Here is a 47,689-nt window from a genome sequence, read left to right as displayed (position 1 = left end):
GCCCGCCAGGAACATGTCATGCGCGTCAGCCCGCTTCACCGGCCGCAACCGGACCCGGCTGCCCTTGCCGATCGCGACCCCGGCCACGGTCACGGTGTCGGTCTCCGGTGACATCGACGCGTCCGCTTCCGGATCCCACCATGGCGGCTCCGTCACTACGGAAACGTCGACCGGCTCCTCACCGGTGATCGTGCGCAGGTACCGGATGGTGCCGTGCAACCGATCCAGCAACTCCGGCGGCATCCCGTCGACCCTGTCGATGATCTCGGCGGCACGAGCATCCGTCGCGCGCGCCTGACGTTTCTCCTCATCGGTCAACGTCATGGTGCGCAGGGTCAGGATCTCGTCGATCTCCAACCCGTCGTAGAGCGGACCCTGGCTCTGCTCGGCGATTTCCGGATGGTCGGAGAGGATGATCGGCGAACACAAAACGGTGTCGCGCCCGACGAGCACCGGCCACAGACGCTCGTTGACACACTCCTTCGTCACCAGCGAAGCCCACTCAGGCGGATCGGTCAGGGAAAGGAAGGCCCCGTCCGGTATCGAGAGCAGCACATGGGCGGCGATCATCGCATGGGCCAGCGCCTCGTTCCGTCCGGCGCCCCCGACGTCCCAGTGAGACCTGTTGTGGACACGCACTCGCAGTTTCACGCCGCCGAACGGCCCTGGTAACGCGTGGCCTTGGATTCGTAGCTCTCCTCGCAGACCGGCACGACGACGCACCAGCCGTGCGTCGTCACGGCCTACGATCGGCTCGACGTCTTCGCCACCGTCCACTTGGAACGGAACAGCCGTTCCCCGGAGCAGGACGCTGAAGGGGAGCACGGTCTCGAACTCGCGCTCGACGGCTTCGTCCCACGTGGTGTATTCGACGTCGTCGACGGTCAGCGAAGGCACCGGCTCATCGCTCGTCTCGACGACCCGTTTCTGCAGTTGCAGGAACCGCAACCGGAGGTGGAGTACGCCCTGCGCGGGCGGTTCCGCGATCAGTTCGGCCTGGGCACAAGCATGTTCGCCGATTTCGTCGCCCGCGTAGGACTCGGGCATCAGCACACCCCATTGCCAGCGAACCTGGTTCTTCGCGGCCGACGCGCGGTACGGATACAGGAGGTAGCCCTCGTACAGAACGGCGTCGGCCACCGCCCTGGCCCGGTTCAGGGAGCTCGTCACGGTTTCGTCCGCTCCCTGAGGTAGGTGACGGTCAGCTCCCACAACGCGTGGTACAGCGTGGTCTGCGCTTCTTGGACGCGATGTACCGACGGTGACGGCACCACGAACAGATGGTCGACGCTGTCCAGCTCGGCCATCTTGCCGCCGTCGTAGCCCGCGATGCCGATCGTGAGCAGGTCTTGCTTCTTCGCCTCGTCGAACGCCCGGAGCAGATTGGGGGAATTGCCGCTGGTGGACAGGCCGACCACCACATCGCGAGGTCTCGCGAAGGCCGCGATCTGCCGGGCGAACACCACGTCGAAGCCGACGTCGTTGCTCAGTGCGGTGATCACCGCGACGTCGTTGGTCAGCGCGAAGGCCGGCAGCGGGGGAAAGGCGCCGCCGGGCCCAGGCGCCGGACTGAGGAAGAGCGAGGCCAGATCTTGCGCGTCGGTGGAGCTTCCACCGTTGCCGAAGGCGAGGAGACGTCCGCCGTCGGCGAATCGCCGGGCCATCGCCGCGGTGCATTCCAGCAGACGCCCGCCGTCACGGTCGAAGACCGACTTTCGCAGCTCGACGATCTCCCGTGCTTTGTCTCTTGTGGACTTGCGGACCTGCTCGAATACCGCGTCGATGTCGGACGAATCCGAGTACAGGAATGGGTAGAGTGACTGGATGTCCGGTGTGGGCGCTGGGGATTCGTCACTCCGCTTCATCGGCCATCAGTCCTCACGAGTGCGATCGCCTCGCCGGCGTGCACCAGGATGGTGTCGCCCACCTGTGCGGTGACCAGTGCGATGCTCACTTGCTCTTCGCCGCCGTCGACCCCGCTCACGACGGCGAGTTCCTCTTCGAGCAGGCGGAGGATGGTAACGGGGCTCGCGGAGTCGGAGCAGGTCAGGCAGACGTCGTCACGGCATTCCGGGATGTTCAAGCGGTCGCGTCCTTTTCGAGCACACCGGGCCGTTCGACAAGGACGTGGACGAACTCCCAGAGAAGGTGGTACATCGTCACGTGTACCTCTTTGACCACTCTGGGGTCGGTGGAGGAGGCGATCAGCACGTGGTCGGCGGCGTGGTAATCGGCGATGACGCCACCGTCGCCGCCGGTCAGCGCGACGGTCAGCATCCCGAGCTCGCGGGCCTGCCCGAGGCCACGCAAGACGTTGACGCAGTTTCCCTGGGTGGACAGCGCGAGTGCGATGTCCTGTGGGTCCGCGAGGAAGCGGATCTGGTGCGCGAAGACTTCGGCCAGGCCTTCACGGTTGGCGATCCCGGTGAGCGTGGCGACGTCGGAAGTCAGGGAAAGGGCAGGTAAGGCCCGTTTGCCCACGATTACGGGATGCACGAACTCGACGGCGACGTGTTGGGCGTCGGTACTCGGGCCGCCGTTGCCGAATATCAGCAGTTTCCCGCCGCGGTGGAATCTGGCGGCCATACCGTGGCAGGCGTGCGCGATGTCCGCGGCGTGCTCGGCGAGATCATTCAAGGGTCGGATACGACGATCGACGAATGCTTCGAGAACATTGACGCCGCCGGAGCGCGACGGTTCTGTCAAGACCGGATTCCTTAATTGGTTTAGGACGGGCAGGCGGTTCCGTTCGGTGTGAAATTCACCGATGATCAAGATCTACTTCGAGCCTCAGGGAAATTCGTGGGCGTTGGTCGCCACCTCTGCTGAATGAGGCACTAGTGTTCGCCGCCGTCACCGATCCGTCAATCGGGCATCTCGGTGACGCGAGACAACCGATCGGCGATATCACAGCGGTGGCTGACCGAAGCGTTCTTGCAGTCGGCGCAGGTCCCGCATCCGCGGCTCGGTCTCGCCTCCCAGCCAGCGTCCCACCGTCTTCACCGAGACTCCGAGCTGCCGGGCGGCAGCCTCCTGTGTGAGCCCCTCTCGGCTCAGGGCGCCGGCCATCCACTCGGAGAAGCTCGCCGGCTGCCCGGGATGCGTTGCCTGCGCGGGAGGCGGCGGCATGGTGGCTTCCAGCTCGCTGACCTGCTCAAGAGTGGGCTCGCCGGGTTGTCCGGTGTGTGAATGGAGAACGTCGACCTCGACATGCTCCGGGAAGATCCGGAACGAGATCTGGATCGAGCCGGTCGGTCCGGCGGCGTCGAGTAGCGCGCGGAACACCGTCTGGCTCACCTCACGGTTGGCCTGGTCGGTGAGTGGCGAGTCCGAGAGGGAATGCCGGACGAATTCGCGGATGTCCGGGATCGACGAAGGTCGAGCCGGAAAGATCTTGGAAAGAACGACCACCGGAAGAAGCTCAATGGGTGTCCTTTGGTCTGGAAATTCCGGAACTTCCACGTGAACCCGCCCGTCTGCCAGGTCGGGACAGCGTACAGGGGAAACCGTGGGCTCCCCAGAGGCGGACCGGGTTACCGGAAAGGACAGTTGTGTCCGGTGCTCGGACCGTAGTGTCCTTGTGCTGCATACGCGCGGGGTCTACGGTGTCTCCGGTCGGAACCGTGAATGCCGATCTTCCCAGTGATTAATTCTCTCTGATCCAGCGGCCGTCTTGTCGGTCTTTCACCATTCTCATTGCTCGTCAGCCCGTCTTGAGGCGGCCAAGCCGCCTGCTAGGAGGTAATCATCGATGACCACGGCCGACAGGGCAGTGGGAGCTTCGAAGGCAGGGGAACCCGACGAACCTGTCGTGCATATCCTGTGGATGAACGGTGGTCTCGGTTGTGACGGTGATTCGGTCGCCTTGACGGCGGCGACCCAGCCGAGCATCGAGGACATCATGCTGGGGGCGTTGCCGGGTCTCCCGAAGGTGGCGCTGCACTGGCCGTTGCTCGATTTCGAGTGCGGGCCGGAGACCGGTGCCGACACGTTCATCGAGTGGTGGCACAAGGCCGACCGTGGTGAGCTCGACCCCTTCGTGCTGGTCGTGGAGGGTTCGGTTCCCAACGAGAAGATCAAGTCCGAGGGCTATTGGTGCGGGTTCGGCAACAACCCCGCGACGGGGCAGCCGATGACGACCAGTGAGTGGCTGGACCGGTTGGCGCCGAAGGCTTTGGTGGTGCTGGCGGTGGGCACGTGCGCGACGTATGGCGGTATCCACGCGATGGCGGGGAATCCGACGGGTGCGATGGGTGTGCCGGACTATCTCGGCTGGGATTGGCGTTCGAAGGCGGGCATCCCGATCGTCTGTGTCCCCGGCTGCCCGACCCACCCGGACAACCTGTCCGAGACGATCCTCTACCTGCTGTTCCAGGCCGCGGGGCAGGCGCCGATGATCCCTCTCGACGAGGCGCTGCGCCCGCAGTGGCTGTTCGGCGCGACCGTTCATGAGGGCTGTGACAGAGCGGGTTCCTATGAGCAGGGCGAGTTCGCGGTCGACTACGGCTCGTCGAAGTGTCTGGTGAAGCTGGGTTGCTGGGGTCCGGTGGTGAAGTGCAACGTCCCGAAGCGTGGCTGGATCAACGGTGTCGGCGGTTGCCCGAACGTCGGCGGGATCTGCATCGCGTGCACGATGCCGGGCTTCCCGGACAAGTTCATGCCGTTCATGGACGAGCCGCCGGGGTCGAAGCCGGCGGCCGCGGCGAGTACGGCTTACGGGACGGTGATCCGCGCGCTGCGCGGCTTCACGAAGAAGACCGCCGATGAGGAACCGAAGTGGCGGCACAAGGGAGATTCCCTGACTAGCGGCTATAAATCGAACTGGTGAACGGAGCGAGATTCATCGATGGTTGACAAACGGACCTCAGGCCTGGTGGAGATGGCGTGGGATCCGATCACCAGGATCGTGGGCAGTCTCGGTATCTACACGAAGATCGATTTCGCGAAGAAGGAGGTCGTGGAGTGTCATAGCACGTCGTCGATCTTCCGTGGTTACAGCATTTTCATGAAGGGTAAGGATCCTCGGGACGCGCATTTCATCACGAGTCGTATCTGTGGGATCTGCGGGGACAATCACGCGACGTGTTCGGTGTACACCCAGAACATGGCTTACGGGGTGCGGCCGCCGCATCTGGGTGAGTGGATCATCAATCTCGGTGAGGCCGCGGAGTACATGTTCGATCACAACATCTTCCAGGAGAACCTGGTCGGGGTGGATTATTGCGAGCGGATGGTGGCTGAGACCAATCCGGGGGTGCTGGAGCTGGCGAACCGGACCGAGTCTCCGCATGCTGCTGAGCATGGGATGCGGACGATCGGTGACATCATGCGGTCGCTGAATCCGCTGGAGGGCGAGTTCTACCGTGAGGCGTTGCACGTCTCCCGCTATACCCGGGAGATGTTCTGCTTGATGGAGGGCAGGCATGTGCATCCGTCGACGTTGTATCCGGGTGGGGTGGGGACGGTGGCGACGGTGCAGTTGTTCACCGATTATCTGACCCGGTTGATGCGGTACGTCGAGTTCATGAAGAAGGTCGTTCCGATGCACGACGACCTGTTCGACTTCTTCTACGAGGCCCTGCCCGGGTATGAGAAGGTCGGGCAGCGGCGGATCCTGCTCGGTTGCTGGGGCAGCCTCAACGACCCCGATCACTGCGACTTCAGCTACGAGAACATGGAGAGCTGGGGTCGGAAGATGTTCGTGACCCCGGGGGTGGTGGTGGACGGGAAGCTTGTCACGACGAGCCTGGTGGACATCAACTTGGGGATCCGGATTCTGCTCGGTCACTCGTTCTACGAGGACTGGGAGGATCAGGAGATGTTCGTGAAGCGGGATCCGCTGGGCAATCCGGTGGATCGGCGGCATCCGTGGAACCAGCACACCATTCCGCGGCCGGCGAAACGCGACTTCGACGACAAGTACTCGTGGACGATGTCGCCGCGCTGGTTCGACGGCAAGGACCACCTCGCCCTCGACACCGGCGGCGGCCCACTGGCCCGCCTGTGGGTGACGGCGTTGGCGGGACTGGTCGATACGGATTATGTGAAGTCGACCGGGCACAGTGTAGAGATCAACCTGCCCAGAACGGCTTTGAAACCCGCGGTGAGCTTCGAGTGGAAGATTCCACAATGGAGCAACGCGTTGGAACGAAACCGTGCGAGAAGCTATTTCCAGGCTTATGCCGCCGGGATGGCCCTGCACTTCGCGGAGAAGGCCTTGGCCGAGATCCGTGGTGGGAACACGAAGACGTGGGAGAAGTTCGTCGTCCCGGAGGAGGCCGCCAGTGTCGGGTTCACCGAGGCCGTCCGCGGTGCGCTGTCGCATCACATGGTGATCAAGGGCGGGAAGATCGCGAACTATCACCCGTACCCACCGACGCCGTGGAACGGCAGTGTCCGTGACACCTACGGCACGCCGGGCCCGTATGAGGACGCCGTGCAGAACACGCCGATCTTCGAGGAGAACCCGCCGGAGAACTTCAAGGGCATCGACATCATGCGCGCGGTGCGAAGTTTCGATCCCTGCCTGCCGTGCGGCGTGCACATGTCGGTCGGGGCGGGCAAGGAGATCACGAAGTACCACACGCCCCATGCCTTCAACGCCGAATACCAGGAGTGATGACCGGATGTCGACAACGGCCGACATCGGGGACAGGATCGAAACACTGCTTCGCGAGATCCCGGATGTCCGTGGCAAGGAGATCGCGGAGGAGCTGATCCGGCTGCTGGTCGGGATGTACGGCGAAGGCCTGGAACGGGTCGCCGCGCTCGTGGACAGGGGAACCTTGTTCCGCCTTACCGATGACGACCTCGTCGGCAGTCTGTTCCTGCTGCACGACCTGCACCCGGTCGACGTCGACACCCGGATCCAGCGGGCGCTCGACGAGGTCCGGCCCTATCTCGGCTCGCACGCCGGCGGGGTCGAGTACCTCGGCGTCGACGAGGACGGGATGGCCAAGCTGCGGCTGGAAGGCAACTGCCAGGGCTGCCCGTCCTCGACGCTGACCGTGAAAACGGCGATCGAGGGCGCCATCGCCCAGGCGGCGCCCGAGATCGCCGGTGTCGTGGTCGACGGCGTCAGCGTCCCGGAACCGGTCACAGTGCTCCAGATCGGCATGGGGCCGCCTCCGGGATGGAACGCCCCCGAGCCTGCCCGAGCGGAGTGGAGCCCGGCGCCGAAGGCGGTGCCGTGATGATCCGGAAAGCCGGCCTGCGGCGCTTCGTCGGTGCCGCCGAGCCCGCTCCGGTGTCTCCTCGGTCGTCGCACCCGCAAGAGGACGGCTGCGAACTGTGCGCCCAGCCGACCGGAGAGTGGCACGGTCACGTGGTCGATACCGGGCACCGTTCCCTTCAGTGCGTCTGCCGTGCCTGTTTCCTGCTGTTCACCGTTCCGGAGGCGGGCGGTGGCAGGTACCGGGCAGTGCCGGACCGCTATCTGCGCGACGACGAACGCACGGTGACGAGGGCCGACTGGGAAGGCCTCGGCATCCCGGTGGGCGTGGCCTTCCTGGTGCGCGGAGCCGAGGGCACCGAAGCGTTCTATCCCAGCCCGGCGGGTGCGACCGAGTGCCTGCTGAACCTGGACGCCTGGGCCGGTCTGACGGCGGCACATCCCTTGCTGGCGGCGGCGGAGTCCGAGGTCGAGGCGATCCTGATCCACCGCACCGACGACCGGATCGAGACCTACCTCGTTCCGATAGACGTCTGCTATCGGCTGGTCGGCACGGTGCGGAGGTACTGGAAGGGCTTCGACGGAGGCCAGGAGGCGCACGAGCACATCGACGCGTTCTTCGGCGACATCCGGGCTGCGTCCCGGCAGTTCTTGGCGGGGGAGTGAAGCGTGGCCGAGCTGGCCTTCGACTGTGTCGGTGCCGAGCCCGAACGCTACGGCGTCGTACCGAGCCTCACCCTCCGGCTGCGGATCACCGAGACCGGCGGTGAACGGGTGGAGGCGATCGCGCTGCGCTGCCAGATCCGGATCGAACCGCATCGGCGGCGCTACTCGGCGGAAGAGGCCGAGCAGTTGCACGATCTGTTCGGAGACACCGGCCGGTGGGCCGAGACCGTGAAGCCGCTGCAGTTCCTCACGGTGTCCGCCATGGTGCCGGGATTCACCGGGAGCACCACACTCGAACTGCCGGTGCCGGTCACCTACGACCTCGAGATCGCCTCGGCCAAGTACTTCAACTCCGTCACCGACGGTGTCATCCCGCTGCTGTTGCTGTTCAGCGGCACTGTCTTCGGCAAGCGTGACGGACGGTTGTCAGCAGAGCAGGTGCCGTGGAGCAAGGAGACGTCCTTCGGTCTCCCGGTGAACGTGTGGCGGGAGACCGTCGATCTCCATTTCCCCGGCAGCGCTTGGTTGCGACTCGACCGGGAGACGTTGGCCGCGTTGCAGCGCTACAAGTCACGTCACGCGTTGCCCACCTGGAACGACACCGTCGCGGCCCTGGTGAACGGCGCGGACGCCGGAGACCAGACGCCGCCCGGGAAACCGTGAGACGGTCGGGTACGCCCGGACGGCTCGGCCAGGGCCAGGACAGGCCGAGCCGCCCATCGGACAGAACTGTCCGCGGGCAGGTCAAGGGCGGGAAAGCCGCTGCCCCGCCATGGCCAGTTCGATGGTGCAGCCCGAGGGGCCCGAGCTGATCTCGAGCCATTCGCAAAGCCGGTCGGTCATCCGCAGACTGTCGTCCAGCCGCGCCGGATTCGGCGACCGCGGATCCGGATACGGCCGGATGTCCAGTGGCTGGTCACAGTGCAGCGTGCACAGGACGCGGCCGGCCACCGGTCGTACCCAGACGGCCACCCGGTCGACGCCGCGATTGAGCAGGTTGTCGAGTACCGCGCCGACGGCGATGTCGAACATCGCCACGGTGGTCTCGGCGACCAAGATCGGTGCGGCGCGATTCAGCACGTACCGGCGTACGGCGACCAGGTCTCCTTCGAAGCGGAACAGGTCGGTGACGCTGTCGAGGGTCTGCATCGCCGTATGGGATCCGGCGAACTCCTCCGGCACGATGAATCGCGCGGAAGGTTCGGCTCTTCGCCCCACCGCGCACTGGGGGTGAGTGCGGTGAGCGCCTTCGACGATGCCGCTGTCGACGACTCTTGTGTCGTAGGGGCAGACCAGCCAGATCCCGGTGCCGGCCAGTGACACGTCAAGGCCTGCCTCCATCCGGTGCCAGGCCGCGATCTCTCGCCTTGACCGCCCCTCCCAGCAGGGCTCGGCGATGACGCGGACGGCGCCCGTCGAGCCGCCGGGTCGGCCGTTCATCCAATGCCCACGGAGCGCGTCGGCCCACTGCGACGGCCGTCGGCCGAAACTCGCCGACTCGGCATACTCGATCCTGTCGGCGTCGGAGCCCAGCGCGTCGCGAAGCAGTTCCATGTTGCGCGCCGTCGTGGCGACCAGCACCGGGTCCTCCTGACGGAGACCCTCCACCGCGAACGGCAGGGCCATGGCGAGGAATTCCGCATCGGTGCTGTAGATGCAGCCTTGATGACGCAAACCCGGTGACGGCTGTCCCTTCAGCGGGAGAGATGCCGGTGCGCGGAGCGTTGACGGAGGTCTCGGTCTGCTCTTGGCCGTTGCTCGCATGGTCTCGTGGTCCTCATCGGTTCATGGGCGAATGGCGGCAACCCGGATTATTCGCCGTTCTGGGAGGGGGTGTTTCGCCTACGTGATCGACGTCAACGTTATTCGTTCGGAACACACTGGTCGATCCCCATTTATGTCTGCCACGACGTCCGGTTGTGCGTTTTTCCTTCTGCTGCTGGTCAGGCGTGTCAGGGCTGCCCTGACTTTCAGGTGGTGGCACCTGAAACCCGAGGTGAGAGTGGCGGTTTCGAGGTCGTCGAGCAGTCGGTGCCGATGCGCAGAGTCAGTAATGTCCAGGGTTTCCGTCGACGGACACTTGTGTCCCTGGCGAATTGATGCGGCGGTGAAGGCCATTTCGCCGGCGTCACTTGATTTGTCCCATTGTCGGCTTTTCGCGAATTCATCCACGACACCGGCGGTCAGGCCGGGTCAGTGCCTGAGTTCGCGGCTGGCGAGCCGGTGTTCAGAAGGTGGGGCGCACCGGGTGGCGGACTACGATCGGTCGGCGTGATGACGCTCGTCGTAGCCCTGCTGGCACTTCTGGATTTCGTCCGCGTGGGCGGTCGTCCAGTCGTACAGGTGGCCGAAGGGTTCGCGCAGGGATTCGCCGAGCGGGGTAAGGGAGTACTCGACTCCGACCGGTGAGGTCGGCAGCACGCGCCGTTCGATCATCCCGTTGCGCTCCAGGCGGCGCAGGGTCTGGGTCAGGACCCGCTGGGTCACGCCTTCGAGGCGGCGCTTGATGGCGTTGAACCGGTGGGGCCTGTCGAGGACGGTCATCACCATCATCGACCACTTGTCGGCGATCTGGTCGAGGATCGGGCGGCTGGGGCAGTCGGCCCGGTAGACGACGTCCGTGTCGGTGCCGGGAGTGGTCATGTCGGTATCCTCCACGATCCTTGCGATGCCGAAAGTGCGTTATTGACGCCGGTCTGCCGCCGCTTCAGCCTAGGTATACATCAGGAACTTAGCTGCCTGACAGGTACTGATCGGAGATTCTTCGTGCACCACGACGCCTACGCGACCCTTCGAGTGAGCCACGACGCCGGTGTCGCCCGTGTCACCCTCGACAACCCGCCGGTGAACGTCCTGGACGTCGCCCTCATGGCTGACCTGCGGCGGTTGTTGACCGGGCTGCGGGACGACGACTCGGTCCGGGTGATCGTGTTCGACAGCGCCGATCCGGACTTCTTCATCGCCCACGTCGACATGGCGCTCGTCGACGCGCCGGACGCCTTCGACGAGCTCGCGGTCGACACACCCGACGGTCTCAACGTCTTCCAGGCCCTCGGGGAGATGCTCCGGCACCAGCCCCAGGTGACGATCGTCAAGCTCGCCGGTCTGGCACGCGGCGGCGGGGCGGAGTTCGTCACGGCGGCGGACATGGCATTCGCGGCGATCGGTCGCGCCGGGATCGGCCAGGTCGAGGCCCTGATGGGCATCGTCCCCGGGGGCGGCGGCACCCAGTACCTCGCCGGCCGGATCGGCCGCAACCGCGCTCTGGAGGTGGTGCTCGGTGCCGAACTGCACGACGCGCAGACCGCCGAACGCTACGGCTGGGTCAACCGGGCCGTCCCCGCCGATGAGCTCGACGACGTCGTCGACCGCCTGGCCCGCAACATCGCCGCACTGCCCGAGGGTGTGGTCGCCGCGGCCAAACGCGCCCTCGTCCCCGCTGACCTGGCCGAGGGTTTCCTGCGTGAACACGACGCTTGGGCGGGTCAGATCGCCGCGCCCGCGGCCGAACGGTTGATCCGAGGCGGACTGGCCCACGGTGCCCAGACCCGCGACGGCGAACGCGATCTGGAGGGCTTGCTCCGCGGGCTGGCCGGGTAGCTCCCGCGTAGTCGTCGAAGTGCGGGACCTTGGCCGAACCTGACCATCGAGTCCCTCGCCGAGCCGGACAGTCAGCGGAACAGGCGGAAGAACCCGCGCACCTGCTCGACCAGCGACTCGGGCTGCTCCAGCGCGGCGAAGTGGCCACCATGCGGCAGCTCCTCGAACCAGCGCAGGTCGGTGAACCGCAGCTCGGCCTCCCGCCTCGACGGGCGGGTTATGTCTCGCGGGTAGACCGACAGCCCGGATGGCGCGGTCACCTTGTCCCGGAAGTCGGCGAAGCTCTCCCAATACAGGCGCGCCGACGACGTGGCCGACGCGGTGAACCAAGAAACGGAGATCTCGTCGAGGATCGTCTGCCGCGACAACGCGTCCTCGGGATGGCCGTCGTTGTCCGTCCACTCCCGGAACTTCTCGGCGATCCAGGCAGCCTGACCCGCCGGAGAGTCGGTGAGGCCGTAGCCGAGCGTCTGCGGCCGGGTCGCCTGGATCGCCGAGTACCCCCGGCCGGTGCGCTGGAACTCCTTCTCGGCCTCGAGATTCACCAGCTCCGCGGGCGTCGGGTCGTCGAACGTGCCTGCCGCCACGGATCCCAGGTTCAGGTGCACGCCGGCGACCCGCCCGGGTGCCACCTCGCCCAGTGTGCCGGACACCGCCGAACCCCAGTCGCCGCCCTGCGCGCCGTACCGTTCGTACCCCAGCGAGACCATCAACGTGTCCCAGGCGCGCGCGATGCGCGTGATGCCCCATCCGGTCGTCGACGGCTTGTCACTCCAGCCGTACCCGGGCAACGACGGCGCGACCACGTGGAACGCGTCCGCCGGGTCACCGCCGTGCGAGCGCGGGTCGGTCAGCGGGCCGAGCACCTTCAGGAACTCCAGCACCGAACCCGGCCAGCCGTGCGTGAGCACGAGCGGGAAGGCGTCCGGTTCCGGCGAGCGGACGTGCAGGAAGTGGATGCCCAGCCCGTCGATGGTGTCGCGGTACTGCGGGAAGACGTTCAGCCGCTCGGCGAACCCGAAGTCGTAGTCCTCGGCCCAGCTGCGGCACAGCTCGTGCGCATACGCCAGCGGCAAGCCCTGTGACCAGTCGTCCACCGGCTCGCGCTCCGGCCATCGCGTCCGTCGCAAGCGTTCGCGCAGATCCGTGATCTCGGCTTCGGTGATGCTGACCTCGAATGGTTCGGCGGACATGGCAAGGCTCCTTACCGGTCAAGGGGTTCTTGGTCAGGTGTCGGACTGCTTGCGGTCCTGCACGCGGCGGGCGACGGCGAGTGCGATCGGTGCCAGGAGCCAGCACAGGTACGCGCCGGCGTCGCCGGTCAGGAACGAGACCGGAATCGAAATCCCGAACACGGCGGCCAAGCAGACGCTGCGCAGCAGGCTTTGGGCGAAGACCCTGGGTGGGCCGTCGGTCCGGTACAGGTGTTCGCGCCGGATCTCCCGGATGATCAGCGCGAACGACGCGGAGGCCAGAACCTGCACCATCGCGTACAGGCTGAACCGGAGCGGGAACGCTCCCTCGGCGGTGAGCACCCGCGTCGCGAACGGCATCAGGACCTGCATGAACAACCAGCCCAGGGTGAGGCTGATCAGGCGGCTGCTCACAGAGCGGACATGGGGGAAGATCTCGTGGTGGGCGCGCCAGTGGGCGGCGATCACCACGAAGCTGAGCGCGAAGGCGAGGTACTCCTTGCCGTGGGCCGAGATCGAGCTCAGCATGGCGTTGGTGGTGTCGCCTCGGGGGATGGGGAGATCCAAGGCCAGCAAGGTGAGCGCGATCGCGATCACCGCGTCGACGAAGATGGTGAGCCGCTCGGCGGCGGCCGCGCGCGTCTGCCCGCTCGCGTCGGCGGGGCCGGTCGCTGTCGTCATGGTGAGGATCAGCTCCCGCGGTGTCAGGCGGCGAATTCCGCGGCCGGTCGTGGAGCGGCCACGAGCCGCCGGGAGCGCACGGCCAGGATGATCATGACCGCCGGGATCAGGATGTCGTTGACGAGGACCCCGCCGGTGTTGCCGGGGGAGTGGTCACCGCCCGCGAACCATTGGTAGACGTGGCCGATCGCGGCTCCCCAGAGGAACATCCCGCCACCGAGGCCGATGGTGATGCGCTCGCGCGCGGACGCCGAGGCGGCCCGGAAGCCCATGACGGCCAGTGCGAGGTTGGCGAAGGCGATCTCGAACATGAACGGCGTCCGATCGAAGCCGATCGCCGTGGCCATGACGTCCGGGAAGGCCAGGAACGCGACCGTCATCCAGAGGCTGCCGCAGCCGAAGGCGCCGATGGCCCACCAGCGCTGCCAGATCTCGAGCCGTTCTTGAGGTGACGTCGCGTGGCGGGCTCGGAGGAAGGCCCCGACGGCGGGCACGACGATCCAGACCAGCGGGAAGGCGGATTGGGCGAGGTAAGCGAGGTTGTCCATGGCAACAGTCTTAACTGGTTAATATTAACAAGTCAAGACTCTGGTATGGTGAGGTCGTGGATGACGGACTCGCAGACCTGCTGCACCGCGTGGTCATGCTGATGGGCGAAGCGACCCGGCGGCGCGCCGATGACCCGGACGGTCTGACCTACAGTCAGATGCGGCTCCTGGGCACACTCGAGGAAATCGAGCCGACGACGCAGCATCGGCTCGCCCAAGCGCTGTCGATCTCCGATCCGGCGATCAGCCGGGCCTTGCGGCCACTCGAAGCGGACGGTCTGGTGCGGATCACCGTCGACCCGGAACACGCGCGGCGCCGACTGGTCCGGCTTACCGAGCTCGGCCGGAAAGCCTTCCATGTCGCGGGAAAACCGCTCTACGACGAGTTCCGTGAGGGCCTCATCGCGGCCGGCTTCCCTTATGAGCGTTACCTCGAAGACACCCTTCGGCTGGCCGAAATCCTCGCGACCGACTGAGGTCCGCCTGGGCTGCCGGGAGGCGAGGGGGCACAGGCTAGGCCCGGCGCGGAGCGTCGGCGGTCGGATCGTCGAGTGACCGCGGATTCTCGACCCGGCCGAATCGGGAACCGGCGAGGTGGCCGTGCAACGGCCGGGCCAGGATGAGCAGGGTGATCGGGTTGCCGAAGGGATCTTCGCCGGGTGCGATGTCGTAGCCGACGTCGACCGCGGACTCTTCCTGCTCGTCCGCTTCGACGTGATGGTGGGTGATGTCGTCGTCGACGGACCACGTGCCGCCGAGAGTGCGGTGGAATCGCAGGCCGAGGTTCTTCTCGGCGGTGGTCGTCCAGGTGTAGCGGGCGACCGAGAACTCGGTGCTCCAGCTCGACCAGTAGAGCCATCCGGTGCCGTCGTCGTGGAATGCCAGGTCGACGGACTCGACCCTGCTCGGATGCAGGATCTCGTCCGACCACAGGCCGAGTAGCCGTTCATCCATCATGGGGGACTCAGGCCCAGCCGACTTGTTCGTAGAACGGCGTGATCCACGCCCGGAACCGCTCGCCGTGGACCTCCTGGGCGGCGGCCACGAGGGCGTCCGGGTCTTCGGCCGGTGTCAGGCCACGTTCTCGAAGCCACTCGACGAACGCCGCATGCGAGCCGCTGTGGTCGTCGTCTTCCTCACGGAAGTAGTAAGCCGAGTCGTGGTCGACCGTGATTTCGGCGTCGTAACCCAACAGTCGCAGGAGATCCCGGAAGTCGCGGGCGACGACCTCTTCACCACCCTCGTCGCCGAAGGCCACGACAGGCAGCAGGGCGAGGTCCGTCTCGTCCGAGGAGCGCCAGATGGCGTACAGCGTTCCAGTCCCGTTCGCCTGGGCGAAGGGAATCAACCGCGAAAGGAACTGCGGGTCGCTCAACTCCTGGGGGAAGTGTCCCTTGTCGTCGTAGCCGTACAACTCGAAGCCCTCGGCGAGGAAGTCGCCCTTCGAATCGTAGAGGTCTTTCAGCTCGTTCAGGATGGGGATCGGTGAGTACACGCGGCCAGCATATTCGAGCCACGTCGACGGCCGGGGCAAGCAGGCGTGAAAGTCCCTTCCATCCACTGTGGACGCACGACGCTGGGGCGGGTTTGCGGATGGTGCACGAGGATGCGCTGAACGGATCAGGTGACGCCGGGTGTTCTGCTCTGTTCGAGTGGTTGTCGTTTCCGGTACTGTGGCCGGTGATCGCCGGGCGCTAGCGTCGGGCCGGTCTGGCGGTGGACCGCCGCTTTGGGGAGGGCCTTCGGGCTTCGAGGGGAGATTTTCTCATTATGCAAAGAAAATTCTCGCGGTCTTCGATGAGGATCAAGCTCGTGGCCACGCTCACCGTGGCGGGTTTGGTCGCCACGACGGGTACCGCGCTCGCCGATGCCGACGCCGACCGGAAGGTCGTGCAGGAGGCGCTGGACCAGGTCGTCGGGAGCGGGGGAGCGCTCGGTGTGCAGGCCAGGGTGACCGATGGCCGCCAGCGGTTCACCGCGCGCTCGGGCAAGGCGGAGCTGGATTCGAACCGCCCGGTGCCGGAGAACGGCCGGTTCCGCGTCGGCAGCATCACCAAGACGTTCGTGTCGACGGTGCTGCTGCAGCTCGCGGGCGAAGGCAGGGTCGACCTGGACGCGCCGGTCGTCCGCTACCTGCCCGGTCTGATCGACGGCCGCATCACGACGCGCCAGCTACTGCAGCACACCAGCGGTCTCTACAACTACACCGACGCGTTGCCGCTCGACCCGGACGAGTTCGAGAAGATCCGCTATAAGCACTGGAATCCCGAGGATCTGCTGAAGATCTCGACCGGCAGGCCGCTGGACTTCGATCCCGGAACCCGGTGGAGCTACTCGAACACCAACTACGTCGTCGTGGGTCTGCTGGTGGAGAAGCTGACCGGCAGGCCGTACGAGAAGGCTGTCGAGCAGCGGATCCTGAAGCCGTTACGCCTCGACGACACCGAGGTTCCCGGAGACAGGGTCGAAATCAGGGGCCCGCACGCCCACGGCTACGTGACCGTGGCGGGCAAGCCGAACGACATCACCCGCATCAACCCGTCGGTCGCGTGGGCCGCCGGCGAGATGATCTCCACGACCCGCGACCTGGACACGTTCGGCGTGGCACTGGCGAGCGGCAGGTTGCTCGGGCCCGCGCAGCTGCAGGAGATGGCCAAGACCAGCGCGGTCAGTCCCGAGTACGGTCTGGGCCTGCAGGTGGAGACCCTGCCGTGCGGTACCAAGGTATGGGGCCACGGCGGCGGCATTCCCGGCTACTCCTCGCAGCTGCTGACCACGCCGGACACCACGAAGCGGCTGGAGCTCTCGGCTACGAGCGCGCCGACCGTGGGCGACCCCGGCGACGCGTTCCGCAAGCTGCTCACCGAGGTCTTCTGCTGACCGGTCCGGCGACGAGAGCGCAGGGTACCGATCGTTCTCTCTGCTAATCTGGGCCGGATGGTGACCAAGACTCGAGGCCAAGTCTCCGAAGCCCGGACAAGGCTGCTCGCGACGGCGACGCGGATCTTCTATGCCGAGGGTGTGCACTCGGTGGGGATCGACCGGATCGTCGCGGAGGCGGAGGTCACCCGCGCCACGCTGTACCGGCACTTCCCCAGTAAGGACGAGCTCGTCGTCGCCTACCTGGAGGGCGTCGCCGAGATGGAACGCGAGGGGATCGGGAAGGCGCTCACCAGCGGCCTTCCCGCGGCCGACGTACTGCGAGCCATCGCCGAGTCGATCGCCGGGGGTATTCGGTCGGCCCGGTTCCGCGGATGCGCCTTCATCAACGCCGCCGCCGAGTTCCCGGACCCCGAACACCCGGTTCACCAAGTCGTCCTCGCTCATCGCGAGTGGCTCCTGCGTGCCGTCACCGACCAGTTCGGGCAGGTCGGCGAGACCTCGCCGGAACCCGCGGGACGGCACTTCATGCTGCTCCGGGACGGCGCGATGGCGTCGGGCTGCCTGTCCGACCCCGCGGAGGTCTGCGACACGTTCCTTCAAGGCGTCGACGGAATTCTGCGGCACCGGATGACCTCCGCCTCGAAATAGTTCCAGGACGCGCGACAGCGCCCCTTGCCGGCGGGCATCGGACACTCCTGATGAGATAGAACGTTCGGTCTTGACAGGCATGACACGGTCGTCCATGCTGAATGAGATAGAACATTCGGTCTACTTGGGAAGAGATTCCCGTTCTGAAGGGGTCACCGTGACTACTGTCGACTCGCCCGCCGTCGTCGGGTTCGCGCCGGCGCTGCGCCGGTTGTACTTCGTGCGATTCGCGTTCGCCATCGTGTGGGCGGTCCTGGTGTTCCTGACGACGAAGTCGGGCTTGGGTGCGGCGGGCGTAGTCCTGGTCGTCCTCTATCCGCTGTTCGACGTGGGTTCGGCCATTGTGGACGCTCGCTCGGCGAAGGACGGCGGATCGGTTCGCGGCCTGTATGTGAACATGGCGATCAGTTCGCTCGCCGCGGTCGGTCTGGCCGTCGCCGCGGCTTCGGACATTCCGGCGGTCTTGCGGGTGTGGGGCGCCTGGGCGATCGTCGCCGGACTGGTCCAGCTGGTCGTGGCGGTCAAGCGTCGCAAGATGGGTGGCCAGTGGCCGATGATCCTCAGCGGCGGGATCTCCGTTCTGGCGGGCGCCACCTTCATCCTCGGGGCCTCCGCTGCGAACCCTTCGCTGACCAACGTGGCCGGGTACGCCGTCGTCGGGGGCATCTTCTTCCTGGTCTCGGCGATCCGTCTCGGCCGCGCTCCCCAGGAAAGCTGACGTCACCCCCTGTGACAGAACATGGTGACAGATAGGTGTTGAGGGGTAAGGCAAACGTGTCGCACCCGGGGTGTACGGCGTCCGAGCACGCGAGATCCGTCTCTGCGCACGCGACACGTTTGCCTTACCCCTCAATAAAAGTGGCGCTGGTCACTGCTGTCCCCTGGGTGACGAAGCGTCCATTTTGGAGTGACCAAGAGGTTATCCCTGCTCCTCCCGCAGAGATAACCCCTGCAGTCAAAGGAAAATCTGTCTCCGCTACGCATCCGTCGGCAAGGTGGCTCGCGATCCATTCAGCGGGTGGTGTCACTCTCCAGGTACGGTTGATCGGCCCAGACTTTTCGAGGAGCTGACGCCGACACGGAGGAACGGTCCTATGACGCGACCCGAACCGGCCACGAAGAATCCAGACAAAGGGTACGTGGCTCTTTTAGGGTGGAGCCTGAACGCCGTCGAGGCGCTCGACCGGTTCGATCGGCGGTACGTCGTCGTGGCGCCGGATTGGGCCGAGAAGTACTGCGTGGAAAATGACATTCCCTATCTGCCATGGAATTTCGAGCGGCTCAACGACCGCTCGCTGGAGATCGCCGAGACGCTGCAGCGCGAAGGCGTCGACGTCGCGATCCCGCTGTTCGAAGAAACCGTCGAGTGGGCGGGGGCGATCAACTCCGTGCTGCTGGACAATCCGCGTCTGTTCGGCCAGGCCATGTTGCTGCGGGACAAGTCGCTGATGAAGCGCCGCGCGCAACTCGGCGGGATCCGGGTGGGGATCTTCGAGGAGGCCCACGACCGCGACGACGTGATCCGTTTCCTCAAGCGCGTCAACCAGACACTCCTCAAGCTCGACGGCGATCCGAACGATCCGATCCACCTCAAGGCCTTCGACAAGGCGGGCTGTCTCGGGCACCGCATCGTCCGCACCCCCGATGACGTCGACGCGATCCCGGAGGACGAGTTCCCGGTGTTGATGGAGTCGCATCTCGACGGCTGGGAGTTCGCCGTCGAGGCGTGGATCCACAACGGGAAGATCAAGTTCCTCAACATCTCCGAGTACGTGACCCTGGGTTACTCGGTGTTCGTGCCCGCCACCCCCGAGCTGGAGCGGTACCGGCCGCAGATCACCGCGCAGATCGAGAAGCTGATCAAGACCTTCGACATCGAGTTCGGCTTCGTGCACCCGGAGTACTTCGTCACGAACGACGGCGAGATGTACTTCGGCGAGGTCGCCTACCGGCCTCCGGGCTTCAAGGTGTTCGAGCTGCTCGAACGCGCCTACGGGTTCAACGCCTACCAGGGACTGGCGCTGGCCTTCGACCCGAAGACGACCGAGGAGGAGATCGACGCCTTCTTCCCGCGGGAGGTCGAGGACGCCGCCGGGGTCGCGGGCTGCTTCGGGGTCTACCCGCGCCGCCGGGTGGTCAGCGAGCTGCGGATCCCGCCGGAAACCGAGGACCACGACTACTACGAGTCGCACGACCTGTCGGCACCGCTGGAGGAGACGGTGACCAAGCGGACCGCGTTCGGTACACACTGGGGTCTGTTGTACTTCTTCGGCGATGATTCCTACCGGATGCGGGAGCTGCTGAAGCAACAGGAAGAGTTCGACTTCTACGTCTGAGGTCGACCCCGGACCAGGAGACCGACCCGAGGGAAGTCTTTGAAACCGAACGGCGATGTTCCCGGCGTGGCCACCACGCTGGACAAGCGCGTGGCCTCGCTGGACGACGCGATCAGGGCGATGGCCGAGACCCGCGACTTCGGCAAGCACACGAAGCTGCGGCGGGTGCTGGAGGCGCTGCGGCGGGTGCTGGTGCAGCCCGGCGGTGCCGCGGCGGTCCAGGCCAGGGCACGGGCGCTGGAGGAGGCGGGCCTGTTCCTGGGGACGGACTGGGCCACCCCGGAGATCCTGATCCCGGCGTTGGTCGGACCGGGGCTGCACGCCGGGGACGCGGACACCGTGGTGATGGAGGCGTGCAGCGAGCTGCGCACGCTCGCCGTGGCCTGTGGTGACTACGCGCATCCGACGTTGTCCGCCGAGGACGCGAGCGAATTCCTGTCGCAGGTGCTCGCGATGAACCTGGAACTGCTGTTCACGCCGCCGACCGAGGCGGAGCGGACCCGGCAGGGCCGGACCGCGCAGCTGATCAGGGATCTGTTCCGGCACGTCGCCGACGAGATCGGCTACGAGAGCGTGCTGGACAAGCTGGTCGAGGAGATCTGGCGGATCCTGCGCCAGCGCCCGATCCAGGTCGACCAGGTGCAGTCGCTGATCACCCGGATCGCGGTCTACCGCGGGGATCCGGAGGTCGACCTCGGCAACGCGTCGGGGCAGGGCGTCGACAGGCTGATCAGCGCCCTGTTCGGGACCACGGAGGCCTGCCGCGAGGACCCGGGCACCGAGGTCTTCCGGTCCCGGCTGGAGGCGATGGACGACGGCGGCCTGCAGTACGAGGCCACCGGGTTCGCCAGGGCGATGCACGACACCGGGCTGGTCTCGCCGTACCACGCCGAGCTGCTGCGATTCCTGCGGCACAAGAGCGACTACCTGCTCGGGGAGGCACTCGGCCTGTCCGACACCGGCCGCAACAGCCTGCTGCGCCACCGCGACCTGATCCACCGGCTGATCGAGGTGGCGGTGCATACGCAGACCGCCCAGTGCGTCTACGGGCTGGCCTTGCTGCTCGACCGCGGCATCCTCCACTCCCCGCCGATGGTGCCCGCGCTGTGGCGTCAGCTCGGGCTGGAGCTGTCCGAGTCCGCGCGCGAGCGGCTGACGACCGTGTTCGGCGACGAGCCGGGGCCCGAGGCGCGGCTGATCGCGGGCGTGCTGTCGATGCTGGGTCTGCCACTGGGAGTCGGCCAAGGCGACAATCCGACCTGCCAGTCGGCTCGCGCGCTGTCGATGTGGGCCTACAACGACCCGGACTACCTGCTGCAGATCGTGGTCTGGGCGGCGCGGGACGACGAGGTCGTCATGCACTTCGAAGGCCAGCGGATCTCCTCGAACGACAGCGCCGCCGGCCTCGCGAGCACCCCGCCGTCCGACCTGGACCCGGTTTCGTTGCTCGTGGTGCCGCATCTGGACCGGATCTACGCCGAGATGGGGCGCCGCTGCATCGGCAGGCCCGGCGATCCGCACCGCTGGGTCAACCCCGAGTTCCACGGCTGGTGGACCGCGCGCGGGTTCCGGATCAACGTGGACGTCGAGACCGGGAACCTCATCGATCTCGACACCTTCCTGCGGCAGTTCCACGCGAGCTACCACCCGGCCTACAACGGGGGGCAGCCGCTGATCCACCCGCAGCCCGCCGGGGTCGCCGTCACCGACAGCGCCGCCCGTTACGTCGGCTGGCACGCGATCACCATCCTGCGGGTCGCCCCCGACCCGCACGAGGTCACGCGGGTGTACTTCTACAACCCCAACAACGACAGCGGACAGGACTGGGGCGACGGGGTCGTGGTCTCGACCGCGGGCAACGGGGAGCGGTTCGGCGAGGCTTCGTTGCCGTTCGACCAGTTCGCCTCGCGGCTCTACATCTTCCACACCGACCCGCTCGAACACGGGGAGCCGGGGAAGGTGCCGCCCGAGGACATCACGCGGATCGTCGACTACATCGAACGGAGCTGGGGAGCGAACCGGTTGCCCGCCAGCGGACTTCAGGCATCGAGCGGACCGCGGGAGTAAAGCCCGCCAACGGGGTGAACCGTTGGCGGGCTTCGTCTTCCGACGTGCGGCGGACGTCAGCCGGTGACGTCGAGATGCGCGGAAACCGGGGTGGGTTTCGGCGCCTTCCCGCCGGGCCGGGGCTTTTCGCCGGGCTTCGTCGTCGGCACAGGGGTTTCGCCCGGGGACTTGGCGCAGGTGGCCGACGCGATGTCGAGGGTCTGGGTCTTGCCGAGGATCTTGGCCGACACGGCGGTCACGGTGAGCGTGCCGTCGCTGTTCGCGGTCTGCTTGTTCACCACCAGTTCGAGCAGCGACGCCAGCGGGACGGTGGTGTTCGGCGGAACCTGGTCGAGTTTGATCGTCTTGCCGCCGACCTTCAGATTCGCGATCGACACCGAACCCTTGCCGTCACGGCATTCCGCTTTGATCACCTCGGCGCTGAGCCCGGGGAGGGCGGCCGCGGCGGGCAGCACGCCGAGGTTCAGCGCGAGGCCGGCGACACTCGATTTGGCGTGTCCCGGCTTCACTTCGGCGTTCAGCGCCTGCGCGCTGAGCAGTGACGGCCCGGCCGTCGGCAGCGCCACCGAGGCGAGCGATTCCTTACCGGGCCCGGAAACCGCGGGTGTGCGGGGGATCTTGACGAGGCCGGACGCGGCGATCGCGTACGCGGACTCGGCAGGGGCGGCCGTCGCGGGGGTGGCGGCGAAGACCAGACAGGCCGCCGCCGTGCAGGCGAGGACACCGGTTGTACGTGGGGACAACGAAATTACCTCCGTGATCGGATTCTCTTGAGGGATGAGGCGAGTGTGGCGTGGTCGGTCATTGCGTCCGGCCGCGCGGCTGGTGTCGCGAAGGACACCTACGCAACGTTGAAGGTTGCGAAAGTGCCGTTCGCAACATCCGAGGGCTCTGTTCGCTCTGGGTGACAGGGGGCGCGGGGGCGTGACTCGCGTGCCCGGAGGCGTGACTCGCGTGCCTGGGCACCGTCCTCGGTTGTCCGGCGCAGATCACGCGAGATCCGTCTTCAAGCACGCGAGATCCGTTCCCGAGCACGCGAGTGCGTCGCCCTGGAACAGTGCAAGTAGCTCGAAACGGGCCTCCGTGTCACAGGGCTGAGTCCTTTGTGGATAGTGCGTGCCGCCGGACCCTGCACGCCATGTTCGACCCACTCCTCACTAGGTGATTCGCACGACGGTGCCGAGCGGCAACTCCACGAGGCGGTCCAGCGCCTCGCGGGTGACCCGGATACAGCCGTCGCTGGTGGCCTTGCCGACGAAGCTGTCGTCGGGCCAGGTGTGCAGGCCGACCGTGCCGGGTCCGCCACCGAAGGTCTCGTGTGAATCGGAATGGCTGCTCAGCGGCAGCACGATCGGGCTGTAGGTGTTCACGCTCTCCTTGATCGAGGCGAGGATGAACGCGCGGCCGGTGGGCGTGGGGTGTTCGGGCTTGCCGACGCCGATGGTCCAGGAACCGGTCGGCTTGCCCGCTTCGAGGATTTCCAAACGGAATTCGTCGAGATCCACGGTGACCTGGAAGTCGTTGTGCGCCGATTCGACGGTTTCCGGAGTGACGTGCAGCCAGCCGGTCGCGCCGTTGGGTCGCGCGGGCAGCAGCACCTGTGCCCAGTCGCCCTGGCGGGCGATCACCGGAACCCAGGTCGGTGAGCCGATCTGCGTTTCCGGCAGCCGGGCGATCGGCTCCGCGCCCGGCGCGCGGTAGATCACTGCGTCCGTCGTCGGATGCAGTACTTCACCGCCGACGGGGAGTGCGGTGGCCGGGTCGGCGGGCGCGGAGTTCAGCTGGCCGAAGGTGTTCGCTTCGGGCAGCGCGGCCAGTGTCTCGGGCGACGGTTTCAGCGGTGCGACGAGGGCCGCCGCTCCCGCGCCGCCTTCGTCCTTCGTGGTGCCGCAGCCGGACAACGGCAGCAGCATCAGCACCGAGGCGAGGAGCGCGGCGACCGCACGAGGGCGTGCGCCACCGCAAGAGGTCTGCTGTTCGGTCATTCAGTGCCTGTCTTTACGCAGGGTCATCCGCAACGGGATGCGAATCCGGAATGGTCATCTCTAACAGCAAGGCAGTGCGTTAATCAACGAATACGATAGGTGATCAGAGTGGATCTGCCTGCGGTTTTCCCAAGTTTTCGCAGGTCAGAAGCCCTGGCTTAGTTCACTCGATCGGGGTGAAAACGCGTTTTCGGATAACGCTCGGAAAAACACACTCTCGGTGGCATCCGCTGCGGCCATTCGGAGGGCGGTGGCGAATCTCCGATCCAAGATGATCACGCGGAGTGTTCGTCTCGCGAGCGCTCCGGGTTTTGTCGGTCCTCTGGAATAGGGTGCCGATCATCGAACGATGGGGGTTTTCATGAGTAGTACAAGGCCGGATACGACGGTTTTCGAGGTCGACGAAGCGCTGCGCGCGCATGTCCATGTCCGCCGTGGCGGGCGGGTGCGGGTACCCGTCACTCTCGATCACGAAGCCGTCGGGTCCCTGAGATCGGTGATCGGCGGCGACGTGCTGGCGGTGACCGAGCTACTGGCCGAACCCACCTCGGCCGCGGAGGCCGTGGAGGCGGGACGGGCGTACCTGGCGGGAGAAGCGACGCCACTGGGCGCCGCGGTGTTCGCCGAGTTGCTGGAATTCGAAGCCCTGGTGCGCGCCGGCACCGCGCCGATCCCTTTCGCGGACATCAAGCGGATCGTCGACGCCTGGGTCGTCGAGCACGGGCTGCCGTTCGCGGTCCAGGCCGCGGTCGAGCTGGCTCGACTGGGCGTGTACCGGCCACCTTCGAGGTCGTCGTCCGCTTCCGCGCTCATTTTCGTGAACGGCGACGCCTTCCCTCAGGGAGTGAACGGTTACAACATCCTCTGGCGGCTCAGGACGATCCTCGCCGACGTGTCGGACGCCGACTACGAGGCGGCCTTGGCGGCCGCCGCGCCGTACCGCACCGACCTCTATTCGAAGCTCGTCGTTTCCTATCTCCTGCCGACCCGGCTCGAATGGGCCGCAGAGCTGATCGATGCCTGGGTGAATCGGGAGGTCGGAAACGGGACCGACCGGACACTCCTGCTGATCCTCGACACCGTCGAACAGCTTGAAGCCGTCGGGCCCGGCCTGGCGTGGCGGCTGGGCGACGATGAGGTGCGGGGCACGCTGCTGGACGTGCTGGGTACCTCGATCGCCCCGATGCTCGCACGCGCCCTCGACGACGACCCGCAGGGTGGTGACAGCCGCAAGCTGCTGCTCGGGATCCTCGCCGGGCTCCCCACGGACGAGGCCATGCACCTGCTGGTCGACCGCCTCGGGCGGAAATTCGTCCACGGTACGGTCGCCGCCCTGGCGAAGCGGGAACCCGCCCGTGCTCTCCGCATCCTTTCCGCCGCCGCGAGCAACGGCGTCGCGCAGGCCGCCCTGCTCCTCCGGGCCCACGTCGCCGCCCACCCGGCCCTTCCGGACGAGCTCGCGGCGGAACTCTCGACCGGACAGATCGCGGCGATCGAACAGGCCACCTCGAACGCGGGGCTGCTTCCGGAGGCACCTGCCGCCGCTTTGCCGAAGCTGCTGATCGAGCCCCCGTGGACGGGCGAGCGCGCCGTGGTGAAGCCGATCGTCCTCAAGGGACTCGAGCCGCCGTCGATCCGGCTGATCGCGTGGTCCGGCGACGACGAGCGGGTCCGGTGGGCGGGCACGAGGCGCACCGTCGAGCGGGACTGGCCCCGAACCATCGGGTGGTATCTCCAGGGAGGCCTCAACTTCCGGAAGGAGAAGGAACTCTTTCTGGACGGGCCGCGGGAGTCGGTCCGGCCGCTGCTCGCCGAATGGCGGCCCGCCGACGCCTGGGGCGAAGACGGCTGGCTCGAAGCCTTGGTCGCCCGCTTCGAACTCGACGCGCTCCCGGTCGTCTTGCATCTGGCCCGGACGAGCCAGGCCCTGGCCGGCGAAGCGCTGCTGCCGTTCGTTGACCCGCGAGTCGCCGCACTGATGGCGGACTGGCACCTGCGTCTCAAATCGGTCCGCGCGATCGCCTCGGCCTGGCTCGAAAGGCATGCCGAAAGCGCGATCGGACTGCTCATGCCCGCGGCTCTCGGTGAACGCGGTACGCCGCGCCTCGCCGCGGAGTCGGCGTTGCGCTCGCTGGCGGCCCGGCACGGCGATCACCTCCGCGCGACCGCGGACGGCCATGGCGCTCAGGCACGGGAGGCGATCGACCGCCTCATCGCGACCGACCCGCTCGAGATCCTCCCCGCGAAGATGCCGGAACCCGGCTCCTGGGCGGATCCGGTACTGCTCCCGCAGATCCGGCTCCGCGACACCGAACTGGCCTTGCCCGCCGCCGCGGTCCACCACGTCCTCACCATGTTCGCACTGTCCAAACAGGACGATGTCTACGCCGGTGTCCGGATCGTGCGGGAGACCTGCGACCCGAGGTCGCTGACGGACTTCGCCTGGGGACTGTTCGAGCTGTGGCGGACGGCCGAGTATCCGTCGAAGGACGGCTGGGCGCTCATCGCGCTGGGGCTGCTGGGTGACGACGAGGTCGCGCGCAGGCTCGCGGTGAAGATCCAGGAGTGGCCAGGGGAGGGTGGGCACGCCCGCGCGGTGGCCGGCCTCGACGTGCTGGCGGCGATCGCCTCCGACGTCGCCTTGACGCAGTTGAATGCGATCGCGCAAAAGGCGAAGTTCAAGGGGCTCAAGCAACGCGCGCAGGAGAAGATCGGCGTGGTGGCCGCCGAACTCGGCTTGAGCGCGGAACAACTCGCGGACCGGCTGGTGCCGACGTTCGGGCTCGACGAAGCGTCGACGACCGTGATCGATTACGGAACCCGGCGGTTCGTCGTGGGCTTCGACGAACAGCTCAAGCCCTTCGTGACCGACGAGAGCGGGAAACCGCTGAAGACACTGCCGAAACCCGGTGTCAAGGACGACCAGGAACGAGCGGCCGGGGAGTACAAGCGGTTCGGCGCGCTGAAAAAGGACATCCGGTCGGTGGCCGCGGTCGAGATCGCCCGGCTCGAAACGGCGATGGTGACCGAGCGCAGGTGGACCGCGGTCGAATTGCGGGATCTGCTCCTCGGGCATCCTTTGCTGTGGCATGCGGCTCGCCGTCTGGTGTGGCGGACTTCGGCCGGAGACGCTTTCCGGGTGGCCGAGGACCGGACGTTCACCGGTCTCTCGGGCGACGCCTTCGTCCTGCCCGATGACGTCGAGGTCGGTGTCGCGCATCCGCTGGACCTCGCGGAAGACCTCGCCGCCTGGGCGCGGATCTTCGCCGATCACGAGATCGCGCAGCCGTTCCCCCAGCTCGGCCGCTCGACGTACGGCCTCGACGACGGCGAGCGAACGGCGACCGGACTGAAGCGTTTCGAGGGCGCGACGGTGCCGGTCGGCAAGCTGCTCGGGCTCACCAAAGGCGTTTGGCGGCGGTGCCCACCGCAGGACAACGGTGTCGAGCCGTGGCTGGTGCGGCCGGTACCCGGAGGTGGTTCGGTCTGCGTGAGGCTGGATCCGGGGATCGTCGTCGGCATGGTCGCCGACGAACCGGAACAGACCTTGACGGAGATCTGGCTTTCCGAGACCGAGGACGGATTCTGGCGGCCGAGCGGGACCCGGGCGTTCGGTGAACTCGACCCGATCACCGCGTCCGAACTGCTCGCGGAACTCACCGAGCTCACGACCTAGCCGATTCACCCGGGGCGATCGATCGACCAGAGGCGAGGCAACCCTCGTTCGGCGCCGCGCGTACACCGGTTACGCGAGCGGAGGGGGACGGTATGGGAGCCGAACGAGGCGAGCCGAAGCCGGAGGAGATCGAGGCCACGCGAGTGTGGCTGGGCGAGCGCGGTGTCGAGGTCGAGACGCCGACGAGGCTGATCGCTGTCCGGGTCGGCGCGCGCCAGTACACGAACACCGCGAGCAGGGTGATCGTGAACCTCGGGTTCGGGATCGTCGGCTTGGGATTGATGATGTACTTCGGTTTTCGGGAACTCATCGCTGAACCGGAAGCCGATCCGACTTACAGCCGGTACGCCTATGTCGTCTTCGCGACGACTCAGCTCGGTTCCTGGGTGTCCTCGCTTTACCGTGAGCGACAGCTGGGTGGTCTGCCGGTGCTGGACCGGCGGCCTTCCGCGTTGCGGGTCGTGGGCGGCTGGTATCTGACGACGTACGCGATCACTTTCGGTGGCGGCGCCGCGTTGGCCGTGGCGATGTACACCGGCACCGCGGCGCAGAGCTACGCGCTGGGCTGGCTGGCCGCCCTCGGCTGGGCGGGATTGTCCACCGGGACGATCCTCGTCGGTTCGGTGTTCCGCCGGACGCGCGGCGAGGACGCGGCGTCGGTCGCGGTCGATTTCGAACTTCGGTTCTGGGACTGCCGTCTCGCCGAGCCCGCCATCTTCGCGGTGGCGATCCTGCTCGACGTGATGTTCGGCGGCCGGGTTCCTGCCGAGTTCACCTGGTGGATGATCGCCTATGCCGCTCTCGCGGTCGGCGCGGCCCTGGTCGCTCGCTATCGGGCCGGGGACCGTCCGGCCTTTCCTCCCGGCGATTACGGCACGCCCGTGAGCTCGGATGTGGATCTTCCGTCGGAAGCCTAGTCACCCGGGCTCAGGCGGTCGGTGAGGAAGGCGAGGATTTCGTCCTTGGCTCGCATCGTCGGATGCCCCTCGGCGTCGACGAGGTGGGCGGTGACGACACTGTGCGGTGTGCCGACCACCTCCCGGAAGAACGGGGGCGGTGCGGTGTTCGCGGCGCTGCCCGGTAGGACGCGGCCGTCGAAGGCGTCACCGAGGAGGGCTCGGTAGGCGGCGAAGCGCCGGCCGGTACACCAGCGGTCGCCTTCGAAGCGGTAGGCGAGGACCTTGAGCCCGTCGCGCGAGACGCGGTCCCGGACCGCGAGCGCGTCTTCGTCGCCGAGTTCGAGCCCGCCCGGGTCGTCCAGCGGCAGTGACGGGTGGTTGACCACGGGCGCGATGACGGCGGGTTCGAGTGCCATGGTGAGGGCGAAATTGCCGGTGAAGCACAGGCCGATCGTGCCGACCCCCGGACCGCCGCATTCGGCGTGGGCGAGCCGTGCGAGCCCACGCAACCACATCGTGACGGGGCTGGTGCCGCCGCCGGCGAAGGCCCGGAACTCGGCGCTGACACACGCGCGGCGTGCCACCTTCTGACCGTCTTCGACGGTGGGATAGGCGCCGTCGAAGCCGAAGAGCGAGGGAACGAAGACGGTGAATCCCGCATCACGCACCCAGCGTGCGAGCCGAAGGACGTCGGGGCTGATGCCGGGCATCTCCGGCATCAGCACCACCGCGGGTCCGGAGCCCGCGACGTAGACCGTCTTGGTCACGCCGTCCACCTCCAGAGATCGGCGGGTGAAGTCGGTGATCGCGTCGTCGGGATGTCCGGGCACATCGACAGCCTGGACCACCGCGTCCACCGACGGCTATGGGCCGGATAGCCATCTTCAGGGGTAATCTCGCCACATGCTGCGAGTCGGGGTCCTGGCCTATCCGGGCTGCTTCGCGTCCGAGGTGTTCGGCGTCCCCGATCTCCTCACGATGGCCACGCACGTGGCCGGCCCGGATCGCGCCGGCTACGAGGTGTCCGTCGTCTCGCCTCGTCGTCGAGTCGTCGCCTCGGGCGGCATGGCGTTGACCGTTTCCCCGCTGCGTGAGGTCGACGTCCTCGTCGTGCCGGGCTTCGAACTCGTGCCGGGCCTCGATATCGACGCGAAGGTCGCGGGACTCGCCGGCGAAATCGCGGCGATCCGGTCGCACGCCGCCGCGGGCAAGGTCGTCGTCTCGATCTGTGTCGGGGCGTTCCTGCTCGCCGAGGCAGGACTCCTCGACCATCGACGGGCCACCACGTCATGGCTCTTCGCGGACGAACTCGCTCAACGCCGCCCTGAGGCCGATGTCCGGCGTGAGCACCTCGTCGTCACCGACAGGGGAGTCACGACCACGGCGGCCTTCAGCGCCATGTACGACTTCGCTCTCGAGCTGATCCGCGAACACAGCGGAGCCGACGTGGCACGGACGACGGCGCGGGTGGCGCTGGTGGACGACGCGCGGTCGTCCCAGACTCCCTATGTCGACGCACGGCTCCTTCCACAACCTGGCAACGAGTTCTCCCGCAGGGTCATGCGATGGCTCGATCAGAACCTTGCCGCCCGCTATGACCTGGCGGCCCTGGCCGAAACTTTCGCCGTCAGCACGCGGACATTACTGCGGCGCTTCGCGAAGGAAGCCGGTCAGAGCCCACTCGAATACCTGCATTCCGCGCGCGTCCGGCGCGCTCGCCACCTCCTCGAAACGACGGACCGCACTGTGGCCGGAATCTGTTCCGCGGTCGGCTACCGGGATCCGGGAACCTTCGCCGCCCTCTTCACCAAGCACACCGGACGACGCCCGAGGGACTACCGGGCCGCCTTCCGTCGTGGCGCCGAATGAGAACCGTATTGTCGCGGAGCCGGAATTTCCACCTTTCGGACAGGCATTCTTCGCCGCGGCTACATTCACCTGTTTCATCGCGGCAAGCGAAGTGAGTGTCAGTGCACCAGAGCCGCGCCGAGGGTGCGGGCGGTGCGGGCGACGGCGTCGGACACCGCCGCGGCCGGACGGCTCGGTTCGATCGTGGTCGCGATCGAACCGAGTGCCTCGCCGGTCGGCAGTCTGACGGGTGCTTCGACGACAACGAGACCGTGCTTCGCCTGCCAGCCGGGCGAAAACCGGCCGGTGCTCTGCGGAATCATCGTGCCCGGCCGCAGGAGGAGGTCGTGTTCCGGCAAGGTGAGGCCGACGGCGATCAGGATGCCGCCGTCGCACGGCACGGCGAACACCGTGCTGGCTCGCGTGGCCGCGAACAGCCGACGGAGCTGCCCGCGGGCGAGGTCCAGCAATCGTGGATAGGGCTGCCACGATTGGCCGAGCCGGAATGCCTGCGCGCCGACGCGGTAGCGGTTTTCACTGCGCTGGACGACCTCCAGTGCGGTCAATTGCTCGAGCAGGCGGTGTGCGGTGGATTTCGGCATCGAGCAGGAATTGGCCAGCTGGGTCAATCCAGCTTCACCTTTATGTCGTACCAAGGCGTCCAATAGGGTGAAAGCGCCATCGAGGACGCTTCTGGGTCTTTTTCCGGTCTCCATCGAAATCCCCCTCACCTGGTCCACTGGATGGAACCTTTGCTGACAGTGACACGTTTGCGAGCCAGCCTGTAGGTATTCCGGTGCGTATCTTCGGGCAAGGGGAGCGGGCTGGGAAGCATACATCAATAGAGTGGAAAGGGTTCCGGAAAATGCGAAGAACCATTCGGATGGGGATGACGATTACAGGTCTGTTCGCGGGCCTGCTCGTCGCGCCATCGGTCGCGAGCGCCGACGACGCCGACGTCGGCATCGCCGCGTCGCCCGCGTCGCAAAAGCCCGCTGCAGACTTCGACGGGGACGGGTTCGCGGACAAGGCGGTGTGGCGTCCCGGCAACGGCACCTGGTACGTCATCCGCAGCGGCAACGGCAGTGTGGCGACCCGGCAATGGGGTGTTTCGGGTGACGTGCCGGTCGCCGCGGACTACGACGGCGACCACCTGGCCGACTTCGCGGTGTGGCGGCCGAGCAACGGTGTCTGGTACATCATCCAGAGCAGCACCGGCACCGTGGTGACCCAGCAGTGGGGTACACCCGGCGACGTCCCGCTGACCGGCGATTTCAATGGCGACGGCCGTTCGGACTTCACCGTTTGGCGCCCGAGCAACGGTGTCTGGTACGTACTCGGTATCGCCACCGTGCAGTGGGGCACCGCGGGCGACGTTCCCGTGTCCGGCGATTTCAACGCGGACGGCCGCGCCGACTTCACCGTCTGGCGGCCCGGTGACGGCGTCTGGTACGTGCGGGGTATCGCCACCCAGCAATGGGTACCGCCGGTGACGTCCCGCTGACCGGCGATTTCAACGCGGACGGTCGTACCGACTTCGCCGTCTGGCGGCCGAGCAACGGTGTCTGGTACGTACTCGGAATCGCTACCCAGCAGTGGGGTACCGCGGGTGACGTTCCCGTGTCCGGCAATTTCGGTGGCGATCCGCGGGCCGACTTCGTGGTGTGGCGCCCGTCGAGCGGGACCTGGTACGGCCTCGGCCTGTTCACCACCCAGTGGGGGACAGCCGGGGACATCCCGGTCTGATCGCCGGCGAGTGGCCCCGGCTCCATGGTGATCTGTCGATGGTGGGCTGGCGGGCGACGGTGCCGCCGATCGTGGATGGCGACGCGGTCGCCCTGCCAGACCACCACCGGCTCCGAGCCGGACGGGGCGGGGTCCGCGATCAGTTGAAGGGATCGAGCGTCACGTACGCCTGCTGCGGATTGCCGTCGTGGACGAGGGATTCGTGGGCGCCGACATCGTCGAAGGCGAACGCGTAGGCCTTGCCGTCGACCATCTGTGCGTGGATCTTGCGCGCGTAGTGGTTGGTGACGGCGTCGGCGTAGAAGCCGGCGGCGCTGGTGTCGGGCTGGTTGGGGTTGGTGAGCAGGGTCGACCGGTTGAAGCCGGCGCACAGGGTGCGTGAGATCGGACCGCGGACCAGATCGTTCGGTGCATCGAGGAGTTTGTAGCAGCCGAAGATGCTGTCGGAGTCGGGTTTCTGGAACGAGGTGACGACCGCGCCCGAGCTGTTCGTGAAGTTCATGACGTTGCCCGAGACGCGGCCGAAGTACCTGGTGTTCGGCTGGTTCGCGAACGGCGTCACGGTCAGGGTCGAGGTGGTGTACCTGGTCCAGACCCGGTTGACGTAGTCGCTCATGATGTTCGCCGGGAGCAGGCCGCCTTCGATGCCGTGGCCGGGGGCGAGCGCGCGAAGGACGGTGCCGTCCGACCGGGTGCGGATCAGGTTGGCCCAGCCGCCGGGCTGTCCGCGCAGCGCGGAGAAGAAACCGTTGTAGCCGCCGGGTTTCAAGTGACCGGTGTTCCGCGTCGGACCGCTGGCCGGCCGAACGCCGACCGCGTACGGCGCGGAGAACATGTCCACCTGCGTGCTGTTGATCCACAGCCCGGAGTCGTTGAGGGTGTACTCCGACCAGTTGAACAGGATGTTCACGTTGGGATCACTGGGGTTCTGGATCGCCGGCTGCACGAGCCCGCCGGTGGCCAGTTTGAAGACCAGCTTCTGGCCGTAGGAGAAATAGACCCGGCCGGAGAATTTCGGCATCCGGATGGTGACCGACTGCCCGTTCGCCGGACCGGGGATGGAGGCGTCCGGCGCCGGGATCGGCGGGACCGCACCGCCCGGCCAGGCGTGGAAGTTGCCACCGGCGTCGGCCCAGCCCTGTTGGCCGGTCGCGAGCAACGTGCCGAGGTTGTAGAGGTAGATCGGGCCGCTGCGGCCCGAGTTGTTGGTGATCGTGAGGGGGATGGTCGCGGGTACGGCGGAGGCAGGCGACGCGGTGATGGCGACGCCTGTCGAGCTGAGAGCGACGGCGGCGAGCGCGACGACGGCGCGTTCGAACACAGGACGGATACGCACAGGGACTCCTCGTCGAGGCCTGGGCGGGCACCGGGAAGGTGCGGAGCCGGGAAGGTTGTTCAGACCATTCCAGGGTCGCCTCGGTGAGTGGAATTTGTCAAAGGCGACAACAAATTTACCGCTGGACGGCGTAACGTGTTCGGACGGTACGGCCAGGCGGCGCGCGGCCTTCCGGGTTCTTCGCTGAACGCGCCACGCGGGATGTCGTCACCGCATAGGATCTGTCCGCCCGGACGTCTCGATCTCCGGCGGAGCGCTGTGGAAGGCGGACATGTCACCCCTTGCGTACACGAGCATCGAAACCATCCCGCGAGCGTTGATACTCGTGGTGGGTCTGCTCGGCCTGATCTTTTCGATCAAAGGACGCTCCAGGGGGGTCTCCGGCCTGATGGTCGGCGCCTTCGTGGTCATGCTCCTCACGACGGTGGCGGGCATCGTCTGGCCGTTCGTGGTGTCGAACCTGCCGTCCTGGGGCGAGGACCTCAGCGCCGACGAGATCCGCTTGATCTTCCTGGGCGTCGGCATCCCGCTCGACGTCGCCACGGCGCTTTCCTGGCTGCTGGTCGCGATCACGGTCATCAAGGCCGGCAGGCCGGCCCGGCAATCCGGCCCCGCACCGTATTCCGGGCCTGCCGCCTACCCGATGGCGGCGCAGCCGGGGTTCCAGGCTCCGCAGACCGGCTACGCCCAGCCCGCTCAGCCGCAGTCCGAACCGCCCGCTCAGCAGCCGCCGGGCTAGAGCGGATCACAGCCGCTCGGCCAGCAGTTTCGCAACCCGGACGTAGACGTCCTTCGGGTATTCATGAAGGTGGAGATTCACCATCCTGGTCTCTCCGTGGACGCGTTTGGCGATGGCGATCGTGGTCCAGTAGTTGTCCAGGGCGCAGTACATCGCCGCGTCCCCGACTCCGGGCAGCGGGGTGCTCGAGGTGGGGCAGTTCTCGGCGGTGCTGGAGACCGGAATGTCGGGCTCGACCTGGTCGAGGGCGAAGAAATAGAGCCTCGGCGCCGTTTCGGACAGCTGTTGGCCGGTTAGGTAGGCGCAGGTGTACTGAGGCGCGTCCTCGGTCGTTCCGGGTGCCTCTTCCTGGGCGACGGTATCCGCTGTGGTGCCGGTGATCCGGTTGAGTTCGTCGGCGCCGAGGAACGGGCAGGCCGCTGTCACCTTCGCGGGGGAGACCGTGGGGGTGAAAGTGGGCGGAGTGCTACTCGGCGACGGTTTGCTCGACGACGACGACGCCGGCGGTGCGGGACTTTCGTCCGGACCACAGGCCGAGACCGCGAGCAGCAGGCTGAACGCGGCGAGAATCCCCCAGGATCTGTCCATCCACGAAATCTATCCTTCGCGCGCCGGAACTGCGAATTCCGGCGACCGGCTACCGCCGCGGACGGGTTTCCAGGCGGAAGCGCATTCGGCAGACGACGGCGTCCGAGCGGCGCCGGAGCGCGTGTGCGAGGACCGCGCCACGCTGGTTCTGCAGGATCCGTTCCCACCAGTGCGCGGGTTCGACTTCGGCGATCAGCACGAAGACGTGCCGGTCGCCGGCGCCGCGAATGTGCTCGAGGAGCGGTTCGCCGAGTCGCCGCCGTTCGTCGTGGAGCTGGACCAAGGTCACGTCGGGATGCCACTTTTCCCAGGCGGCCACGAAATCCCGTGCCGCGCGCTCGTCTTCGGGGTGGGTGACGTGGACGGCTTCGACGTGGTCGCCGAGTGAGAGCGCGGCGGCGAGCGCGTCGCGGGTCAGGCGGGAAACCGTGTGTACGGGGACGATCACGACCGAGCGGTCCGGCCGCGGGGGAGTGGGGGTCATGCCGAGTTCGAGGCGCTCGCCGATCCGGCGGTAGCCGCGTTCCACCCATTCCATGGCCGCCACCAGCAGCGGCAGCGCGAGGACGATCAGCCAGCCACCCTCGGCGAACTTGGTCGTCGTCACCACGACGGCGGCGACGCCGGTGAGTAGCGCGCCGAAGCCGTTGAGCGTCGCCTTTCCGTGCCATCCGGGAGGGCGGGTGCGCCGCCAGTGCCGGACCATCCCGAACTGGGAGAGCGTGAACCCGACGAACACCCCGATCGCGAACAGCGGGACCAGTGTGTTCATGTCGCCGTCGGTGAGGACGAGCAGCAGGGCGGCGGTGATCGAGAGGAAGCCGACGCCGTAGCGGTACACCTGGCGTTCCGCGCGGAGGGCGAACACGTGCGGCAGCTTGTTGTGTTTCGCCAGCAACTGCGCCAGCACCGGCAGGCCGCCGAAGGAGGTGTTCGCGGCCAAGGCGAGCAGCACCACGGTCGAGAACTGGACGAGATAGAAACCGAAACCGTCGCCCAGCGACGCCGTGGTCACCTGGGAGAGCACGGTGACGCCGTCCACCGGGTGGATACCGAATTTCGCGATCAGCACGGCGATCCCGATCAGCATCACGCCGAGCAGGCCGCCCAGGGCGATCTCCGCGTGCTGGGCGCGGCGCACCCGGGGCCTCCGGAACGACGGCACCGCGTTCGCGATCGCCTCGACTCCGGTCAGTGCCGCACACCCGTTCGCGAAAGCCTTGAGCAGCAACAGGATCCCGACCATCTGCAGGTTCTGTGCGTGCTCCGGCGCGGCGTGCTCCGCCGCGGGGCCCGAGCGGAAAAGCCCTGCGACGATCACGGTCAGGATCGCGCCGACGTAGATGACGGTGGGCACGACGAACACCCGGGCGCTTTCTGCGATGCCTCGCAGGTTGACGCCGGTGACCAGCGCCAGGACGCCGAGGCACAGCCACAGCGTGTACGGCAGCAGACCGGGGAACGCCGACGTCAGCGCGGCCACGCCCGCCGCCACCGAGACCGCGACGTTGAGGACGTAGTCGACGATCAGCGACGCCGCGGCCACCAGTGAGGCCCGGCGCCCGAGGTAGGTCCGGCTGACCCCGTAGGCGCCTCCGCCGTCGGGGAACGCGGCGATCACCTGACGGTAGGACAGCGTCAAGACACCCAGCAGTACGGCGATCGCGATCGTGACGGGCAGGGTGAAGCCCAATCCGGCGCCGCCGGCGACGGCCAGCACGATGACGATGGCCTCGGGCCCGTAGGCGACCGACGCCATCGCGTCCAGGGACAGCGCGGCGAGCCCGCCGACGACGGAAAGGCGGTGCCGTTCGGTGTGGTCGGTGCCGCTCTCGGTCCGGGTGAGTGTTGTGGTCACGCCGTCAGCGTGGGCTCTGCTTCTCCTCGCTTCGTGGACGTTGACGGGTTCTTGACACCTGTCCGGGTGAACCCGACAGCAAACTGACACTCCGGAGATCCGCCCTTGCTCTTTCGCTAGTCAGTGTTACTATGTACCGGTAGTCAGTGTCGCTTAGTAGTGCGAGGAGGCGCGTTCGGTGGGGAAGCAGATGACGGAAATGCTCAAGGGCGTACTGGAAGGACTCGTCCTGGCGATCCTGTCCGCCCGGCCGGCGTACGGCTACGAGATCACGGCGTGGCTGCGCGAGCAGGGCTTCTCCGACATCGCCGAGGGCACGGTGTACGCGCTGCTGGTCAGGATCGAGCAGCGCGGCTTCGTCGACGTGGAGAAGGTCCCCTCCGAAAAGGGGCCGCCACGCAAGGTCTTCTCCCTCAATGCGCAGGGACGACAGCACCTCGAAGAGTTCTGGAAGACGTGGAGCTTTCTTTCGGAACGCCTGGACAGGCTCCGTGAAGGGGGAACGATCTGATGACGACGCCGGAAACCCGGGCGATCCGGGTGCGAGGCCTGGAGAAGTCGTACCAAACACTGCCTGTGTTGCGCGGGGTGGACTTCGACGTGGCGCGGGGCGGCATCTTCGCCCTGCTCGGCTCCAACGGGGCCGGCAAGACCACGGTCGTGAGAATCCTGTCCACGCTGATCGAGGCGGACGCGGGGACGGCGAGTGTCGACGGCTTCGACGTCGCGACGCAATCGGCGAAGGTTCGCGAGGTCATCAGCCTCACCGGACAGTTCGCCGCCGTCGACGAGATCCTCAGCGGGCGCGAGAACCTCGTGCTGGTCGCCCGGCTGAGGCATCTGAAGCGGCCGGGCAAGATCGCGGACGACCTGCTGGAACGCTTCTCGCTGACCGACGCGGCCGCGCGGCGGGTGTCGACGTACTCGGGTGGGATGCGCCGCCGACTGGACATCGCCATGAGCCTCATCGGGAATCCGTCGGTGATCTTCCTGGACGAGCCGACCACCGGGCTCGACCCCGAAGCCCGCCTCGAGGTGTGGGGCGCGGTGAAAGAGCTCGCCGCGCACGGAACGACCGTGCTGCTGACGACGCAATACCTGGACGAGGCCGAACAGCTCGCCGACCGGATCGCGATCCTCCACAAAGGACGGATCATCGTCGACGGCACGCTCGCCGAACTCAAGCGGCTTCTCCCGCCCGCCGAAGTCGAGTACGTCGAGAAGCAGCCCTCGCTCGAAGACGTCTTCTTGGCCATCGTCGGCGCGGACAAGTAGGGGATGACCATGAGCAGGCATTTCTTCGGCGACACCACCGTCCTGTTGGGACGATCGATGAAGCACGTCACGCGCAGCGCGGACACCGTCATCACCACCGCGATGATGCCGGTCGCCATGATGCTGATGTTCGTCTACGTCTTCGGCGGCGCGATCGACACCGGAGCGGTTTCCTCGGTGAACTACATGCTGCCCGGCATCCTGCTGATCACGATCGCCTCGGGCGTCGCCTATACCGCGCTCAGGCTCTTCACCGATATGAAGAGCGGGATCTTCGAGCGGTTCCAGTCCCTGCCGATCGCCCGTTCGGGCGTGCTGTGGGCGCACGTGCTGACCTCGCTGGCCGCCAATCTGATCTCGCTCGTGATCGTCATGGGCGTCGCCCTCCTCATGGGCTTCCGCTCGAGCGCCGGAGTGCTGACCTGGCTCGCGGTCGGCGGCATCCTGCTCCTGTTCACCCTGGCGCTGACGTGGCTGGCCGTCATCCCCGGCCTTTCCGCGAAATCCGTGGACGGCGCGAGCGCGTTCTCCTACCCGCTCATCTTCCTGCCGTTCCTCAGCTCCGCGTTCGTGCCGACCGGCACGATGCCCGGCCCGGTGCGCGCCTTCGCCGAGAACCAGCCGGTGACGTCGATCGTGAACGCCATCCGCGACCTGTTCACCCAGCAGCCTGTCGGCGTCGATCTCTGGATCGCTCTGGCCTGGTGTTCGGGGCTCCTCGTCGTCGCCTACGTGTTCGCCATGATCACCTACGGCCGCCGGATCTCCAGGTAGCTAAGCTGGCGGACATGTCCGAAGTTCGCGTGGGTGTGGTGTTCCGTCCGCAGTCGCCGCCGGAAGAGTTGCGGGCGACAGTGGTCGCGGCCGATGAGGCCGGGATCGACGAGCTGTGGCTGTGGGAGGACTGTTTCCTCGAAGGCGGTATCTCCACCTCCGCGGCCGCGCTGGCCTGGAGCGAGCGGCTGACCGTCGGGATCGGGCTGTTGCCGGTACCGCTGCGCAACCCCGCCGCCGTCGCGATGGAGATCGCCACGCTGGCGCGGCTGTTCCCCGGCCGGTTCGTCCCCGCCGTCGGGCACGGGGTGCTCGACTGGATGGCGCAGGTCGGCGCGCGTGCGGCATCGCCGATGACCCTGCTGCGTGAACATGCCGACGCCGTCCGGCGGCTGTTGCACGGCGAGACCGTCAGCGTCGCCGGGAGGTATGTCCAGCTTGACGCAGTGACACTGGACTGGCCGCCGGAGCAGGTACCCGCGCTCATCATCGGCGGGCGCGGGCCGAAGACGGTCGCGCTCGCGGGCGAGGTAGGCGACGGAGTGCTCCTGGACGCGGGGCTCGTCACACCGGCGTATGTCGCGTCGGAGGCCGCCCGCGTCGCCGAGGCCGCGGAGGCCGCGGGGCGACCGGCGCCGCAAGTCACCGTCTTCGCCGAGATCGAACCGGACATCCCCGCCTTGGGCGACCGCGCCCGCGATCTCGTCGCCGAGCTGGCCGCAGCCGGCGCCACCTCGGTCATCCTGCAGTGCACCTCGCAGAACCCCGATCCGGGCGTGCTCATCGCCGCGCTCGCCCGCTGACCAACGTCCGCGGCGGGATCGTGCGAAGATTCCGAATACGGCCCGTGAGCGTCGTGCGGCCGTTAGAGTGAACGGTCGACGTAGCCTTCACCCTTGAGGAGCAGCAGTTCATGATCGCCGAGAGCGCGCACCAGCAGAGCGTGTCCTTCCCTGAGGAGGCGACGCCGATCTTCGACCTGGTCGCGAACATGGTGTCGAGGACGCACGCCGAAGACAAGCGCGACATCGACCTCGAAGCCGGTCTCGCGACCTCGGCGTAGCCTCAGGTCTCCTCCCGGGCGGCGTGTGGCCATACCGCGCAGGGGGTAGCCGGGGACCATGAACCAGCCTGGCCCTGAACGTCCCGCCGAACGACCGGACCGCCCTTCGCCGTCGGCGGAGGTGACGATCACCCCGTGCGAGAACGGGCCGCTTCTGGTGCGCGGGCCGGTGGAGTTGCGATCACAGGCAGGTGAGGTGATCGAGGCACGGCGCGACCCGGTCGCGCTGTGCCGCTGCGGCCGCTCGGCGATCAAGCCGTTCTGCGACGGCACGCACAAGGTCGCGAATTTCCGCGCGGCCAGCGGGCCGTCGCGTGATCCGCTTCGGCCGGACGTGGACGCCGCCGACGAGTCACCGCGCCGCTGAGGCGGCGTGGACCGGACCTTCGGCGCCGACCCCCGCGCTGTCGCGAAGTAGCGAACTCTCGCCTGCTGCCCATCGGGTGAGCAGGTGATCGGCCATGGCGGCTTCGGCGGTGAGCGCGCACGCGGCGCCGAAGAGAATGTCTCCCGCGGACTCGGGATGGTCGTGGGCGTAACCGCCGCACAGATCGTTGGCGGCGATCTGTTCGTGCACGGCGTCCGCCTCGACGTGCTCGTCGAAGAAGTAGGTGGTCTTCGCGTCGTGACCGAGGCGGCGCAGGCCGTTGCCGTAGCGCCTGTTCGGCAGGGACGACGTCATCTCGACCACCGCGAGGTGCCCGAGCAGTGCCGGTGTCCATCGCCGATGGAGACCGAAGAAGGACATCGTGTTGCTGACCGCCAGGGTCACCGCGGGAACCCGGTCGAGGAACGCGCCGTAGGTGGCGTCGAGCCCGAGATCGCGCATCATCGCGCGGAACAGTTCCGAATGCATGCGCTCGAACCGGCCACCGCCGTATTCGTCCGCCTGAATCTCCACCAGCGCGGCTTTCGCCTTCCCGTCGACGCGGGGAATGGCCCAGCTGTGCGGATCGGCCTCTTTCAGGTGATACAGCGAGCGATGGGCCACGAATTCCGCGAACTGTTCGGATGTGGCCTCGCGTTGCAGATAGAGGGCGAGTTCCGGTCCGTCGTCGGCGGCGATCAACGCGGTGAGGGCCGACGGCACCGACGCGGCGTCCGGTGCGGTGGGGACCGCGACCCGGTGGCGGAGGGCGGCCAGGAACCGCTGTTCCAGCTCCGTACGGAGGGCGAGCAGTGTCGGTTCGGTTTCCCAAGCGTGGTCGACGCCGTCGAATCCGCGGTAACTCAGTTCATAGCAGACCCACAGACTCAGCTGCAGGTCCTCGTCCGACAGGGCCGTCTCCGGGGACTCGCCGGGAAGGTCGGTGCCCGGAATCGCGAGTTCGCCCGGCGTTCCGGTGAGACGGTCGAGCAGAGTGGCGCTGATCGGACCACGTGGCTGGGGTGAACGCATGTGACACAAGGTCCTTTCCAGACGGACGTGACTCAGCGCCGGATACCCCGTGGGCGGGCTTCTAACCGGAAGCCGCTGTGCTGTCGATGATGTCGGCCAGTGTCGTCGCGGCCTCTTCGGGGACCCAGTGGCTGATGCCGGTCAGGATCTCCAGCCGGTAGGCGCCTGCGGCGTAGTGGCCGGCTAGTTCGGCGCTGCGACGGGAGAGGGCCGAGTCGCCGTCACTCCAGACGTGCGTGGTCGGCGCGGGAACCCGGGTGCGCAGGGCCGTCGGGCGCTGCAGGAGCATCGCGCGGTACCAGTTCAGGCCGCCGGTCAAGGCTCCGCCGAGGAGGATCTCCTGGTGGACCCGGTCGATCTGGGCCGCGGTCATCCCGGTTTTCGCGAGCGTGCGGTCCAGCACCCGCGGCCGGAGCCGGATGGCGAGTTCGGGCAGCCAGGGGATCTGGAAGAAGAACATGTAAGAGGACCGGAGGAGCTGGTCGCTGGTCAGCATCGCACGCAGGAACGCTCCCGCGTGGGGGACCGAGACGCTGGTCAGCGACTTGATCAGCGCCGGCCGCTGGGCCGCGGTCGTCCAGGCGACGTTGGCGCCCCAGTCATGGCCGACCAGATGGACCGGTCCGGCGCCGATGGCGTGGATCAGCGCGACCGTGTCGCCCACGAGGCGGCTCGACCGATAGGCGAAGCGGCCGCGCGGACGCGCGCGGGGCGAGTAGCCGCGCTGGTCGGGCACGATCGTGCGGTATCCCCGCTCGTTGAGCAGTGCGGCGGTCTCGGCCCACGAAGCTCCGGTCTGCGGGAATCCGTGCAGCAGGACGACGACGGCGCCGTCGAGCGGGCCGGTGTCGCGCACGTCGAAGGTGAGCCCGTCGTGATCGAAGGAGTTGACTCGGCGGGGTGCGGTCATGATCGGGACTCCGTACTCGCGGCGCGGCCATTTAAGTGTTACCTTGGGTAACAGTGAATCACGGTAACGCCTAAATCTACACTCTGCCGACGCAGCCAGGGAGGGTCCGTATGACCAGCACCGATATGCCGCGTACCGCGGGAGCGGCCGCCGCCGGTCGCCAGGAGACCGCGCAGCGGCTCCTCGACTCCTCCGCGATGTTGTCCTACGACCCGGCCACCGAGGTGGACTGGGAGACCCCGTTGGACAAGGACTTCCATGGCGCCAGCCCGGAGTGGAGCACCCTCTACGGCACGAGCTACTGGGCGGAGATGACCCCGGAGCAGCAGAAGGAGCTCACGCGTCAGGAGGCCGCCTCGGTCGCGAGCACCGGTATCTGGTTCGAGATGATCCTGCAGCAGATGGTGCTGCGCGATTTCTACGCCAAGGATCCGACCGACCCGGCGTTCCAGTGGGCGCTGACCGAGATCGCGGACGAATGCCGCCATTCGATCATGTTCGCCCGCGGTGCGGAGAAACTCGGCGCGCCGCCGTATCGCCCGCGCCGGCTCGCCGTCGAGCTCGGCCGCGTCTTCAAGGCGACGGCCAGTGGCGAAGCGGCGTACGCGGCGATCCTCGTCGCCGAAGAGGTCCTGGACGTGATGCAGCGCGACTGGATGCGTGACGAGCGGGTGGTCCCGTTCGTGCGCACCATCAACAACATCCACGTCGTCGAAGAGTCCCGGCACATGAAGTTCGCCCGGGAAGAAACGCGAGAACAGCTGAAGGGCGCGGGCTTCCTGCGCCGTCGGATCAACGCGCTGGTCGTCGCGATCGCGTCGTACTTCATCGTCAGCAGCATGGTCAACCGCGACGTCTACGAGAACGCGGGTCTCGACAGCGCCCGCGCGCTGCGCGAGGCGAAGACCAATGAACACCACAAGGCGATGATGCGGTCCAGTTGCGCCGGCCTGATGGAGTTCCTGAACTCGTGCGGTCTGCTCACCCGGCCCGCGCTGGTGTTCTACAAGCGGGCGAACCTGATCTGACATGGCCTTCGCGATCACTCAGACCTGTTGCAGCGACGCCACTTGCGTGTCGGTCTGCCCGGTCAACTGCATCCACCCGACACCGGACGAGCCCGACTTCGGCACCACGGAGATGCTCTACGTCGATCCGGACACGTGCATCGACTGCGGGGCGTGCGCGGACGCCTGCCCGGTGGACGCGATCTTCCCGGCGGATCTGCTGACCGGATCGCTGCAGGTCTACGCGGGTCTCAACGCGGAGTACTACGCCGGCCGCGAGACCGGGACGGCGGCCGATCCCGCGCCGAACTTCCACCGCTGGAGCCCGCCGACCTTCGACCGGGCCATCCCGAGCGATTTCACGCCGCCGGACATCGCCGTCGTCGGCACCGGTCCGGCCGGCATGTACGCCGTCGAGGATCTGCTCCTGCACACGAACGCGCGGGTCACCCTGATCGACCGGTTGCCGGTCGCGGGCGGGCTCGTCCGCTTCGGCGTCGCCCCGGACCACCCCGCCACGAAGCGGATCGGTGAAACCTTCTCGCGGCTCCACGAGCATCCGCGGCTGCGGATGCGCCTGGGCACCGAGGTCGGCCGCCACGTCACGGTCGACGAACTCGCCGAGCAGCACGACGCCGTGGTCTACGCCGTCGGCGCCTCGTCCGCGCGCGACCTCGGCCTGGACGGCGAGGACCTGCCCGGCAGTATCGCCGCGACCACCGTCGTCGGCTGGTACAACGGTCATCCGGACGTGCCCGCGAACGCGGTGGACCTGTCCGCGGAACGCGTCGTGCTGATCGGTACCGGCAACGTCGCCCTGGACGTGGCCCGGATCCTCACCGCCGATCCCGACGGCCTGACCGGCACCACGATCGCCCGGCACGCGCTGGAACGGTTGCGTACGAGCAAGGTCCGCGAGGTCGTCCTGCTCGCCCGGCGCGGGCCGGAGGACGCCGCCTACACCTCGCCGGAACTGCTCGCGCTGGCACAGCGTGCCGGTGTGCCGCTCGTCGTCGACGACGGGGATCCGCGTACCGCGGCCGTGATCGACGCGGGCACCGGCAAAGCGAAGCTGCTGCGCGAACTCGGCCGCGAGGCCGTCGACTGGACCGCGCCGCCGGCCGCGGACTCACGCCGGATCGTCCTGCGCTTTCACTCCGCTCCCACCGGGATAGTGGGGGACACGCAGGTGCGCGGCCTTCGTGTCACCGGTCCGGACGGGCCGGTCGAAATCGCCGCGGGCCAGGTCGTGCGCGCGGTCGGCTACCGCGGAACGCCGGTGCCGGGCCTGCCGTTCGACGAAGGCCGAGGCACGATTCCGAACACCGCGGGCCGCGTCGAGGACCGCAGCGGCGCCTACGTCGTCGGCTGGATCAAACGCGGTCCCTCGGGCGGGATCGGCGCGAACCGCACCTGCGCCCGGGAAACCGTCGCGACCCTGCTGGAGGACATCACGTCCGGGCGGCTCCCGGTGCGAACACGACGGTCGCCGCTCGCCGCGCTGGCCGCACGTATCCGCGGGCGTTGAGTCATGGCCGGGCTTTCCCGGTCAGAGGAGGACTTTGCCGAGCGCGTCCCATCCCTCGCCGATCCCGTCCTCGATCCGCCGGTACGTGTCGGCGCCGGTGACCAGGCTGTCCGCGATGCCGCCGATCGTTTCCACTCCCGCGGTCAGCCGGTCGCCGGCCGCGGAGACGTGCTCGGTCAGCGCGTCGCTGAAAGTGGCGGCGGCGGGAACCTCGCCGAGCAGGTGCGACGCCAGTTGCAGCCGCGACATCGCGCCCGCGGCACTGCGCAACGTCGATGTCGCCTCGTCCAGGACACCCGCGGCACCGACCAGTGAGTCGGGATCGGTTTCGTATCCGGCGTCGCCGGGGGAGAGCGCGCCGTCCGGGTCCAGGCCGAGTTCCTCCAAGGAGATCCTGGTCAGTTCCGGCTCGTCCCACTTCTCGCCCGGGTTCTTCTGGTAGCCGTATGCGCCGGATTCGTGCGCCAGCACGATTTCCCCGTCGATCTCGACGGCCTCTTCGACGCCGTGCGAGTCGTATCCGTCTTCGTTGCCCGGCTCGCCGCCTTTGAGTTCGATTTCCTCGCGGTCGTTGAAGTCGTACCATTCCGGCGTCCGGTCCTGCCGGTAGAACTTGCCGCTGTGACCGTCGGACGAGGAGAAGATGAACTCGTCGTCGCGCACCACGACACCCTGGACGTTGTTCGGTGTCTCGATCGGTTCTCCGGCTTTGTCCGGTTCGGGTGAGCCGTTCTCGCCGACGGGGATTTCGTACAACCGGTTGTTGCCGTAGTCGCCGACGAAGAGCTTGCCCTGGGCGTAGGTGACATAGCTGTGGGCCGGGGTCCGGACCACGTCCACGGCGTCGACGGGCACACCGCTGTCCTGCGCGGCGTCGAGTTCGGCCTTGTCGTAGACGTACACGTGTTCGTTGGACGACACCCAGACGTGTTTGCCGTCCGTGGCGACCCCACCGGTATGCGTGGGCGCGCCTACTTCGCCGTTACCGTCGAGATAGACGTTCCCCGCTTCTTCGCCGGTCTCGTAGTCGACGTAGGTCAGCCGGCTCGGCGTCAGCCCGGGCCCGATCGGACTGTCACCGCTCCCATCCCCATCACCGTCGTGATACGAGCCCACGAGCAGGTTCTCGCCGTCGTAGGCCAAACCTTGCGACGTCCACGGCTGTCCCGGATCGACGCCGCCGATGTGGGCGTTGCCGTCGCTGTCCCAGCCGTCACCGCCGCCTCCGTCGGTGGTCGCCGCCAGCGCGTTCAGCTTGCCTTCGTAGCTCCGCTGGGCGACGGTCAGCGCCCGAACGGTCCGCATGGCGATTTCCGGCGCTTCGGCGAGGTCGCTCAGGCCGAGCTCGCGCCAAGGCGCGATGGCCGTCTCGGCCGACGTCCGCAGCGCGGTGTACGCCTTCGCGGCGCCTTCGATGGCCGACTCCGCGGTGTGGAGTTGTTCGTACACCTCGGCGACGGCCCGCGAGGACTTCTTCGCCTTACCGACGAACTCCGCCGCCGCCGTGCCGCGCCATGAACGTGCCGCCCGCAGCGCGCCGTCGGAGATCCCGCCCGCGACGGTCCGCAACGACGCCTTGGCGTCGGCGATGGAGGCGCCGACCTCGACGATGCCCGCCGCGTCGCCCGAGGTGAGCTTGGCGTAGAGCGGTTCGGGATCAAGGAACGGCATCGGCTCCTCCTCGGACAGCGGGCGCGTGCACCTACCGGCCCGGTGCCTCGCGGTAGGTCGCGTTCTGACGCGGGCGGGCGGGCAACGGTTCCCGTGATGGTGTGGACGCCGACAGCGCCCGACCGGTCAGGTCATCCTCGCGAGCAGGCCTGCCCGTCGATCGTCAAGCCGATCGGCTCCGGATGGGGCGGCGTCGACGAGGCGTTGAACCCGATCTGCACCGAACCACCCGCCGGTACGCGGCTGTTCCACGACGTGGGGGTCGCGGTGACCGCGGCGCCGTCCTGTGTCCAGATCGCCGACCAGCCCTGGGTGATTCGCTGATCGCCCGGCCAGGTGAACCGGAGCGTCCACGAATCCCAGTCCGTGCCGCCGGTGTTGGTGATGGTGACGTTCCCGGACAACCCGGTGTTCCACCCGCTTGCTCGATAGGCGATCTTGCAGGACGTCTGGCCGTCCGGCCGGGTCGTCACCGAGACCACACCGGACGACGCCGACCTGAGTCCCGCCCCGTTGCGGGCCCGTACGGCGAGCCGATACGCGGCGTTCGGCCGCAGCCCGGTCAGTTTCGCGGATGTCCCGGTGACGGTGGTGACCACACGCGAAGTGTCACCCTCGATCGAGATGACCTCGTAGTTCTCGACCCCGCTCTCCGGATCGCTCGAAGCCGTCCAAGTCAGCGTCACACCCGTGCCGGTCACCTCGGACGCCATCGGGGTGCCCGGCGTGGTCGGCGGAGTGGCGTCGGGTGAGACCGATTTCTCCGCCGCCCAGTTGGCGATCCACGCCAGCGCCGAGTTCCAGTTGACCGTGACCTCGTTGAGCGAGTACGCCTCGATGTGGTCCACAAAGCACTTCTGCGGTTCGCAGCCCTGAAGCCGGCGCGCGGCGACCGGGTCCTGCAGCCGGCTGTTCGGACCGCCGGAAAGCGCCCCGGGCGGTGCGATGGGCGTCGTCGGATCGAGTTGGTTGGCCCAGTGCCGGTGGTGGACGTTGCGCACCGGCTGCCCGCCGTAACCGCTGACGTAGGAATAGCTCACCGGGTTGCGGCCCAGCAGGTAATGCAGCGCTTCGAACACGCCCTCGCGGTATCTGGCCGCACCCGTGAAGTCGTAGGCGAGCGCGAGCACCGACGCGTTGTTGGCGATCAGGCCGTTCGAGCCCCACACGTACTTGCCATCCGGTTCCCGGTACGGCGCGGGATAACCGAGCGACGCCATCTGGTTCAGATGCTTGTCGGCGATGGCGACGAACGCCGTCTTGATCGCCGCGACGTCCGACGTCGGCAGGCCGGTGGGCACCAGTGCCAGCGTGATGTCACCCAGCGGACCGGTGGAACCCCAGTCGTAGCCGCGATCGGTGATCGACTGTCCTTTGTAGAGCGCTGAGCCGGTGACGTCCGTGCGGTAGGACGGTTCGCCGGTCGTCGCGTACATTTCCGCGGCGGCCCAGTAGAACTCGTCGGTCAGTGTGCTGTCGGAGTACGAGCCGCCGCCGGTGCCGTCGTCCGGGTCGGCGATCTTGTCCGGGGTGGCTTTCGCGGCGGCGTACGACCTCGTCGCGGCGGTGAGTGCCTTGGCCGAGAACGCCGGGT

49 protein-coding genes (1 of these 49 cut by a window edge) are annotated in these 47,689 nt (G+C 67.4%); 26 read left to right on the top strand and 23 right to left on the bottom strand.

Features of this window, described 5'->3' with window-relative positions; genetic code table 11:
* The 5 genes from H5J31_RS02185 to H5J31_RS02165 form a co-directional block, all read right to left on the bottom strand.
* Positions 1–1,170: hypothetical protein (locus tag H5J31_RS02185; protein WP_181770700.1), on the bottom strand; the 1,170-nt coding region annotated here is incomplete at its 3' end.
* On the bottom strand, positions 1,167–1,865 hold the full coding sequence (locus H5J31_RS02180) for a D-sedoheptulose-7-phosphate isomerase (protein ID WP_181770699.1): 699 nt from the start codon (positions 1,863–1,865) through the stop codon (positions 1,167–1,169). The genes H5J31_RS02185 and H5J31_RS02180, both read right to left, overlap by 4 nt.
* The gene (locus H5J31_RS02175) at positions 1,862–2,083 is read right to left on the bottom strand and encodes a HypC/HybG/HupF family hydrogenase formation chaperone (RefSeq protein WP_181770698.1); all 222 of its coding nucleotides are present in this window, start codon (positions 2,081–2,083) and stop codon (positions 1,862–1,864) included. The genes H5J31_RS02180 and H5J31_RS02175 overlap by 4 nt, the downstream gene beginning before the upstream one ends.
* On the bottom strand, positions 2,080–2,637 hold the full coding sequence (locus tag H5J31_RS02170; protein WP_236004516.1) for a D-sedoheptulose-7-phosphate isomerase: 558 nt from the start codon (positions 2,635–2,637) through the stop codon (positions 2,080–2,082). Before H5J31_RS02170 ends, H5J31_RS02175 begins: the two co-directional genes overlap by 4 nt.
* Positions 2,638–2,907: 270 nt before the next feature.
* Positions 2,908–3,411, bottom strand: coding sequence for a helix-turn-helix transcriptional regulator (locus H5J31_RS02165; protein WP_328701350.1), 504 nt, complete (start codon positions 3,409–3,411; stop codon positions 2,908–2,910).
* A gap of 340 nt (positions 3,412–3,751) precedes the next feature.
* On the opposite strand from H5J31_RS02165, the gene H5J31_RS02160 reads away from it, so the two are divergent.
* The 5 genes from H5J31_RS02160 to H5J31_RS02140 are packed head-to-tail and all read left to right on the top strand — an operon-like array spanning position 3,752 to position 8,500.
* Positions 3,752–4,828 (top strand): NADH-quinone oxidoreductase subunit B family protein, encoded by a 1,077-nt coding sequence (locus H5J31_RS02160; RefSeq protein WP_181770695.1) that lies wholly within the window; start codon positions 3,752–3,754, stop codon positions 4,826–4,828.
* Between the two features lie 18 nt (positions 4,829–4,846).
* Positions 4,847–6,619, top strand: a complete 1,773-nt coding sequence (locus H5J31_RS02155) for a nickel-dependent hydrogenase large subunit (protein ID WP_181770694.1) — start codon at positions 4,847–4,849, stop codon at positions 6,617–6,619.
* A 7-nt stretch (positions 6,620–6,626) separates the two neighbouring features.
* Complete coding sequence (locus H5J31_RS02150; RefSeq protein WP_181770693.1) at positions 6,627–7,193, top strand: NifU family protein; 567 nt, start codon at positions 6,627–6,629, stop codon at positions 7,191–7,193.
* Positions 7,193–7,837, top strand: a complete 645-nt coding sequence (locus H5J31_RS02145) for a DUF5947 family protein (protein ID WP_181770692.1) — start codon at positions 7,193–7,195, stop codon at positions 7,835–7,837. Before H5J31_RS02150 ends, H5J31_RS02145 begins: the two co-directional genes overlap by 1 nt.
* Before the next feature lie 3 nt (positions 7,838–7,840).
* Complete coding sequence (locus H5J31_RS02140) at positions 7,841–8,500, top strand: DUF6084 family protein (protein WP_181770691.1); 660 nt, start codon at positions 7,841–7,843, stop codon at positions 8,498–8,500.
* 81 nt (positions 8,501–8,581) lie between these two features.
* Here the strand turns inward: H5J31_RS02140 and H5J31_RS02135 are convergent, their stop codons facing one another.
* Positions 8,582–9,511, bottom strand: a complete 930-nt coding sequence (locus tag H5J31_RS02135; RefSeq protein WP_268879144.1) for an MEDS domain-containing protein — start codon at positions 9,509–9,511, stop codon at positions 8,582–8,584.
* Between the two features lie 582 nt (positions 9,512–10,093).
* Positions 10,094–10,480: a winged helix-turn-helix transcriptional regulator gene (locus tag H5J31_RS02130; RefSeq protein WP_181770689.1), complete on the bottom strand. Its 387-nt coding sequence runs from the start codon at positions 10,478–10,480 to the stop codon at positions 10,094–10,096.
* Positions 10,481–10,603: 123 nt separating this feature from the next.
* On the opposite strand from H5J31_RS02130, the gene H5J31_RS02125 reads away from it, so the two are divergent.
* On the top strand, positions 10,604–11,437 hold the full coding sequence (locus H5J31_RS02125) for an enoyl-CoA hydratase/isomerase family protein (RefSeq protein WP_181770688.1): 834 nt from the start codon (positions 10,604–10,606) through the stop codon (positions 11,435–11,437).
* 71 nt (positions 11,438–11,508) lie between these two features.
* On the opposite strand, the gene H5J31_RS02120 is transcribed toward H5J31_RS02125, so the two are convergent.
* The 3 genes from H5J31_RS02120 to H5J31_RS02110 are packed head-to-tail and all read right to left on the bottom strand — an operon-like array spanning position 11,509 to position 13,859.
* On the bottom strand, positions 11,509–12,630 hold the full coding sequence (locus H5J31_RS02120) for an epoxide hydrolase family protein (protein ID WP_181770687.1): 1,122 nt from the start codon (positions 12,628–12,630) through the stop codon (positions 11,509–11,511).
* Between the two features lie 33 nt (positions 12,631–12,663).
* Complete coding sequence (locus tag H5J31_RS02115; protein ID WP_181770686.1) at positions 12,664–13,311, bottom strand: TMEM175 family protein; 648 nt, start codon at positions 13,309–13,311, stop codon at positions 12,664–12,666.
* A 23-nt stretch (positions 13,312–13,334) separates the two neighbouring features.
* On the bottom strand, positions 13,335–13,859 hold the full coding sequence (locus tag H5J31_RS02110) for a DUF6790 family protein (RefSeq protein ID WP_181770685.1): 525 nt from the start codon (positions 13,857–13,859) through the stop codon (positions 13,335–13,337).
* 56 nt (positions 13,860–13,915) lie between these two features.
* On the opposite strand from H5J31_RS02110, the gene H5J31_RS02105 reads away from it, so the two are divergent.
* Positions 13,916–14,335, top strand: a complete 420-nt coding sequence (locus H5J31_RS02105; RefSeq protein ID WP_181770684.1) for a MarR family winged helix-turn-helix transcriptional regulator — start codon at positions 13,916–13,918, stop codon at positions 14,333–14,335.
* Between the two features lie 37 nt (positions 14,336–14,372).
* Here H5J31_RS02105 and H5J31_RS02100 read toward each other — a convergent pair whose 3' ends face one another.
* A complete protein-coding gene (locus tag H5J31_RS02100; RefSeq protein WP_236004512.1) occupies positions 14,373–14,813 on the bottom strand; it encodes a hypothetical protein in 441 nt (146 codons plus the stop codon).
* A gap of 10 nt (positions 14,814–14,823) precedes the next feature.
* The gene (locus H5J31_RS02095) at positions 14,824–15,354 is read right to left on the bottom strand and encodes a hypothetical protein (protein WP_181770682.1); all 531 of its coding nucleotides are present in this window, start codon (positions 15,352–15,354) and stop codon (positions 14,824–14,826) included.
* A gap of 275 nt (positions 15,355–15,629) precedes the next feature.
* On the opposite strand from H5J31_RS02095, the gene H5J31_RS02090 reads away from it, so the two are divergent.
* The 5 genes from H5J31_RS02090 (at position 15,630) to H5J31_RS02070 (ending at position 21,793) form a co-directional block, all read left to right on the top strand.
* A complete protein-coding gene (locus H5J31_RS02090) occupies positions 15,630–16,739 on the top strand; it encodes a serine hydrolase domain-containing protein (protein ID WP_181770681.1) in 1,110 nt (369 codons plus the stop codon).
* Positions 16,740–16,796: 57 nt separating this feature from the next.
* Positions 16,797–17,390 (top strand): TetR/AcrR family transcriptional regulator, encoded by a 594-nt coding sequence (locus H5J31_RS02085; RefSeq protein WP_181770680.1) that lies wholly within the window; start codon positions 16,797–16,799, stop codon positions 17,388–17,390.
* A gap of 157 nt (positions 17,391–17,547) precedes the next feature.
* Positions 17,548–18,108 (top strand): DUF308 domain-containing protein, encoded by a 561-nt coding sequence (locus tag H5J31_RS02080; RefSeq protein WP_328701349.1) that lies wholly within the window; start codon positions 17,548–17,550, stop codon positions 18,106–18,108.
* Positions 18,109–18,484: 376 nt separating this feature from the next.
* Positions 18,485–19,726, top strand: coding sequence for an ATP-grasp domain-containing protein (locus tag H5J31_RS02075; protein ID WP_181770678.1), 1,242 nt, complete (start codon positions 18,485–18,487; stop codon positions 19,724–19,726).
* A gap of 66 nt (positions 19,727–19,792) precedes the next feature.
* The gene (locus H5J31_RS02070) at positions 19,793–21,793 is read left to right on the top strand and encodes a hypothetical protein (RefSeq protein ID WP_328701348.1); all 2,001 of its coding nucleotides are present in this window, start codon (positions 19,793–19,795) and stop codon (positions 21,791–21,793) included.
* Between the two features lie 56 nt (positions 21,794–21,849).
* On the opposite strand, the gene H5J31_RS02065 is transcribed toward H5J31_RS02070, so the two are convergent.
* On the bottom strand, positions 21,850–22,536 hold the full coding sequence (locus H5J31_RS02065; protein WP_181770676.1) for a choice-of-anchor P family protein: 687 nt from the start codon (positions 22,534–22,536) through the stop codon (positions 21,850–21,852).
* 414 nt (positions 22,537–22,950) lie between these two features.
* Complete coding sequence (locus H5J31_RS02060) at positions 22,951–23,778, bottom strand: L,D-transpeptidase (protein WP_181770675.1); 828 nt, start codon at positions 23,776–23,778, stop codon at positions 22,951–22,953.
* A 361-nt stretch (positions 23,779–24,139) separates the two neighbouring features.
* Between H5J31_RS02060 and H5J31_RS02055 the strand changes: the two genes are divergently transcribed.
* Both H5J31_RS02055 and H5J31_RS02050 read left to right on the top strand, forming a co-directional pair.
* A complete protein-coding gene (locus tag H5J31_RS02055) occupies positions 24,140–27,454 on the top strand; it encodes a DUF4132 domain-containing protein (RefSeq protein ID WP_181770674.1) in 3,315 nt (1,104 codons plus the stop codon).
* A gap of 92 nt (positions 27,455–27,546) precedes the next feature.
* Positions 27,547–28,371 (top strand): hypothetical protein, encoded by an 825-nt coding sequence (locus H5J31_RS02050; RefSeq protein WP_181770673.1) that lies wholly within the window; start codon positions 27,547–27,549, stop codon positions 28,369–28,371.
* Here the strand turns inward: H5J31_RS02050 and H5J31_RS02045 are convergent.
* The gene (locus tag H5J31_RS02045; protein ID WP_328701347.1) at positions 28,368–29,183 is read right to left on the bottom strand and encodes a dienelactone hydrolase family protein; all 816 of its coding nucleotides are present in this window, start codon (positions 29,181–29,183) and stop codon (positions 28,368–28,370) included. The genes H5J31_RS02050 and H5J31_RS02045 overlap by 4 nt on opposite strands.
* Before the next feature lie 73 nt (positions 29,184–29,256).
* On the opposite strand from H5J31_RS02045, the gene H5J31_RS02040 reads away from it, so the two are divergent.
* Positions 29,257–30,222, top strand: a complete 966-nt coding sequence (locus tag H5J31_RS02040) for a GlxA family transcriptional regulator (RefSeq protein WP_181770672.1) — start codon at positions 29,257–29,259, stop codon at positions 30,220–30,222.
* A gap of 98 nt (positions 30,223–30,320) precedes the next feature.
* On the opposite strand, the gene H5J31_RS02035 is transcribed toward H5J31_RS02040, so the two are convergent.
* Positions 30,321–30,917, bottom strand: a complete 597-nt coding sequence (locus H5J31_RS02035; protein ID WP_268879143.1) for a helix-turn-helix domain-containing protein — start codon at positions 30,915–30,917, stop codon at positions 30,321–30,323.
* Between the two features lie 149 nt (positions 30,918–31,066).
* On the opposite strand from H5J31_RS02035, the gene H5J31_RS02030 reads away from it, so the two are divergent.
* Positions 31,067–31,705, top strand: coding sequence for an FG-GAP repeat domain-containing protein (locus tag H5J31_RS02030; RefSeq protein ID WP_236004509.1), 639 nt, complete (start codon positions 31,067–31,069; stop codon positions 31,703–31,705).
* The gene (locus tag H5J31_RS39725) at positions 31,678–31,947 is read left to right on the top strand and encodes a hypothetical protein (RefSeq protein ID WP_236004507.1); all 270 of its coding nucleotides are present in this window, start codon (positions 31,678–31,680) and stop codon (positions 31,945–31,947) included. The genes H5J31_RS02030 and H5J31_RS39725 overlap by 28 nt, the downstream gene beginning before the upstream one ends.
* Positions 31,948–32,086: 139 nt before the next feature.
* Here H5J31_RS39725 and H5J31_RS02025 read toward each other — a convergent pair whose 3' ends face one another.
* A complete protein-coding gene (locus H5J31_RS02025) occupies positions 32,087–33,283 on the bottom strand; it encodes a glycoside hydrolase family 64 protein (RefSeq protein WP_181770670.1) in 1,197 nt (398 codons plus the stop codon).
* Between the two features lie 271 nt (positions 33,284–33,554).
* On the opposite strand from H5J31_RS02025, the gene H5J31_RS02020 reads away from it, so the two are divergent.
* Positions 33,555–34,022 (top strand): hypothetical protein, encoded by a 468-nt coding sequence (locus H5J31_RS02020; RefSeq protein WP_181770669.1) that lies wholly within the window; start codon positions 33,555–33,557, stop codon positions 34,020–34,022.
* Positions 34,023–34,028: 6 nt separating this feature from the next.
* Here the strand turns inward: H5J31_RS02020 and H5J31_RS02015 are convergent, their stop codons facing one another.
* Positions 34,029–34,610 carry a hypothetical protein gene (locus H5J31_RS02015; RefSeq protein ID WP_181770668.1) on the bottom strand — a complete coding sequence of 194 codons (582 nt, stop codon included), beginning with the start codon at positions 34,608–34,610 and terminating at the stop codon, positions 34,029–34,031.
* Positions 34,611–34,659: 49 nt separating this feature from the next.
* A complete protein-coding gene (locus H5J31_RS02010) occupies positions 34,660–36,468 on the bottom strand; it encodes an APC family permease (RefSeq protein ID WP_181770667.1) in 1,809 nt (602 codons plus the stop codon).
* Positions 36,469–36,646: 178 nt separating this feature from the next.
* On the opposite strand from H5J31_RS02010, the gene H5J31_RS02005 reads away from it, so the two are divergent.
* The 6 genes from H5J31_RS02005 to H5J31_RS01980 all read left to right on the top strand — a co-directional run bounded on the left by H5J31_RS02005 (position 36,647) and on the right by H5J31_RS01980 (position 39,947).
* Positions 36,647–36,979, top strand: coding sequence for a PadR family transcriptional regulator (locus tag H5J31_RS02005; RefSeq protein WP_181770666.1), 333 nt, complete (start codon positions 36,647–36,649; stop codon positions 36,977–36,979).
* Positions 36,979–37,743 (top strand): ABC transporter ATP-binding protein, encoded by a 765-nt coding sequence (locus H5J31_RS02000; RefSeq protein WP_181770665.1) that lies wholly within the window; start codon positions 36,979–36,981, stop codon positions 37,741–37,743. Before H5J31_RS02005 ends, H5J31_RS02000 begins: the two co-directional genes overlap by 1 nt.
* Before the next feature lie 9 nt (positions 37,744–37,752).
* Positions 37,753–38,517, top strand: a complete 765-nt coding sequence (locus H5J31_RS01995) for an ABC transporter permease (protein WP_181770664.1) — start codon at positions 37,753–37,755, stop codon at positions 38,515–38,517.
* Positions 38,518–38,531: 14 nt separating this feature from the next.
* Positions 38,532–39,320: an LLM class flavin-dependent oxidoreductase gene (locus H5J31_RS01990; RefSeq protein ID WP_181770663.1), complete on the top strand. Its 789-nt coding sequence runs from the start codon at positions 38,532–38,534 to the stop codon at positions 39,318–39,320.
* A 110-nt stretch (positions 39,321–39,430) separates the two neighbouring features.
* The gene (locus H5J31_RS01985; RefSeq protein ID WP_181770662.1) at positions 39,431–39,580 is read left to right on the top strand and encodes a hypothetical protein; all 150 of its coding nucleotides are present in this window, start codon (positions 39,431–39,433) and stop codon (positions 39,578–39,580) included.
* A 58-nt stretch (positions 39,581–39,638) separates the two neighbouring features.
* A complete protein-coding gene (locus H5J31_RS01980) occupies positions 39,639–39,947 on the top strand; it encodes a CDGSH iron-sulfur domain-containing protein (RefSeq protein ID WP_181770661.1) in 309 nt (102 codons plus the stop codon).
* On the opposite strand, the gene H5J31_RS01975 is transcribed toward H5J31_RS01980, so the two are convergent.
* Together H5J31_RS01975 and H5J31_RS01970 are read right to left on the bottom strand one after the other, a co-directional pair.
* A complete protein-coding gene (locus H5J31_RS01975; protein ID WP_181770660.1) occupies positions 39,933–40,979 on the bottom strand; it encodes an iron-containing redox enzyme family protein in 1,047 nt (348 codons plus the stop codon). The two genes, H5J31_RS01980 and H5J31_RS01975, sit on opposite strands and share 15 nt — an antisense overlap.
* Before the next feature lie 61 nt (positions 40,980–41,040).
* Positions 41,041–41,889, bottom strand: a complete 849-nt coding sequence (locus tag H5J31_RS01970) for an alpha/beta fold hydrolase (RefSeq protein ID WP_181770659.1) — start codon at positions 41,887–41,889, stop codon at positions 41,041–41,043.
* A 110-nt stretch (positions 41,890–41,999) separates the two neighbouring features.
* On the opposite strand from H5J31_RS01970, the gene H5J31_RS01965 reads away from it, so the two are divergent.
* Positions 42,000–42,917, top strand: a complete 918-nt coding sequence (locus H5J31_RS01965; protein ID WP_181770658.1) for an AurF N-oxygenase family protein — start codon at positions 42,000–42,002, stop codon at positions 42,915–42,917.
* Position 42,918: 1 nt separating this feature from the next.
* Positions 42,919–44,424: an FAD-dependent oxidoreductase gene (locus tag H5J31_RS01960; protein WP_181770657.1), complete on the top strand. Its 1,506-nt coding sequence runs from the start codon at positions 42,919–42,921 to the stop codon at positions 44,422–44,424.
* Positions 44,425–44,445: 21 nt separating this feature from the next.
* Here the strand turns inward: H5J31_RS01960 and H5J31_RS01955 are convergent, their stop codons facing one another.
* Complete coding sequence (locus H5J31_RS01955; protein WP_181770656.1) at positions 44,446–46,095, bottom strand: WXG100 family type VII secretion target; 1,650 nt, start codon at positions 46,093–46,095, stop codon at positions 44,446–44,448.
* Between the two features lie 131 nt (positions 46,096–46,226).
* A protein-coding gene (locus H5J31_RS01950) for a glycoside hydrolase family 9 protein (RefSeq protein ID WP_181770655.1) crosses the window boundary here: on the bottom strand, positions 46,227–47,689 show its 3' portion. The gene runs 1,414 nt beyond the window's last position; only the last 1,463 of its 2,877 coding nucleotides appear in the window; the start codon falls outside the window, past its right edge — the gene reads right to left on this strand; the stop codon is at positions 46,227–46,229.

It is taken from the genome of Amycolatopsis pittospori, assembly GCF_013870525.1.
In the GTDB taxonomy this organism is placed as follows: domain Bacteria; phylum Actinomycetota; class Actinomycetes; order Mycobacteriales; family Pseudonocardiaceae; genus Amycolatopsis; species Amycolatopsis pittospori.
Note: the sequence above shows the minus strand (reverse complement) of the source record. Positions and strands in the feature narration are given on the sequence as shown.

Bases quoted from the DNA above. Each gene is read 5' to 3' on its own strand.
- H5J31_RS02020 (WP_181770669.1), top strand. From the start codon at position 33,555: ATGTCACCCCTTGCGTACACGAGCATCGAAACCATCCCGCGAGCGTTG.
- H5J31_RS01975 (WP_181770660.1), bottom strand. From the start codon at position 40,979: ATGCGTTCACCCCAGCCACGTGGTCCGATCAGCGCCACTCTGCTCGAC.
- H5J31_RS02115 (WP_181770686.1), bottom strand. From the start codon at position 13,311: ATGACGACAGCGACCGGCCCCGCCGACGCGAGCGGGCAGACGCGCGCG.
- H5J31_RS01955 (WP_181770656.1), bottom strand. From the start codon at position 46,095: ATGCCGTTCCTTGATCCCGAACCGCTCTACGCCAAGCTCACCTCGGGC.
- H5J31_RS02110 (WP_181770685.1), bottom strand. From the start codon at position 13,859: ATGGACAACCTCGCTTACCTCGCCCAATCCGCCTTCCCGCTGGTCTGG.
- H5J31_RS02015 (WP_181770668.1), bottom strand. From the start codon at position 34,610: ATGGACAGATCCTGGGGGATTCTCGCCGCGTTCAGCCTGCTGCTCGCG.
- H5J31_RS02145 (WP_181770692.1), top strand. From the start codon at position 7,193: ATGATCCGGAAAGCCGGCCTGCGGCGCTTCGTCGGTGCCGCCGAGCCC.
- H5J31_RS01970 (WP_181770659.1), bottom strand. From the start codon at position 41,889: ATGACCGCACCCCGCCGAGTCAACTCCTTCGATCACGACGGGCTCACC.
- H5J31_RS02055 (WP_181770674.1), top strand. From the start codon at position 24,140: ATGAGTAGTACAAGGCCGGATACGACGGTTTTCGAGGTCGACGAAGCG.
- H5J31_RS02160 (WP_181770695.1), top strand. From the start codon at position 3,752: ATGACCACGGCCGACAGGGCAGTGGGAGCTTCGAAGGCAGGGGAACCC.
- H5J31_RS02050 (WP_181770673.1), top strand. From the start codon at position 27,547: ATGGGAGCCGAACGAGGCGAGCCGAAGCCGGAGGAGATCGAGGCCACG.
- H5J31_RS02075 (WP_181770678.1), top strand. From the start codon at position 18,485: ATGACGCGACCCGAACCGGCCACGAAGAATCCAGACAAAGGGTACGTG.
- H5J31_RS02085 (WP_181770680.1), top strand. From the start codon at position 16,797: ATGGTGACCAAGACTCGAGGCCAAGTCTCCGAAGCCCGGACAAGGCTG.
- H5J31_RS01990 (WP_181770663.1), top strand. From the start codon at position 38,532: ATGTCCGAAGTTCGCGTGGGTGTGGTGTTCCGTCCGCAGTCGCCGCCG.
- H5J31_RS02060 (WP_181770675.1), bottom strand. From the start codon at position 23,778: ATGACCGAACAGCAGACCTCTTGCGGTGGCGCACGCCCTCGTGCGGTC.
- H5J31_RS02100 (WP_236004512.1), bottom strand. From the start codon at position 14,813: ATGGATGAACGGCTACTCGGCCTGTGGTCGGACGAGATCCTGCATCCG.
- H5J31_RS01965 (WP_181770658.1), top strand. From the start codon at position 42,000: ATGACCAGCACCGATATGCCGCGTACCGCGGGAGCGGCCGCCGCCGGT.
- H5J31_RS01960 (WP_181770657.1), top strand. From the start codon at position 42,919: ATGGCCTTCGCGATCACTCAGACCTGTTGCAGCGACGCCACTTGCGTG.
- H5J31_RS02130 (WP_181770689.1), bottom strand. From the start codon at position 10,480: ATGACCACTCCCGGCACCGACACGGACGTCGTCTACCGGGCCGACTGC.
- H5J31_RS02040 (WP_181770672.1), top strand. From the start codon at position 29,257: ATGCTGCGAGTCGGGGTCCTGGCCTATCCGGGCTGCTTCGCGTCCGAG.
- H5J31_RS02120 (WP_181770687.1), bottom strand. From the start codon at position 12,630: ATGTCCGCCGAACCATTCGAGGTCAGCATCACCGAAGCCGAGATCACG.
- H5J31_RS01985 (WP_181770662.1), top strand. From the start codon at position 39,431: ATGATCGCCGAGAGCGCGCACCAGCAGAGCGTGTCCTTCCCTGAGGAG.
- H5J31_RS02090 (WP_181770681.1), top strand. From the start codon at position 15,630: ATGCAAAGAAAATTCTCGCGGTCTTCGATGAGGATCAAGCTCGTGGCC.
- H5J31_RS39725 (WP_236004507.1), top strand. From the start codon at position 31,678: ATGGGTACCGCCGGTGACGTCCCGCTGACCGGCGATTTCAACGCGGAC.
- H5J31_RS01995 (WP_181770664.1), top strand. From the start codon at position 37,753: ATGAGCAGGCATTTCTTCGGCGACACCACCGTCCTGTTGGGACGATCG.
- H5J31_RS02150 (WP_181770693.1), top strand. From the start codon at position 6,627: ATGTCGACAACGGCCGACATCGGGGACAGGATCGAAACACTGCTTCGC.
- H5J31_RS01980 (WP_181770661.1), top strand. From the start codon at position 39,639: ATGAACCAGCCTGGCCCTGAACGTCCCGCCGAACGACCGGACCGCCCT.
- H5J31_RS02000 (WP_181770665.1), top strand. From the start codon at position 36,979: ATGACGACGCCGGAAACCCGGGCGATCCGGGTGCGAGGCCTGGAGAAG.
- H5J31_RS02035 (WP_268879143.1), bottom strand. From the start codon at position 30,917: ATGGAGACCGGAAAAAGACCCAGAAGCGTCCTCGATGGCGCTTTCACC.
- H5J31_RS02180 (WP_181770699.1), bottom strand. From the start codon at position 1,865: ATGAAGCGGAGTGACGAATCCCCAGCGCCCACACCGGACATCCAGTCA.
- H5J31_RS02155 (WP_181770694.1), top strand. From the start codon at position 4,847: ATGGTTGACAAACGGACCTCAGGCCTGGTGGAGATGGCGTGGGATCCG.
- H5J31_RS02030 (WP_236004509.1), top strand. From the start codon at position 31,067: ATGCGAAGAACCATTCGGATGGGGATGACGATTACAGGTCTGTTCGCG.